The sequence below is a fragment of the Microbispora sp. NPDC004025 genome (genome assembly GCF_053604425.1).
Map to the genome: position 1 here is coordinate 1 of NZ_JBSGHN010000007.1, position 56,341 is coordinate 56,341.

54 protein-coding genes and 2 riboswitches (1 of these 56 cut by a window edge) are annotated in these 56,341 nt (G+C 71.6%); of the genes, 16 read left to right on the forward strand and 38 right to left on the reverse strand.

Going from position 1 to position 56,341, the window contains the following annotated elements:
* From ACWEQG_RS19165 to ACWEQG_RS19180, 4 genes are all read right to left on the reverse strand, one after another.
* The coding region (locus ACWEQG_RS19165) for a Clp protease N-terminal domain-containing protein (RefSeq protein ID WP_452286330.1) at positions 1–317 on the reverse strand (317 nt) is incomplete at its 3' end.
* 315 nt (positions 318–632) lie between these two features.
* Complete coding sequence (locus ACWEQG_RS19170) at positions 633–977, reverse strand: histone-like nucleoid-structuring protein Lsr2 (RefSeq protein WP_079319595.1); 345 nt, start codon at positions 975–977, stop codon at positions 633–635.
* A 1,296-nt stretch (positions 978–2,273) separates the two neighbouring features.
* On the reverse strand, positions 2,274–3,614 hold the full coding sequence (locus ACWEQG_RS19175) for an RDD family protein (protein WP_452286332.1): 1,341 nt from the start codon (positions 3,612–3,614) through the stop codon (positions 2,274–2,276).
* A gap of 148 nt (positions 3,615–3,762) precedes the next feature.
* Positions 3,763–4,314 carry an amino-acid N-acetyltransferase gene (locus tag ACWEQG_RS19180; protein WP_452286334.1) on the reverse strand — a complete coding sequence of 184 codons (552 nt, stop codon included), beginning with the start codon at positions 4,312–4,314 and terminating at the stop codon, positions 3,763–3,765.
* A 390-nt stretch (positions 4,315–4,704) separates the two neighbouring features.
* Positions 4,705–4,857: riboswitch (cyclic di-AMP (ydaO/yuaA leader) on the forward strand.
* Positions 4,858–5,009: 152 nt separating this feature from the next.
* On the opposite strand from ACWEQG_RS19180, the gene ACWEQG_RS19185 reads away from it, so the two are divergent.
* Entirely contained in the window at positions 5,010–5,969 is a 960-nt protein-coding gene (locus tag ACWEQG_RS19185; RefSeq protein ID WP_452286336.1) for an NlpC/P60 family protein, read from the forward strand.
* A 208-nt stretch (positions 5,970–6,177) separates the two neighbouring features.
* Here the strand turns inward: ACWEQG_RS19185 and ACWEQG_RS19190 are convergent, their stop codons facing one another.
* Positions 6,178–6,426, reverse strand: coding sequence for a LuxR family transcriptional regulator (locus tag ACWEQG_RS19190; RefSeq protein ID WP_452286338.1), 249 nt, complete (start codon positions 6,424–6,426; stop codon positions 6,178–6,180).
* Between the two features lie 311 nt (positions 6,427–6,737).
* Between ACWEQG_RS19190 and ACWEQG_RS19195 the strand changes: the two genes are divergently transcribed.
* The gene (locus ACWEQG_RS19195; protein ID WP_452286340.1) at positions 6,738–7,661 is read left to right on the forward strand and encodes a zinc-binding dehydrogenase; all 924 of its coding nucleotides are present in this window, start codon (positions 6,738–6,740) and stop codon (positions 7,659–7,661) included.
* Between the two features lie 161 nt (positions 7,662–7,822).
* Here the strand turns inward: ACWEQG_RS19195 and lysS are convergent, their stop codons facing one another.
* From lysS to ACWEQG_RS19215, 4 genes are all read right to left on the reverse strand, one after another.
* On the reverse strand, positions 7,823–9,508 hold the full coding sequence (gene lysS, locus ACWEQG_RS19200; protein ID WP_452286343.1) for a lysine--tRNA ligase: 1,686 nt from the start codon (positions 9,506–9,508) through the stop codon (positions 7,823–7,825).
* A gap of 59 nt (positions 9,509–9,567) precedes the next feature.
* Positions 9,568–10,350 carry a type III pantothenate kinase gene (locus ACWEQG_RS19205; RefSeq protein WP_169988986.1) on the reverse strand — a complete coding sequence of 261 codons (783 nt, stop codon included), beginning with the start codon at positions 10,348–10,350 and terminating at the stop codon, positions 9,568–9,570.
* Positions 10,351–10,357: 7 nt separating this feature from the next.
* Positions 10,358–12,859, reverse strand: coding sequence for an L-aspartate oxidase (locus ACWEQG_RS19210; protein ID WP_452286345.1), 2,502 nt, complete (start codon positions 12,857–12,859; stop codon positions 10,358–10,360).
* A gap of 66 nt (positions 12,860–12,925) precedes the next feature.
* Positions 12,926–13,609, reverse strand: coding sequence for a TetR/AcrR family transcriptional regulator (locus tag ACWEQG_RS19215; protein WP_452286347.1), 684 nt, complete (start codon positions 13,607–13,609; stop codon positions 12,926–12,928).
* Positions 13,610–13,671: 62 nt separating this feature from the next.
* On the opposite strand from ACWEQG_RS19215, the gene ACWEQG_RS19220 reads away from it, so the two are divergent.
* Positions 13,672–14,301: a class I SAM-dependent methyltransferase gene (locus ACWEQG_RS19220; RefSeq protein WP_452286349.1), complete on the forward strand. Its 630-nt coding sequence runs from the start codon at positions 13,672–13,674 to the stop codon at positions 14,299–14,301.
* Here ACWEQG_RS19220 and panC read toward each other — a convergent pair.
* Positions 14,298–15,152 (reverse strand): pantoate--beta-alanine ligase, encoded by an 855-nt coding sequence (gene panC, locus ACWEQG_RS19225; protein WP_452286351.1) that lies wholly within the window; start codon positions 15,150–15,152, stop codon positions 14,298–14,300. The genes ACWEQG_RS19220 and panC overlap by 4 nt on opposite strands.
* Complete coding sequence (locus ACWEQG_RS19230) at positions 15,143–16,033, reverse strand: Rossmann-like and DUF2520 domain-containing protein (protein WP_452286353.1); 891 nt, start codon at positions 16,031–16,033, stop codon at positions 15,143–15,145. The genes panC and ACWEQG_RS19230 overlap by 10 nt, the downstream gene beginning before the upstream one ends.
* Before the next feature lie 229 nt (positions 16,034–16,262).
* Here ACWEQG_RS19230 and ACWEQG_RS19235 point away from each other — a divergent pair, with 229 nt between their 5' ends.
* Both ACWEQG_RS19235 and ACWEQG_RS19240 read left to right on the forward strand, forming a co-directional pair.
* On the forward strand, positions 16,263–17,243 hold the full coding sequence (locus ACWEQG_RS19235; RefSeq protein ID WP_452286355.1) for an SAM-dependent methyltransferase: 981 nt from the start codon (positions 16,263–16,265) through the stop codon (positions 17,241–17,243).
* Positions 17,240–17,557: an antibiotic biosynthesis monooxygenase family protein gene (locus ACWEQG_RS19240; RefSeq protein WP_452286357.1), complete on the forward strand. Its 318-nt coding sequence runs from the start codon at positions 17,240–17,242 to the stop codon at positions 17,555–17,557. Before ACWEQG_RS19235 ends, ACWEQG_RS19240 begins: the two co-directional genes overlap by 4 nt.
* Here the strand turns inward: ACWEQG_RS19240 and ACWEQG_RS19245 are convergent.
* The gene (locus ACWEQG_RS19245; RefSeq protein ID WP_452286359.1) at positions 17,537–18,736 is read right to left on the reverse strand and encodes a cytochrome P450; all 1,200 of its coding nucleotides are present in this window, start codon (positions 18,734–18,736) and stop codon (positions 17,537–17,539) included. The two genes, ACWEQG_RS19240 and ACWEQG_RS19245, sit on opposite strands and share 21 nt — an antisense overlap.
* A 78-nt stretch (positions 18,737–18,814) precedes the next feature.
* A riboswitch (SAM riboswitch) is annotated at positions 18,815–18,930 on the forward strand.
* A gap of 49 nt (positions 18,931–18,979) precedes the next feature.
* Between ACWEQG_RS19245 and ACWEQG_RS19250 the strand changes: the two genes are divergently transcribed.
* Entirely contained in the window at positions 18,980–20,260 is a 1,281-nt protein-coding gene (locus ACWEQG_RS19250) for an aminotransferase class V-fold PLP-dependent enzyme (protein ID WP_452286361.1), read from the forward strand.
* Positions 20,261–20,304: 44 nt separating this feature from the next.
* Here ACWEQG_RS19250 and ACWEQG_RS19255 read toward each other — a convergent pair whose 3' ends face one another.
* On the reverse strand, positions 20,305–20,580 hold the full coding sequence (locus ACWEQG_RS19255) for a helix-turn-helix domain-containing protein (protein WP_452286363.1): 276 nt from the start codon (positions 20,578–20,580) through the stop codon (positions 20,305–20,307).
* 113 nt (positions 20,581–20,693) lie between these two features.
* On the opposite strand from ACWEQG_RS19255, the gene ACWEQG_RS19260 reads away from it, so the two are divergent.
* Positions 20,694–21,878: an NADH-quinone oxidoreductase subunit D gene (locus tag ACWEQG_RS19260; protein WP_452286365.1), complete on the forward strand. Its 1,185-nt coding sequence runs from the start codon at positions 20,694–20,696 to the stop codon at positions 21,876–21,878.
* Between the two features lie 4 nt (positions 21,879–21,882).
* Here ACWEQG_RS19260 and ACWEQG_RS19265 read toward each other — a convergent pair whose 3' ends face one another.
* The 11 genes from ACWEQG_RS19265 to dacB all read right to left on the reverse strand — a co-directional run bounded on the left by ACWEQG_RS19265 (position 21,883) and on the right by dacB (position 31,647).
* Positions 21,883–22,332 (reverse strand): DUF3180 domain-containing protein, encoded by a 450-nt coding sequence (locus tag ACWEQG_RS19265; protein WP_452286367.1) that lies wholly within the window; start codon positions 22,330–22,332, stop codon positions 21,883–21,885.
* An 18-nt stretch (positions 22,333–22,350) separates the two neighbouring features.
* A complete protein-coding gene (folK, locus tag ACWEQG_RS19270; protein ID WP_363468340.1) occupies positions 22,351–22,851 on the reverse strand; it encodes a 2-amino-4-hydroxy-6-hydroxymethyldihydropteridine diphosphokinase in 501 nt (166 codons plus the stop codon).
* Positions 22,848–23,231: a dihydroneopterin aldolase gene (gene folB, locus ACWEQG_RS19275; RefSeq protein WP_452286369.1), complete on the reverse strand. Its 384-nt coding sequence runs from the start codon at positions 23,229–23,231 to the stop codon at positions 22,848–22,850. The genes folK and folB overlap by 4 nt, the downstream gene beginning before the upstream one ends.
* Positions 23,228–23,656 carry a nuclear transport factor 2 family protein gene (locus tag ACWEQG_RS19280; RefSeq protein WP_363468344.1) on the reverse strand — a complete coding sequence of 143 codons (429 nt, stop codon included), beginning with the start codon at positions 23,654–23,656 and terminating at the stop codon, positions 23,228–23,230. The genes folB and ACWEQG_RS19280 overlap by 4 nt, the downstream gene beginning before the upstream one ends.
* A 22-nt stretch (positions 23,657–23,678) precedes the next feature.
* A complete protein-coding gene (gene folP, locus ACWEQG_RS19285; protein ID WP_452286371.1) occupies positions 23,679–24,551 on the reverse strand; it encodes a dihydropteroate synthase in 873 nt (290 codons plus the stop codon).
* Positions 24,552–24,625: 74 nt separating this feature from the next.
* Positions 24,626–25,222 carry a GTP cyclohydrolase I FolE gene (gene folE, locus ACWEQG_RS19290; RefSeq protein ID WP_259401572.1) on the reverse strand — a complete coding sequence of 199 codons (597 nt, stop codon included), beginning with the start codon at positions 25,220–25,222 and terminating at the stop codon, positions 24,626–24,628.
* Positions 25,223–25,224: 2 nt separating this feature from the next.
* The gene (ftsH, locus tag ACWEQG_RS19295) at positions 25,225–27,231 is read right to left on the reverse strand and encodes an ATP-dependent zinc metalloprotease FtsH (protein WP_452286373.1); all 2,007 of its coding nucleotides are present in this window, start codon (positions 27,229–27,231) and stop codon (positions 25,225–25,227) included.
* A 268-nt stretch (positions 27,232–27,499) separates the two neighbouring features.
* Positions 27,500–28,057, reverse strand: a complete 558-nt coding sequence (gene hpt / locus ACWEQG_RS19300) for a hypoxanthine phosphoribosyltransferase (RefSeq protein WP_363468350.1) — start codon at positions 28,055–28,057, stop codon at positions 27,500–27,502.
* A 12-nt stretch (positions 28,058–28,069) separates the two neighbouring features.
* Positions 28,070–29,074: a tRNA lysidine(34) synthetase TilS gene (gene tilS, locus ACWEQG_RS19305; protein ID WP_452286375.1), complete on the reverse strand. Its 1,005-nt coding sequence runs from the start codon at positions 29,072–29,074 to the stop codon at positions 28,070–28,072.
* An 80-nt stretch (positions 29,075–29,154) separates the two neighbouring features.
* Complete coding sequence (locus ACWEQG_RS19310) at positions 29,155–30,204, reverse strand: zinc-dependent metalloprotease (RefSeq protein WP_363468354.1); 1,050 nt, start codon at positions 30,202–30,204, stop codon at positions 29,155–29,157.
* A 57-nt stretch (positions 30,205–30,261) separates the two neighbouring features.
* Positions 30,262–31,647 (reverse strand): D-alanyl-D-alanine carboxypeptidase/D-alanyl-D-alanine endopeptidase, encoded by a 1,386-nt coding sequence (dacB, locus tag ACWEQG_RS19315; RefSeq protein ID WP_452286377.1) that lies wholly within the window; start codon positions 31,645–31,647, stop codon positions 30,262–30,264.
* 86 nt (positions 31,648–31,733) lie between these two features.
* On the opposite strand from dacB, the gene ACWEQG_RS19320 reads away from it, so the two are divergent.
* Positions 31,734–32,231: an inorganic diphosphatase gene (locus ACWEQG_RS19320; protein ID WP_363468358.1), complete on the forward strand. Its 498-nt coding sequence runs from the start codon at positions 31,734–31,736 to the stop codon at positions 32,229–32,231.
* On the opposite strand, the gene ACWEQG_RS19325 is transcribed toward ACWEQG_RS19320, so the two are convergent.
* The 5 genes from ACWEQG_RS19325 to ACWEQG_RS19345 form a co-directional block, all read right to left on the reverse strand.
* Positions 32,232–33,398 (reverse strand): NlpC/P60 family protein, encoded by a 1,167-nt coding sequence (locus tag ACWEQG_RS19325; RefSeq protein WP_452286379.1) that lies wholly within the window; start codon positions 33,396–33,398, stop codon positions 32,232–32,234. It lies immediately after the preceding gene.
* A gap of 143 nt (positions 33,399–33,541) precedes the next feature.
* A complete protein-coding gene (locus tag ACWEQG_RS19330) occupies positions 33,542–35,575 on the reverse strand; it encodes a hypothetical protein (RefSeq protein WP_452286381.1) in 2,034 nt (677 codons plus the stop codon).
* A gap of 164 nt (positions 35,576–35,739) precedes the next feature.
* On the reverse strand, positions 35,740–36,837 hold the full coding sequence (locus ACWEQG_RS19335) for a saccharopine dehydrogenase NADP-binding domain-containing protein (protein WP_452286383.1): 1,098 nt from the start codon (positions 36,835–36,837) through the stop codon (positions 35,740–35,742).
* 47 nt (positions 36,838–36,884) lie between these two features.
* A complete protein-coding gene (locus ACWEQG_RS19340) occupies positions 36,885–37,658 on the reverse strand; it encodes a hypothetical protein (protein WP_363468366.1) in 774 nt (257 codons plus the stop codon).
* Between the two features lie 92 nt (positions 37,659–37,750).
* The gene (locus ACWEQG_RS19345; RefSeq protein WP_452286385.1) at positions 37,751–39,361 is read right to left on the reverse strand and encodes an ABC-F family ATP-binding cassette domain-containing protein; all 1,611 of its coding nucleotides are present in this window, start codon (positions 39,359–39,361) and stop codon (positions 37,751–37,753) included.
* Positions 39,362–39,556: 195 nt separating this feature from the next.
* On the opposite strand from ACWEQG_RS19345, the gene ACWEQG_RS19350 reads away from it, so the two are divergent.
* From ACWEQG_RS19350 to ACWEQG_RS19370, 5 genes are all read left to right on the forward strand, one after another.
* Positions 39,557–40,882, forward strand: coding sequence for an FAD-dependent oxidoreductase (locus ACWEQG_RS19350; RefSeq protein ID WP_452286387.1), 1,326 nt, complete (start codon positions 39,557–39,559; stop codon positions 40,880–40,882).
* Positions 40,883–40,964: 82 nt separating this feature from the next.
* Complete coding sequence (locus tag ACWEQG_RS19355; RefSeq protein ID WP_363468372.1) at positions 40,965–41,255, forward strand: hypothetical protein; 291 nt, start codon at positions 40,965–40,967, stop codon at positions 41,253–41,255.
* A 127-nt stretch (positions 41,256–41,382) separates the two neighbouring features.
* Complete coding sequence (locus ACWEQG_RS19360) at positions 41,383–42,477, forward strand: phenazine antibiotic biosynthesis protein (protein ID WP_452286389.1); 1,095 nt, start codon at positions 41,383–41,385, stop codon at positions 42,475–42,477.
* Positions 42,478–43,848, forward strand: coding sequence for an aldehyde dehydrogenase family protein (locus tag ACWEQG_RS19365; RefSeq protein WP_452286391.1), 1,371 nt, complete (start codon positions 42,478–42,480; stop codon positions 43,846–43,848). It begins immediately after the preceding gene.
* 51 nt (positions 43,849–43,899) lie between these two features.
* Complete coding sequence (locus ACWEQG_RS19370; protein WP_452286392.1) at positions 43,900–45,021, forward strand: alpha/beta hydrolase family protein; 1,122 nt, start codon at positions 43,900–43,902, stop codon at positions 45,019–45,021.
* On the opposite strand, the gene ACWEQG_RS19375 is transcribed toward ACWEQG_RS19370, so the two are convergent.
* Complete coding sequence (locus ACWEQG_RS19375) at positions 45,008–45,721, reverse strand: GNAT family N-acetyltransferase (RefSeq protein ID WP_452286394.1); 714 nt, start codon at positions 45,719–45,721, stop codon at positions 45,008–45,010. The two genes, ACWEQG_RS19370 and ACWEQG_RS19375, sit on opposite strands and share 14 nt — an antisense overlap.
* Positions 45,722–45,910: 189 nt before the next feature.
* Here ACWEQG_RS19375 and ACWEQG_RS19380 point away from each other — a divergent pair, with 189 nt between their 5' ends.
* The 3 genes from ACWEQG_RS19380 to ACWEQG_RS19390 all read left to right on the forward strand — a co-directional run bounded on the left by ACWEQG_RS19380 (position 45,911) and on the right by ACWEQG_RS19390 (position 49,822).
* On the forward strand, positions 45,911–47,422 hold the full coding sequence (locus ACWEQG_RS19380; protein WP_452286396.1) for a hypothetical protein: 1,512 nt from the start codon (positions 45,911–45,913) through the stop codon (positions 47,420–47,422).
* A 370-nt stretch (positions 47,423–47,792) separates the two neighbouring features.
* Positions 47,793–48,449, forward strand: a complete 657-nt coding sequence (locus ACWEQG_RS19385; protein WP_452286398.1) for a class I SAM-dependent methyltransferase — start codon at positions 47,793–47,795, stop codon at positions 48,447–48,449.
* Positions 48,450–48,700: 251 nt separating this feature from the next.
* A complete protein-coding gene (locus ACWEQG_RS19390) occupies positions 48,701–49,822 on the forward strand; it encodes a hypothetical protein (RefSeq protein WP_452286400.1) in 1,122 nt (373 codons plus the stop codon).
* 87 nt (positions 49,823–49,909) lie between these two features.
* Here the strand turns inward: ACWEQG_RS19390 and ACWEQG_RS19395 are convergent, their stop codons facing one another.
* The 8 genes from ACWEQG_RS19395 to ACWEQG_RS19430 form a co-directional block, all read right to left on the reverse strand.
* Complete coding sequence (locus ACWEQG_RS19395) at positions 49,910–50,524, reverse strand: permease-like cell division protein FtsX (protein ID WP_452286402.1); 615 nt, start codon at positions 50,522–50,524, stop codon at positions 49,910–49,912.
* Entirely contained in the window at positions 50,521–51,045 is a 525-nt protein-coding gene (locus tag ACWEQG_RS19400) for a sigma-70 family RNA polymerase sigma factor (protein ID WP_452286404.1), read from the reverse strand. The genes ACWEQG_RS19395 and ACWEQG_RS19400 overlap by 4 nt, the downstream gene beginning before the upstream one ends.
* A gap of 112 nt (positions 51,046–51,157) precedes the next feature.
* A complete protein-coding gene (locus ACWEQG_RS19405; protein WP_452286406.1) occupies positions 51,158–51,544 on the reverse strand; it encodes a nuclear transport factor 2 family protein in 387 nt (128 codons plus the stop codon).
* A 108-nt stretch (positions 51,545–51,652) separates the two neighbouring features.
* Entirely contained in the window at positions 51,653–53,188 is a 1,536-nt protein-coding gene (locus ACWEQG_RS19410) for a DUF7507 domain-containing protein (RefSeq protein WP_452286408.1), read from the reverse strand.
* Positions 53,189–53,352: 164 nt separating this feature from the next.
* Entirely contained in the window at positions 53,353–53,751 is a 399-nt protein-coding gene (locus ACWEQG_RS19415) for a hypothetical protein (protein WP_452286410.1), read from the reverse strand.
* A 77-nt stretch (positions 53,752–53,828) separates the two neighbouring features.
* Positions 53,829–54,308 (reverse strand): hypothetical protein, encoded by a 480-nt coding sequence (locus ACWEQG_RS19420; protein WP_452286412.1) that lies wholly within the window; start codon positions 54,306–54,308, stop codon positions 53,829–53,831.
* Between the two features lie 5 nt (positions 54,309–54,313).
* A complete protein-coding gene (locus ACWEQG_RS19425; protein ID WP_452286414.1) occupies positions 54,314–55,039 on the reverse strand; it encodes a TOPRIM nucleotidyl transferase/hydrolase domain-containing protein in 726 nt (241 codons plus the stop codon).
* A gap of 101 nt (positions 55,040–55,140) precedes the next feature.
* Positions 55,141–56,341: the 3' portion of an ATP-binding protein gene (locus ACWEQG_RS19430; RefSeq protein ID WP_452286416.1), read on the reverse strand. The gene runs 1,049 nt beyond the window's last position; 1,201 of the gene's 2,250 nt are visible here — the last part of the coding sequence; the start codon falls outside the window, past its right edge — the gene reads right to left on this strand; the stop codon is at positions 55,141–55,143.

A 56,341-nucleotide genomic window follows, 5' to 3' on the forward strand; every position in this document is an offset into this window, starting at 1 on the left:
TCGGTGCCGATGTAGTTGTGCCCGAGCTGCAACGCCTCGCGCAGCGACAGCTCAAGAACCTTCTTGGCCCGCGGCGTGAAGGGGATGTGTCCCGATGGCGCCGACTGCCCCTGACCGATGATCTCCTCGACCTGCTGGCGCACCCCCTCGAGACTGATCCCAAGACTCTCCAGAGCCTTGGCCGCCACACCCTCACCCTCATGGATCAGACCAAGAAGAATGTGCTCAGTACCGATGTAGTTGTGGTTGAGCATCCTGGCCTCTTCCTGAGCCAGGACGACAACCCGCCGCGCACGGTCGGTGAACCTCTCGAACATCTCGTCGCTCCTCACGAAGCGGTCAGGCGAGCACGGGAGATCCGGCCCGTCGTTCCGCATGGTAGCCCCGACCCAGCGACCCGCTCCTTGGCAGAAGGGTTCCCCAAGCGAAGGGCGTTCATGCTCTATCCAACCCCCTGCTGGGGGTGACATGTTCCCGATACGCCGCAAGCGAACGAGGTTTTAAGGGAGCACAAACACAATCGCGCGGTTATGCGATCGTCAGGTCCTCCGACGACCGGCATAACCGCACGATCAAGGGTGAAGTTAGGGAGTGTCCCGCCGATCTCGCCGTGGCGATCTTAGGGACACGACCTAGTGCGCGTCCTCGTACGCCTGGACGATCGAGGCGGCAATACGGCCGCGCTCACTCACGGGGTGTCCGTGAGCCTTCGCCCAGGCGCGGATCTCCGCACTCTTCTCGCGGGTCATGGCTCGCTGGCCCCCGCCGCCCGCACCACGACGGCGCCCACGGGCCTGCCCGCTGTCCGCGCGCCGCGCGCTGCTGACGAAAGGCGACAGGGCCTCGCGAAGCCGCTTCGCGTTGCCGTCGCTCAGGTCAATCTCATATGACGTGCCGTCAATCGCGAAGGTGACCGTCTCATTGGCCTCGCCGCCATCGAGATCGTCGATGAGAATCACCTGCGTGTGCTTGGCCATCCGGCAATCCTTTCGCAGCCCATAGTTTGATTCGTCAGCCAAACATATACCCGGTTTCCCCTGGCTGACAATTCAAGATTGCGGATTCTCAGGAACCTCTGAGTCCGGTGACTTCTCGCGTGGCTCCCGTGCCGTGCGGAGACCCGCCGCGTCGGAACGTACCAACTTTACGATGCCGTAGACGACCGCGCCGGCGACGACCACGGAAGGTATCAAGGCGGACAATACCTCTGTCATTCTGCCTCGCTCGTGCCGGGGGTGTCATTAGGTGCACCCGAGGAAATTCCGAGGACGTGGCAAGGTCACCGGCCTCTTGCCGGGCCGGGCACCCTGATACGACCATAGCGCCGGGAGGGACCGGACGCGCCTTCCGGGGTGCCCCAGGAGGGCCCGGGTAATCCCCCGTCTCTCCAGCGGCCTTACCGGATGCACTCGAAATCGTACCCAGAATGCCGACCCGGGCGGTCACCGCTCCCCGGCGTCCCTCCGTTTCACCGCTTGCGCACTTCCCGTACGAGGACGGGCGGCGGTAGCGGCACTCCCCGGGGTTCGGTGAGGCCCGAGCCGTAAGGGCAGGTGAGGGGCCTTGTGGCCAGGCCGGGCAGTCGCGGCCCGACAAGCGCGAAGCCGCAAACACGCTCGTGAAAAAGGCCGGCCGGAGGACGTACGGCCGTTGAAGAGCTCGGGCGAAACGAGGAGCGACGTCTCGGCGCCGGATCTTCACAAGGAGCCCCCGCCCCCTTCTCGTACGGCGCGCACGCCTTGGCGAGATATACGCGCAAGCAGATCGTCACAGCCCGGAAGCCTCGTAAAAAGAGAGGACCGGCCGGTTCCACCAAGATCGACAAGCGGCGGCATGAAGATCGAATAAAGGAGCGGGGCACAATCACGTGGACGGTCCGGGCGGCCGGGCGGCCGACTTTCGCACGGCCAAACGGTCCCCGCATTCCGCGGGCGGCCTCCGCGACCGGGTAGAGCGGTGTGCATCCGGAGCGCCATAAGGGCCCCTGCGGCTCCATACTGCCCCATAAGCGCCCCTGACGGTTCCTTAAGCCGCCCGTGGACCGATATGGCCCGGACGGGGACGGCGAGGGCCGGGCTTAAGGATTGGCGCCGGGGGCGGTCTCGCGGTCATTGGGGGCACCTCTCGGGACGGTGAACCCAAGCATGGCATGCCCGGGCGGCCCCGTACGGTTTTTCCCGCACAGCCGGATGGGCGCCTGGTACCGGCGGCGCCAAAGCGGCCATAGAAAAAGGGGCCGATGGTCCGTTCCATCGGCCCCCCCCCAACGGTCGTTACCTGACCTTGACCACCACGGTCTTGGCGACCTTGTCATGCAACGCCTGCTGCAACGGCCTGTCCCAAAGCAGCCACAGGATATTCAGCAACGAGAAGATGCCCGCCAGGTACGTGACGAAGGGAATCCAGCGCACCAACTGCGGACCCCACATCACGATTGCGCGCTTACCGGCCGTGTCGACGGCGAGGCCGCCGTCGAGGGTTCCGCCGATCGATACGACCTTGATGCCCATCGCGATCTTTCCGAGCGTCTGCCCGCGCTGGCGCAGCATGACGAACTCGTAACCGACCATGACGATGCCGGCCAGGATCGCCGTGAGCAGTTCCGCCAGGAAGTAACCGCCTCCCGGGGTGATCGTCCCGTTCGCGATGTCAACGCTCGGGTTGGTGATGATGATCGCCGCGATCACGACCGAGATGATCCCGAAGGGGATGCCGACGACCACGCCGTCGATGATGCGGGCGACGAGGCGCTGCCACCACTCCGCGAGCGGCGCCGGGGCGCCGGGCGGGATCGGCCCCGCGGCCGCGTACGGCTGGCCGTAGGCGGGCTGGGCGTAGCCCTGCTGGCCGTACTGCTGGGCGCCGTAAGCCTGCTGCTGACCGTAGCCCTGCTGCTGGCCGTACCCCGGCTGGCCGTACTGCTGCTGACCGTAGTCCTGCGAGGCGGCCTGCTGGGCGCCGTAGCCCTGCTGACCGTACTGCTGCTGGCCGTAGCCGCCCTGCTGCTGACTCTGCTGGGCGCCGTAGCCCTGCTGGCCGTACTGCTGCTGGGCGCCGTACCCCTGCTGCTGACCGTGCTGCTGACCGTAGTCCTGCGAGGCGGCCTGCTGGCCGTACCCCTGCTGGGGTCCGGTCTGGCCGTAGCCCTGCTGCTGGCCCTGCTGGGCGCCGTAGCCCTGCTGGCCGTACTGCTGCTGGGCGCCGTACCCCTGCTGCTGACCGTAGCCCTGCTGCGGGGTCTGCTGGCCGTACCCCTGCTGGGGCCCGGTTTGACCGTAGCCCTGCTGCGGGCCCGTCTGGCCGTAGCCCTGCTGGCCGTACTGCTGCTGGGCGGCCTGCTGGCCGTACCCCTGCTGGGGTCCGGTCTGGCCGTAGCCCTGCTGCTGGCCCTGCTGGGCCCCGTAGCCCTGCTGCTGGCCGTAGCCGCCCTGGGCGGCGTCGTAGCCGGGCGGCTGCTGCGGGCCCGTGTTCTGCCCCGTGTGGCGGTAGTTGACGACCGTCACGTCAGGGTCGTAGTCCTGGGCCTGTCTGTCCGTGCCGTACCCGGGGTGCGATGACGGCGGTGGCGTTCCGTCCGACTCGTCCTGGGGGTACGGCGGCTGTCCGGTGCTCACCGTGTCACCTCGTTTCGAAGACGCATGCGCCGCACGTCCGTAGCACACGCTGATATTGCCAAAAGTAGCGACAGGCGTAACAACAGTCACCTTTGCGGACACTGACAATTCGCGTCAAGATCATTATCTGCCGGGACGTGAACGGCGGTCAATGGCGGTCGAGGTGCAGCAACATCCGGGTGTTCCCCAGAGTGTTCGGCTTGACGTGCTCCAGATCCAGGAACTCGGCGACACCCTCGTCGTACGACGCGAGCAGTTCCGCGTACACCTCGGGAGAGACCGGTGTGCCCTGAATGGGCCGGAAGCCGTGCCGGGCGAAGAACTCGACCGCGAACGTGAGGCAGAAGACCCTCCGCACGCCGAGGTCCCGGGCGGTCTCGATGAGCGCGGCGACGATCCGGTGACCGATGCCCCCACCACGCACCACGGGGTCCACGGCGACGGTCCTGATCTCGGCGAGGTCCTCCCACAGCACGTGCAACGCGCCGCAGCCGACGACCTGCCCGCCCACCTCCGCGACCCAGAACTCCTGCACGTCCTCGTACAGCGTCACCGTGCTCTTCTTGAGCAGACGGGGGCCGACGCCCGAGTACGCGTCGACGAGGCGCCGGATCGCCCGGACGTCCGGCGTCCTGGCCCGGCGCACCGTCACGGCCGTGGCACCCGAACCACTGGATGTCTGCGCGGCGACCTGCTCCATGAGCGGTCAGCCTAGCCGGACGGAATCCGATCCCTCATAGTCGGCGCGAAGGACCTCCACGGATAACGGTCATTCCCAAACACCACGCCCGACATGAGGCCTGACCCTGTGTAGCCGTCAGGATACGGATGGACGCCCAGCCGGCCCGCGAGACCGCGATCCGGTTCGTCCCACTTTTTCCGGCAGTCCGCACGGCACATCCACCACCTCGAATCGCTCCAAACACAGGTGAACGCGGATGTATCCCCATTGAGCCCGTGACCCAGCTGTGATCGTTTGGTTGTCAAACGTAGACGGGTTTCGGAGTTCTGGTTGAGCAAGAACTCGCCGTGCACTATCGTCCAGCGACGATGCCGGTCATCGTGAGCGCTCACGGCGGCCGGGCGCCGAATCTTCGAAGCACCGAGTGCGGAGGGGAGCCGGGGACCCAACTGCAGGATCAGGATCGGTTCGGTCTAGATCGTCAAGGGGTGAATCCACCAAGGTAGGGCTACTCCGGCCCGAACCCGTCAGCTAACCCGGTAGGCGCTCAGTAGTGCCCCGCCACATGGCCGTGCTCCACGACACACGGCCTGCCGCGGGGCACATGTGGGAGAGGAGCTCGGTTGCGCACGCGTGGAGGACGGCCGGCGGGCAGGCACGCCCGCCACCGACGGTCCGGATCCGGCACGGCCGGTCCGGGTGCCATCCGCCGATTGGCGTTCGTCGGCGTCGCGCTCACCGCGATCACGTTCGGCGCCCCGGTGGTCCGCGCCACCGCCGACCCCAAGCCGAGCCTCAAGGAGCTCACGGAGCAGGTCGAGAGCCTCTACACCGAGATCGAGAGCCTCACCGAGCAGTACAACGGCGAGCGCGTGCGGCTTAAGGCGGCCGAGCGGTCCGCCGAGCTCGCCAAGAAGAACCTCGCCAAGAGCGAGGCCGAGCTGGAGGTCCGCCGGCAGAAGGCCAACGCCCTCGCGCAGCACTCCTACATGACCAACGGGCTCGGCAACGCGCTCGTGCTCATCGACAGCGACGCCGACCCGCAGAAGTACCTGAGCCAGGCCTCCACGACGTACGCGCTGGAGCTGCAGGAGAGCCAGGAGGTCGCCGAGGTCACCAAGGCCATGGACGCCGCCTCGCGGGCCAGGGAAAGCGCGGCGGCCCGGCAGACCGAGGTCAAGAAGCTGCTCGCCGGCCTCGACTCGCGCCGCGACAAGATCAACGCGCTGATCAAGAAGACCGAGAGCAGCCTCTACCGGCAGGTCGCCCGCACGATCGGCAGCCAGACGCGCAGCCGGATGTCGTTCCCGATCGTGGGCGACGGCAAGGCCGCCCAGGCGGCCCGCTGGGCCCTCAGGCAGCAGCTCAAACCGTACGTGTGGGGCGCCGAGGGCCCGAACTCCTTCGACTGCTCGGGCCTGGTCATGGCGGCCTACCAGTCCGTCGGCATCAGCCTGCCCCACTACACGGGCAACCAGTGGACGGCCGGCACCCACATCTCCCGTGACCAGCTCCGCCCCGGCGACCTGGTGTTCTTCTACTCCGACCTGCACCACGTGGGCATCTACATCGGCGGCGGTTACATGATCCACGCGCCGCGCACGGGAGACGTCATCCACATCGCGAAGATCGCCGGACGGCCGTTCGCGGGAGCGGTGCGCGTCGCCGACTGAGCGGGGCCGCCGGGACAGCGCGCCGCGAGAGCGCGAGCCGGAGCGCACGCCGGCTGAACCGCGCCGCGAGACCGCGCGAGCCGGAGCGCACGCCGGCCGAGCCGCGCCGCGAAAGAGCGCACGCCGGTTGAGCCGCCGCTTGGACGGCTCCGCCGGCGTCGCCGCTTTCTCCGGCGCCCTTCCCGACCTCGTGCGCTCCGGAACGCGGTCAGATGAGGCGGCGTCGTGCCGCCCAGGCGACTGCCTCGATCGCCGTCGCGACGCCGATGCGGTCGCAGATGCCCCGCAGCCGCCGCCGCACGGTGCGTCCGCTGACGTCGAGACTGCGGCCCACGCGGTCTGCGGTCACGCCCTTGGCCAGCTCCGCGAGAAGAAGTAAGTCCTCATCGGTGAGACCGGCACGATCAAAGTCCGAGGCGAGACTGTCACCTCGGTAGACGACCTCGGGAACACCCATCGTCCGCCCTCCCCCACGACGATGATTCGTCGGCCCACCCTCCAGGGACGGTAAACGCCTGCCGCGAAGGTCGTCAAGGTCGAAAGCCGACCGGCCGGTCGTACGCCTTCCGGGGCGCCTCGGCAGCCTCCGCCCGATCGCTTCCGGCGGCACTCGGAGATTTCACCCAGGCACGTGAGCCGGCAGTCGGGTTCGGACCGGCACCGAGGGTGATTACACCTTTCCTCCGCCTTACTTACGCACTTACAGGTGCCTACTAACCGAAGGAGAGTAACTCCCCCTACGCTCGCTGCCAGGTGGAAGGAGGACACATGAGAACACTGGTGGCACAGGACGGTGCCGTACGGGTGGTCGAGACGCCCGATCCCGAGCCGGGGCCGGGCCAGGTGCGGATCAGGGTGGAGGCGGCCGCCGTCAACCCGATCGACCTCATCACCGCCTCGGGCGCCCTGCCCGATTACGGCCTCACGCCCCGTCTGGAGGCGTACGCGCTGGGCTGGGACGTGGCGGGCGTGGTCGACCGGGCCGGAGCGGGCGTGACGGCCCTACGCTCCGGTGAGCGCGTCATCGGGCTGTCGGACCGGCTGACCGACCGGCCCAAAGCCCAGTCGGACCTGGTGGTGCTGGACGAGACGGCCGTCGCGCCGGCGCCCGCCGGGGTGGCCGCGCCCGAGGCGTCGACACTGCCGCTGAACGCGCTCACCGCCGTCCAGGCGCTCGACCTCGCCGGGCTCGACAAGGGCGAGACCCTGCTCGTCACGGGCGCGGCCGGGGGCCTCGGCGGCTACCTCGTGGAGCTGGCCACGGCGCGGGGGATCAGGGTCGCCGCGGTCTCCGCGCCCGGCGACGAGCCGCTCGTGCGGGGCTTCGGCGCGGAGTGGTTCATACCGAGGGGCGCCGACCTGGCCGCGACCGTCAGGGCCGTCGTTCCCGGCGGCGTGGACAGCGTGGTGGACGCGGCGGTCGCCGGCCTGCCCGCGCTGGACGCCGTGCGCAACGGGGGCGCGTTCGTCGCCGTCGCCGCCGGGCAGGCCCCGCTCCCGTTGCGCGGCATCCGGGTCTCGACGGTGTTCGTCCGCGCCGACGCGGACCAGCTCTTCGACGTGACGAAGCTGGCCGAGGCCGGACTGCTGACCACGCGGGTCGCCGGCACCTATCCCCTGGAGCGGGCGGCCGAGGCGTACGAACGCCTGCGCGGGGGTGGCCTGCGCGGCCGGCTGGTCCTGCTGCCCTGAAATTCCGGTGCCCTGGCGTGCCGGTGCCCCGACGCCGCCGGACCGGCGCGCGGACGGGAACGGGTCCGGTACGACCGCGGGCCGGACGGCGATGCCGTCCGGCCCGCGGCGCCGGCTAATCGGCGGTGCGGCCCGCCCCCGGGACATGAGACACGGCGCGCTCAGGCACGACCGAGCAGCTCACGCACCCGGTCGCGGCCCACCGCCAGCAGCAGCGTGGGCAGGCGCGGGCCGGTGTCGCGGCCGACGAGCAGGCGGTAGAGCAGGGCGAAGAAGGCCCGCTGGGCCGCCTTCAGCTCGGGCGTTGCCGCCTTGGCGTCCATGTCGAGCCCGGCCTGCACCTTCGGCACGCCGTACACGAGGGTGGTCAGCCCGTCGAGCGACCAGTGCGCGTCGAGGCCCTCCGCCAGCAGGCGCAGCGACTCGCGGTCCTGCTCGCCGAGCGTGTCGAGCAGCTCCTTGTCGGGTGTCTCGCGCACCTGCGTGCGGTCCTCCGCGGGCACGTAGGTGTTCACCCAGTGCTGGGCGCGGTCGAGCCGGGGCCGCAGCTCGTCCAGCCCGGTGATCTCCGGGTCGAACGCGCGCAGGATGCGCAGCGTCTGCTCCTCGTGCCCGGTGGCGATGTCCACGACCGAGGCGAGGGTGCGGTAGGGCAGCCGCCTCGGCGTCTCCGGCAGCGTCCTGGACGCGGTGCTCGACGCGCGGCGGTAGGCCGCCTGGTCGGCCGGCAGCGCCGTGCCGTCCTGCACCTTCCTGGTCAGCGTGTCCCACTCGTCGTACATCCGCTGAATCTCCTGGTCGAAGGAGACCTTGAACGACTGGTTGGGACGGCGGCGGGCGTAGAGCCAGCGCAGCAGCGCGGGCTCCATGATCGACAGAGCGTCGGCCGGAGTCGGCACGCCGCCCTTGGAGCTGCTCATCTTGGCCATGCCGCTGATGCCGACGAAGGCGTACATCGGCCCGATCGGCTGCGGCGCGTCGAACACCTCGCGGACGATCTGACCGCCGACGACGAACGACGAGCCCGGCGAGCTGTGGTCCACGCCCGACGGCTCGAAGACCACGCCCTCGTACGCCCAGCGCATCGGCCAGTCGACCTTCCACACCAGCTTGCCGCGGGTGTGCTCGGACAGCAGGACGGTCTCACTGTGGCCGCACACGCAGGTGTACGACATCGCGGTGGTCTCGTCGTCGTAGGAGGTGACCGTGGTCAGGTCGCGGTCGCAGGCCGAGCAGTAGGGCTTGTAGGGGTAGTAGCCCCCGGCGCCGGAACCGTCGTCCTCGCTCGCGGCCCCCGAGCCCTCCAGCGCGGCGGCCTCGTCGGCGTCCACGACGTCCTTGGCCTTCGCCTTCTTGGTGCGGTACTGGTCGAGGATCGCGTCGATCCGCCGCCGCTCGCGCATGGCGAGCAGCACCTGCTCCCGGTACGCCCCGGAGGTGTACATCTGCGTCTGGCTGATGCCCTGGAACTCCACCCCGAGCTCGTTGAGCGCGGCGATCATCGGCGCCTTGAAGTGCTCGGCCCAGTTCGGGTACTCGCTGCCGGGCGGGGCCGGGACGGTGGTCAGCGGCTTGCCGATGTGCTCGTTCCACGAGGGGTCGATGCCCACCGGCACCTTGCGGAAGCGGTCGAAGTCGTCCCACGAGATGATGTGCACGCACTCGTGACCCCGCCGCCTGATCTCGTCGGCCACCAGATGCGGGGTCATGACCTCGCGCAGGTTGCCCAGGTGGATCGGGCCCGACGGGCTGAGGCCGGACGCGCAGACGATGGGTTTGCCCGGTGCGCGCCGTTCAGCCTCGGCGATGACCTCATCGGCGAAACGCGCCACCCAGTCGGCGTCCATCACGTCAGTCCTCTCTGAACGGGATCCTGCCCTCTATGGTCCCGTACGCGAGGGAGTCGTCAGGACGCGTTACGGGCGTAGACCAGCCGCAGGCCGATCAGCGTGAGCCAGGGCTCGTGCACGTCGATGGTACGGGCCTCGCCGATGATCAGCGGCGCACCGGTGCCCGTGGCGACCACGGTGACGTCGTCGGGGTCGGAGGCCAGCTCGGCCGTCATGCGGTCCACGATCCCGTCCACCAGGCCGGCGAAGCCGTAGATGATGCCCGACTGGAGCGCCTCCACCGTGTTCTTGGCGATCACCGACCGCGGCCGGACCAGCTCGACCTTGTGCAGCTGGGCCCCGGCCGTGGCGAGCGCGTCCACCGAGATCTCCAGGCCGGGGGCGGTCACCGCGCCGACGTACTCGCCCCGGGCCGAGACCGCGTCGAACGACGTGGCCGTGCCGAAGTCCACGATCACGCACGGCCCGCCGTACAGGGCGGTGGCGGCGAGCGCGTTCACGATGCGGTCGCTGCCGACCTCCTTGGGGTTGTCCATCCGCACCGGGACGCCGGTGCGGACGCCGGGCTCGACGACCACGGCCGTGACGTCGCCGTAGTAGCGCCGGGACATCTCCCGCATCTCGTTGAGCACCGACGGGACCGTGGAACAGATCGCGATGCCGCTGATGTCGGCGTCCTTGAGCAGCGGCGACTGCCCGAGGAGACCCTGGAGCACCACCGCGATCTCGTCCGCGGTGCGGCGCGGATCGGTGGCGATCCGCCAGTGCTCGATCACCTCTTCACCCTCGAACAGGCCCAGCACAGTGTGGGTGTTGCTGACGTCGATGGTGAGCAGCATTCCCTGATTATGCCTCACGAAGATCCAGGCCCAGGTCGAGTGCCGGGGCCGAGTGGGTGAGCGCGCCGACGGCCAGGTAGTCGACCCCCGTCTCGCCGACGGCGCGGGCCATGTCCAGGGTCAGCCCGCCGCTCGACTCCAGCCGCGCCCGCCCGGCCACCAGCCGTACGGCCTCGGCGAGCTGGTCCACGGTGAAGTTGTCGAGCAGGATCTCGTCGGCGCCCTCGGCCAGGACCGGCTCGATCTGGTCGATCCGGTCCACCTCGACCTCGATCGGCAGGCCGGGGAAGGCCTGCCGTACGGCGCGGAACGCCTCGGCGACGCCTCCGGCGGCGACGACGTGGTTGTCCTTGATCAGCGCGGCGTCGTGCAGGCCCATCCGGTGGTTGACCCCGCCACCGGCCCGGACGGCGTACTTCTCCAGCGCGCGCAGCCCGGGCAGGGTCTTGCGGCTGTCGCGGATCCGGGCGCCGGTGCCCTCCACGGCGTCCACCCAGCGGCGGGTCTGGGTGGCGATGCCGGACAGGTGGGTGAGGAAGTTGAGCGCGGTGCGCTCCAGCGTGAGCAGGTCCCTGGTGGCGCCCCGCACGGTCAGCACCACGTCGCCGGGGCGCACCCGGTCGCCGTCGGCGGCGTGCCGCTCGACCTCGACCTGCCCGCCGGCCTGGCGGAAGACGGTCTCGGCCACGGCGAGGCCGGCGACGACGCCCTCCTTGCGCGCCACCACGTCGGCGACGGCTCGCTGGCCGGCGGGGATGGTGGCGACCGAGGTCACGTCCTGTCCCCCGGCCAGGTCCTCCTCCAGCGCGGCCCGGACGAGACCGAGCACGATGTCCGGGTCGAGGCCGGCCTTGTCCAGCTCGGTCCGCAGTTCCTCGTGAGGCGTGTGCGTCAAGGTCAGTCCCTCCGCAGTCAGCGCGATGTCGATGTGCGCCCGCCAGCGGGCGTCGTCGCGGTCGGGGTGGTCCTCCCGCCAGTGGGAGCCGCGGGTCTCCTCGCGCACGGCCGCCGCGGCGACCAGTGCGGAGGCCACCGTGAGGAGGTTGGTGGCCTCCCACGACTCGGTGCAGGGCTCGACCGCGACCGGCGTCCAGCGGGCGTCGGAGAGCGCGCGGGCGACCTGCGCGAGGCTGCGGTCGCTGCGCAGCACCCCGGCGCCCCGGCTCATGTGGCCCTGGACCCTCGGGCGCGTACGCGGGTCGGCCAGGCCCTCGGGCCGGTCGTCCCGCGCGGGCTCGCGCGGGGTGGGCTTCTTCGCGGCCAGATCGGCGGCGATGCGCTCGCCGTAGACGAGCCCTTCCAGGAGGGAGTTGGAGGCCAGCCGGTTGGCGCCGTGCACGCCAGTGCAGGCCACCTCTCCGCAGGCGTACAGGCCGGGCACGCTGGTCCTGCCGTACAGGTCGGTGCGCACGCCGCCGCTCGCGTAATGGGCGGCGGGGGCGACGGGGATGGGCTCGGTGACGGGGTCGATGCCGTGCTCGCGGCAGACGGCGAGGATCGTGGGGAACCTGGAGCGCCACTTCTCCTCGCCGAAGTGGGTGGCGTCGAGGTAGACGTGGTCGGCGCCGGTCCGCGCCATCCGGCGCATGATCGCCTTGGCGACCACGTCGCGGGGCGCGAGGTCGGCCAGCTCGTGCACGCCCCGCATGAAACGCTCGCCGTCCGAGTCGATCAGCACGGCGCCCTCGCCGCGTACGGCCTCGGAGACGAGGGGCTGCTGGCCGGTCGAGCCCTCCCCCAGCCACAGGACCGTGGGGTGGAACTGCACGAACTCGATGTCCCTGACGACCGCGCCGACCCGCAGGGCCAGCGCCACGCCGTCCCCGGTGGACACGACGGGGTTGGTGGTGGCCGCGTAGACCTGGCCCATGCCGCCGCTGGCCAGCACCACGGCCCCGGCCCGTACGGCGCCGACGCCGTCGCGGGCGCCCTCCCCCATGACGTGGAGCGTGACCCCGCAGGCGTGGCCCTCGGCGTCGAGCAGGAGGTCGAGGGCGAGGGCGTGCTCGATGACCTCGATGCGGGGCTCGGCCAGCACGGCCTCGACCAGAGCCCGCTGCACCTCGGCGCCGGTCGCGTCGCCGCCCGCGTGCACGATCCGGTTGCGGCGGTGGCCGCCCTCGCGGGTGAGCTGGAGCTCGCCGTCGGTGCCCCGGTCGAACTCGGCGCCGTGGCTCATCAGCCGCTTCAGCGCGTCGGGGCCCTCGGTGACCAGGACGCGTACGGCCTCCTCGTCGCACAGGCCGACCCCGGCGACGAGGGTGTCCCTCAGGTGCTCGTCGGGGGTGTCCTCGGGGTCGAGGACGGCGGCGATGCCGCCCTGGGCCCAGCGGGTGGACCCGGCCGACAGCACGTCCTTGGTGACCACGAGCACCCGCGCCCGGGGGTCGAGCTCGACGTGGCGCAGCGCCACGGTGAGGCCGGCGATGCCGGACCCGATCACGACGGCGTCGGCCTCGACGGTCCAGCCGGGTGCGGGGGCGGTGAGTCTGCGTGCGAGCGCCACCATGAGGGGATCCCCTTTCGTCATAATGACGATAACGCCCCCCGTGCGATGGTGCCGCCCCGGCCCCTCCTATCCGGCGTCCCCCCGGCCACGGCCCTCGGCGCCACCCGTGCCCGCCGCGGGGTCCGCGCAGAGCTGGGCGGCCAGAGTGCCGTAGGCCCATTCCTCCCACCTGTCCGGCGACCAGCCGCGGTCCCGTACGAACAGCAGGTAGAGCTGCGGGCTGAGCAGGCAGAACAGCAGGTCCGCGGCCAGCTCGGCGGTGACGTCGGGGCGGACGCCGGGCTTGCCGGCCAGCGCCTGGGCCGCGGCGTGCTGCACGACGTAGCGCGGATCGGGGCCGTCGGGCCACTGCGCGGCGATCTGCGGGTCGGCGGCCCCGGCGGACTCGATCATCGGTATGAGCGGGGCGACCCGGCCGAGGATCTCGCCCGTGCCGCGGACATGCGCGCGCAGCTGACCGGCCGCGGTGGGCGCGGCGCACGCGGCGCGGAACCATTCACGGTCCATGGTCGCCACCGGCTCGGTGTCGCCGGCGATGGACGTGTCGACGACGTGCTTGAACAGCGTGCGCTTGTTGCCGAAGACGAAGTAGACCGTCTGGACGGCCACGCCCGCCCGGTCGGCGACCTCCTGCAGGCTCGTGGCCCCATAGCCCTGCGCGACGAACAGCTCCCGCGCCGCCTCGATGACCTTCTCCCGTGTGCGGCGCGAGCGCTCGGCCCGTTTGTCCGGCCTCTTGACGGTGTCCACGGCGTGAGTCTATCTCTAGAGTTGAACACTAGAGTTGACCTCTAACAAGCGGGAGCGCGATCATGGACGGGCCGGACACGACTCAGGACGCGGACCACGAGGAGGCGGTGCGCCGGGCGCTGGAGGAGTACTACCGGGCCGGCAAGCCGCCGTGGGACACCGGCGTGACGCCGCCCGAACTGGTGGCCCTGATCGAGGGGCGCGACGCCCTGCCGCCCGGCCGCGCTCTGGAGCTCGGCTGCGGCACCGGAACAAACGCCATATATCTGGCCCGGCACGGCTGGGAGGTCGTGGCCGTCGACCTGGTCGAGCGCGCGGTCGAGCAGGCCCGGGAGAAGGCCGAGGCGGCGGGAGTGGCCGTACGGCTGCTGCACGCGGACGCCACGAGGCTCGACGAGGCGGACGTGCCCGGCCCCTACGACCTGTTCTTCGACCTGAGCTGCTACTGCGGCATCCCGCCGCACCGCCGCGACGCCTACGCCGAAGGGCTCACCAGGCGCGCCGCCCCCGGCGCACGGCTGCTGATGTTCGGCTACGGCCCCGGAACGCTCGACGACACGTTCTCCGGGGTCACCGCCGACGAGCTGCGGGCCAGGTTCGCCGGCTGGGAGCTGGCCGACGTCACACCCGGCACGAACCCGTTCCCCACCTTCTGGTTCACCCTGCGGGCCGGGGGAGCCCGAGTTCCCTAAAGGGTCACGACCACGTTGTCGATGAGACGGGTGGTGCCGACCTTGGCGGCGACGGCGAGGACGGCCTCGCCCCGGTGGTCGTCGCCGACCGGCCCGAACGTCGCGGGATCGGCCAGGATCAGATAGTCGAGCAGCAGCGGCGGGTCGAAGCGGGCGGCCTCCTCCAGCACGGCCCGCGCGGCGTCGAGGATTCCGGCCGGCCCCGCCGTCCCGGCCCGTGCCGCGCCGGCCCGCAGCGCCCGCGACAGCGCGAGCGCGGTACGGCGGTCGGCCTCGGACAGATACCTGTTGCGGCTCGACAGCGCGAGGCCGTCGGGCTCCCGCACGGTCGGCGCGCCGACGATCGACACGGGGACGTCGAGGTCGGCCACCATCCGCCGGATCAGCGCGAGTTGCTGGGCGTCCTTCTGCCCGAAGACCGCGACGTCCGGCCGCACCAGGTTGAACAGCTTGAGCACCACGGTCAGCACGCCGTCGAAGTGGCCGGGCCGGAAGGCGCCCTCGACCACCCCGCCCATGCCGCCCGCCGAGACCTCCACCTGGCGGTCCGGCAGGTACATGTCGTCGGCCGAGGGCGCGAAGACCACGCCCACGCCCTCCTCCTCGCACGCCCGGAGGTCGGCGTCGAACGTACGGGGGTAACGGGAGAAGTCCTCGCCGGGGCCGAACTGCAGGGGGTTGACGAACACGCTGACCACCACGTGGTCGGCGTGCTCGCGCGCCAGCCGGATGAGCGACCTGTGGCCCTCGTGGAGCGCCCCCATCGTGGGGACCAGGGCGATCCTCCCGGGGCCGAGCGCGTCCCTCGCCTTGACGAGGCCGGCCCGGTCGGCGGCGACGGTCAGGTCCATATGTTCCCTCCCAGGGCGTCCAGCAGGCGTTCGGCCGCCTCCGGCTTGAGCAGCCCCGCCGCGAGTGCCCGGTCGGCGGTGAGTCTAGCGAGGGCGACGTACGCGTCCGCGGCCTCGGGGGCGGCCAGGATGAGCGCGTCGACGTGCTTGCGCACCGTGCCCGCGTCGCCGCGCACCACGGGCCCGGTGAGCCCGGTGATGCCCAGGCGCAGCACGTTGTCGAGGGCGGCGCTCAGCAGCGGGGCGAGCATCCGGCCCGGGTGCTCCACGCCGATCTTCGCGAGCAGTTCCTGCGACTCGGCCACGAGCGTCACCATGTGGTTCGCGGCGCCGGCCAGGGCGGCGTGGTAGAGCGGCCGGTCCCGGTCGGCGATCCAGACCGGCTCGCCGCCCATCTCGATCACCAGGGCCTCGGCCACCGGCCGCAGCAGGTCGGGCGCGGTGACGCCGAACGAGCAGCCGTTGAGCCGGGTCAGGTCGTCGCTCCTGCCGGTGAACGTCATCACGGGATGCAGCGCGAGCGGCAGCGCGCCCGCCTCGGCCGCGGGATCCAGCACGCCCAGGCCGTACGCGCCGCTCGCGTGCGCGAGGAGCTTGCCGCGCAGGTCGGCGCCGGTGGCGGCGAGGCCGGACACGAGGCCGGGCAGCACGTCGTCCGGCACGGTGAGCAGCACGAGCTCGGATTTGGCGATCACCTCGTCCGGCCTGCTGAGCTGCAGGCCGAGGCGGTCGGCGGCCCGTCGCGCCGACGCGTCGGACACCCCGCTGGCCGCCACCACCCGATGACCCGCGAGCATGAGCGCGGCTCCGAGCACGGAGCCGACCCGTCCCGCGCCGAGCACTCCCACGGCGAGCCGCGCCGGGCGGTCACTTGTGTCCATGACGCCTCCCCTCGGTTCAGCGTAGCGGCGGCGCTCCCGCCGACCCGGCTCCAGGTCATGTCTGCCAGATCAAGCCCTGCCGGGCGTGGCTCAGCCGGGCAGGCACGCCTCGGTCGTCCTAACCCAACGGTCCGATTTTGTCCCGTTTCTCACAGGCCTATGTTGAGCCATAAGTACGAAAGTGACTACTTTTCGTCACGGCCCCGGCGTGTCGGTACCGTGAAGCCCTGTGGAAGTCACCTGGCGGGAGGCCATGCGGCGGGCGCTCTACGGTGAGCGGGGCTTCTACCTGCGGGAGCGCCCCGACCGGCATTTCCGGACATCGGTGCACGCCTCGCCGGTCTTCGCCGAGGCGGTGCTGCGCCTGCTCCGGCGGGTCGACGCCGCCCTCGGCCGGCCCCACCCGGTCGATCTCGTGGACATGGGCAGCGGCGACGGTCTCCTGGCCGCCCGGGTGCTCGCCGCCGCGCCGCCGGACCTCGCGGAGCGGCTGCGGGTCACCGCCGTCGACCTGTCCCCCCGGCCCGGCGACCTCGATCCCCGCGTCGCCTGGGAGCCGCGGGTCCCGTACGGCGTCGGCGGCCTGGTGGTCGCCAACGAGTGGCTCGACAACGTGCCGCTCGACGTCGCCGAGATGACGCCGGACGGCCCACGTCTGGTGCTCGTCGATCCGGCGACCGGCGAGGAGCGGCCCGGGCCGGCTCCCGCCCCCGAGGACATGGCCTGGCTGGAGCGCTGGTGGCCGCTGCGGTTCGCCGGGGAGCGCGCCGAGATTGGCCGTCCCCGGGACGAGGCGTGGGCCTCGGTGATCGCGCGGCTGGCGCACGGCACCGCGGTCGCCGTGGACTACGCCCACCTGGCCGGACGGCGGCCCCCGCTCGGCACGCTCACCGGATATCGCGACGGCGCGCCGGTGCCCGCCGTGCCGGACGGGTCGTGCGACATCACCGCCCACGTCGCGCTGGACGCCTGCGCGGCGGCGGGCGAGCGCGCGGGGGCGGAGGCGACCACGCTCACCACGCAGCGGGAGGCGCTGCGCGAGCTGGGGGTCACCGGCGCCCGCCCGCCGCTGGCGCTCGCGTCCGCCGATCCGGCAAGGTACGTACGGACGCTCGGCCGGGCCTCCCAGGAGGCCGAGCTGATCGACCCGGCCGGCCTCGGCGGCTTCGGCTGGCTCAGCCAGTCACGACATCGAGAGGAGCGACCGTGATCGCGAGAATCTGGCGCGCGAGCGCCACCCGGGAGGGCGCGGACCGCTACGAGCGGCATTTCACCGCGTCGGTCCTGCCCTCCCTGCGCGGCGTGGACGGGCACCGTGGCGCGTACCTGCTGCGGCGGGACGCCGACGGCCGGGTGGACATCCAGGTCATGACGCTGTGGGAGTCGATGGACGCGATCCGCCGCTTCGCCGGCGACGATCCCGCCACCGCCGTCGTCGAGCCCGCCGCCCAGGCCGCCCTGCTCGGCTACGACACGACGGTCACGCACCACACGGTCAGCGTGTCAGACGGTGACCTTCAGTGATTCCAGGCCGCGCATGATGTAGCTGGGCTTCCAGCTCGGCTCCTCGGCGAGCTCCAGGCCGGGGGCGAGGCGCAGCAGCGCGCCGAAGGACTCCGCCATCTCGACCCGCGCGAGTGGCGCGCCGAGGCAGAAGTGGATGCCGGCGCCGAACGAGATGTGCGGGTTGTCCGCCCGGCCGATGTCCAGGCGGTCCGGGTCGGCGAAGACCTCGGGGTCCCGGTTCGCCGAGCCGAACAGCAGCGCGATCTCCACGCCTCGGGGGATCGTCACACCGCCGACCTCGACGTCCTCGAGCACCCACCGCTCGAACATCTGCGCCGGGGTGTCGTAGCGCAGCAGCTCCTCCACCGCCGCCGGCATCAGGCCGGGGTCGGCGCGCAGCCGCTCCAGCTCACCCGGGTTGCGGAACAGCGCCCACCACCCGCTGCCGGTGGCGTTGACCGTGGCCTCGTGCCCGGCGTTGAGCAGCAGCACGCAGGTGCCGATCAGCTCGTCCTCGGTCAGCCGGTCGCCGTCGTCCACCACCTGCGCGAGCGCGGAGATCATGTCGTCGCCCGGCCGCTCCCTGCGAGCCCTCGCCAGCCCGCGCAGGTACTCGGCGAACTCCGTCGCGGCGCGTACGGCCGTGTGCTGGACCTCCGGGGACGGGTTCAGCTCGTACATCCCGCAGATGTCGGCCGACCAGGGGCGCAGGAGGTGACGGTCGGCCTCGGGCACGCCCAGCATCTCGGCGATCACGGTGACCGGCAGCGGCTCGGCGACCTCGGCCAGCAGGTCGCCGCCGCCGCGCTCGACCAGTCCCTCGGTCAGCTCGGTCGCGATCCTGCGCACGCGCGGGCGCAGCGACTCGACCATCCGGGGCGTGAAGGCCTTGGACACCAGGCGGCGCAGCCGGGTGTGCACCGGTGGCTCCACGTCGAGCATGCCGGCCCGGACCACCCGCCAGAACGGCTCCTGGAAGTCCGGCTCGGGCTCCCTGCCGAACTCCTCGTGGGCGGCCACGTGCAGGTAGGACCGGCCCAGCCGGCGGTCGCGCAGCAGCGCGTTCACGTCGGCGTGCCGGGCGATCAGCCACTGCCCGGTCGGCTCGAAGAAGCTGACCGGCTCGTTGTCCCGCAGGTCGCGGTAGACGTCGTACGGATGAGCCACGAACTCGGGATTCCAAGGATCAAACTTCACAATGCACACCATAACGCCAAAGCGGCTCTCACCAGCGGGCTTGCCTTCGGGCCCGGATGCCGGGTTATAGTGCGCTCAGGTCATGAGTGCCAGCGTCAAGCCCCGGCTTGCTGGCCGGCAACCCTCGCGCTCGCGGCGGGGTGCCCCGGGTGAGGACCGGGTCCGGCACGAGGTGTGCCGGGCAAGCGCGGGCTCCGCCGTACGACGCCATGGCCGGGGTCCCAGACCCCGAGGAGCTTGGCGTTGTCCGCACTCACCTTCGTCCAGCAGGCCGTCACCCGTGTCACCGAGCCCGACGCCGCCCCCGTACGCCTACCGGCTGTGGTGGGCGCCGGCCTGGAGGTGCCCGTCAGGGGCGGCAGGCTCGTGCCGTACGCGAACCTCGACTACGCGGCGAGCGCGCCCTGTCTCGAGCCGGTGAGCGCCACCGTCGCGGCGGCGCTACCGGCCTACTCCAGCGTCCACCGGGGCGCGGGCTACGCCTCACAGCTCACCACCGCGCGGTACGAGCAGGCCAGGCACACCGTGCGGGCCTTCGTCGGCGCCCGTCCCGGCGACGCCCTGATCTTCGTGCGCAACACGACCGACGCGATGAACCTGCTGGCCCGCAGCCTGCCCGAGGGCACCACCGTCGTCGTGTTCGACACCGAGCACCACGCCTCGCTGCTGCCCTGGCCCGACGCCGTACGGCTCGCGCCGCCCGCCTTCCCCGGCGAGGCGATCCGGGCGGCCGACGAGGCGCTGGCCGCGATCGAGGGCCCGGCCCTGCTCGTCGTGACCGCCGCCTCCAACGTCACGGGCGAGCTGTGGCCGATCGCCGGGCTGGCCCACGTCGCCCACCGGCACGGCGCGCGCATCGCCGTGGACGCGGCCCAGCTCGTCCCCCATCGCGGGCTCAACCTCGCCGCGCTCGACCTCGACTACGTGGCGTTCTCCGGGCACAAGCTCTACGCCCCCTTCGGCGCCGGGGTGCTCGTGGGACGCCCCGACTGGCTCGCCGACGCCGATCCGTACCTGCGCGGCGGCGGAGCCGTACGGTCGGTGGGCGAGACGGTGGACTGGAGCGACGACCCCGAGACGCGGCACGAGGCCGGCACCCCCAACGTGCTCGGCGCGATCGCGCTCGCCGCCGCCTGCGACGCGCTGGCCACGACCGGCTGGATCGCGCTGGTCCAGGAGGAGGAGCGGCTGCTCGCCCGCCTGCGCGCCGGGCTCGCCACGATCCCCGGCGTACGCGAGCTGTCCCTGTGGGGCCCCGACCACCCGCGCGTCGGCATCGTGTCGTTCGCCGTGGAGGGCCGCACGGCGCGAGAGGTCGCCGAGACGCTCTCGGCCGAGCACGGCATCGGCGTCAGGGACGGCAAGTTCTGCGCCCACCCCTTCGTCCGCCACCTCCTCGGCGGGGACGACGCCGGCTGCGCCGACGGCACGGTGAGCGCCGTACGCGCCTCGATCGGCATCGGCACCACCGAGGAGCACGTCGACCGCCTCATCGAGGCCCTTCGCGAGATCGCCGCCGCCTGAAGACGGCAGGTCGGTTCTGGGAGCCTCGCCCAAGGACTCCCCGATCAAGCGGCATCCGTCGGCTTCTCGCTGACAGGCAGACGCAGGGTCCGATCACCGAAGTCGACGACCAGGTCCAAGCGGGCCCCGAGCGCCTCCACATAGCGAGCGATGACATCGAGGGATGTGACCTCTCCGTGCTCGATCTGCGAAACCCGGGCCACGCTCAGCCCCATGGCGACCGCGACGTCCTTCTGGCCAAGCCCGAGTCGCTTGCGCGCCTCGGCGAGTTGTTGACCGCGTGCCTCCGCGAGGAGCTTCCTGGCACCCTGCTCGATCACGGAAGGGGAGACGCCGGCGCAGGCTACTGCCGTCGGCGTGAGGCGGTGGTCGAGTTCGTCTGATGCCTTCGCCGTCTTCGCGGGCGCGTGATGAGCGTGAAAGCATGGAGGGCATGACGACCGAGCAGGAGGGCGGGCGCACCGAACGCATCGTGGGGCTGGGCGCGGGAGCCGACGCCGTGCAGGCGAGGGAGCTGGCCACCGAGGACATGATCCTCAACATCGGCCCGCAGCACCCGTCCACCCACGGCGTGCTGCGGCTGCGGCTCGTCCTCGACGGCGAGCGCATCACGGCCGCCGAGCCGATCGTCGGCTACATGCACCGCGGCGCGGAGAAGCTGTTCGAGGTGCGCGACTACCGGCAGATCATCGTGCTGGCCAACCGGCACGACTGGCTGTCGGCGTTCGCCAACGAACTGGGCGTGGTGCTCGCGGTCGAGCGCATGCTCGGCATGCAGCCGCCGCCCAGGGCGGTGTGGGCCAGGACGCTGCTGGCCGAGCTCAACCGCGTGCTCAGCCACCTGATGTTCCTCGGCAGCTATCCCCTGGAGCTCGGCGCCATCACCCCGGTCTTCTACGCCTTCCGCGAGCGGGAGACCCTGCAGCACGTCATGGAGGAGATCTCCGGCGGACGCATGCACTACATGTTCAACCGGGTGGGCGGGCTGAAGGAGGAGCTGCCGCTGGGCTGGCTCGACCGCGTCACCGCCGCCGTCGCGGCCGTGCGCCGGCGGCTGCCCGACATCGAGGAATTGATCGCCGGCAACGAGATCTTCCTGGCCCGCACCCGCGGCGTCGGCGTGCTCGACCGCGAGACGATCATGCAGTACGGCGTGAGCGGCCCGATCGCGCGGGCCTCCGGCGTGGACTTCGACCTGCGGCGCGACGAGCCCTACCTCGCGTACGGCGAGCTGCCGGTGAAGGTCGTGACCCGGTCCGCCGGGGACTGCCAGGCTCGGTTCCAGGTGCTGCTCGAACAGGTCAAGGTCTCCCTCGACCTCGCCGACGCCTGCGTCGAGCGCCTGCGGCACCTGCCGCCCGGGCCGATCAACCAGCGGCTGCCGAAGGTGCTGAAGGCGCCCGAAGGTCACACGTACGCCTGGACGGAGAACCCGCTCGGCCTGAACGGCTACTACCTCGTGTCACGCGGAGAGAAGACGCCGTGGCGACTCAAGCTGCGCAGCGCCTCCTACAACAACATCCAGGTGCTGCGGGAGATGCTGCCGGGCAACCTGGTCGCCGACATGATCGCGATTCTCGGCTCGATGTTCTTCGTCGTCGGCGACATCGACAAGTAAGGGATCAGGTCTCCCCCGACGGCTTGCCGGGCACCCGGCAGCAGTGTTCGAGGAACAGCGCCGCGCAGACCAGGATCACGCAGGCCAGGAACGACCCGCCGCCGACGAACGCGTCCTGCCGGGGCTTGTCCAGGTCGAGCAGGTCCAGCACGCGCAGCACGAACCCGGCGAAGACGCCGCCGAACGCCGCCCCCGCGTACGCCGTGGCCTTGGCCAGCGCCGTCAGACGGGCGACGGCGAGCGGCTCGACGGGCTTGGTGCCGGGGCGGCGCAGGATCCTCGCCCGGGTCAGCCAGCCCGTGTACGCCTCGCCGACGGCCAGCAGCAGCGTGGTGGGGATCGCGGTCCACGGCAGGGTCGGCAACATGGAGTAGAACTGCCGCAGCAGCCCCCAGGTGAGCAGGGCGAACACGACCACCAGACCGACGAGCACGCCGGGATTGCTGGGCTTCACGCGGGGACTCCTCGTCGATCAGACCGGGGGTTCGAGCACGAGGTCGGTGCGCAGCCGCACTCCGCTCTGGTCCGTGTCGGCCAGCAGGGCCGCGACCGAGCCGCGACCGGGCAGCACCGCCGCCGGATCGGCCTGCGCCCACGGGACCAGGACGAACGCCCGCTCGTGCGCCCGGGGGTGCGGGAGCGTGAGCTCGGGGTCGTCGGACATCAGGTTGCCGACCGCGATGAGGTCCACGTCGAGCGTCCTCGGACCCCACCGCTCCTTGCGCTCGCGGCCGAAGGCGGTCTCGACGCTCTGCGCGCGGTCGAGCAGCGTGCGGGGGTCGAGCATGCTCTCGGCGACCACCACCGCGTTCAGGTACGGGCCCTGCTCGGGCCCGCCGACCGGATCGGTCTCGTAGACCGGCGACACCGCCACGAACGTGAGGCCGGGGGCGTCGAACAGCGAGTCGAGGGCCCCCTGGAGGTTGTCGATACGGCGGCCGAGGTTGCTGCCGAGCGCGATCACGACCCTCATGCGCGCCCCCTTCTGATCGTCACCACCACGTCGTCGAACGGCAGCGGGATCGGCGCTGCCGGTTTGTGCACGCTGACCTCCGCCTCCTCGACCAGCTCGTGGGCCAGGCAGGCCGCCGCCAGCCGCTCGGCGAGGGTCTCGATGAGGTTGACCGGCTCGCCCTCCACGATGCGGACGAGCTCTCCCGCCAGTGCCCCGTAGTCGACCGTGAGGGTCAGGTCGTCGGCCGCGGCCGCCGGGGCGGTGTCGAAGCGCAGGGCCACGTCGACCACGAACTCCTGGCCCAGCTCGCGCTCGGCGGGCAGGCAGCCGTGCCTGCCACGGGCCCGCAGGCCCGTCAACCGCACCGTGTCACGACTGGTCGTCGGCCGCACCGTCAATGCTCCTGCTCCTCCTCGTCGTCGTCGTCGCTCTGGAGGACCGGTGAGCCGTGGTAGAGCCACAGCCGCCACCCGGTTCCCGTGCGCACGTAGGTGCTGGACGCGACGACCCGGCCGGCCGCGAAGCCCGGCTCGTCGGTGTCGGCGGCCGTCAGGATGTTCTCCGCGCAGGTGACCACGGCGACGTCTCCGAGCACGGTCGTCTGCACGTCGGTCAGCACGAACTGGATGTACGGCGTGTTGGCCATGATGAGCGCCCACGAGCGGAGCACCTCCGACCGTCCGGTCAGCATGGGCCAGCCGGGATGGACGCACATGGCCGGACGTCCCGGGACGTCCTCGATCCAGATCTCCGACATCGCGTCGAGGTCGCCGCTCTCGATGGCGTTGTAGAACGCCTGGTTGAGCTCCTCGATGTCCTTCATCGGCGTCCCTGTCGGCATCTCGTCACCGGCCCTCGTCAGCGTGTCGTACGCCTGCTGCCCGCCAGGCTGCGGCCACACGCACCGCATCGGCGTTCGGCCGCACCCGATGCACCCGCACGCACCAGGCGCCGGCCCGCGCCGCGAGCGCGGTGACGGCGAGCGTGGCGTCGTCGCTCCCGTCGAACGGCCTGGGTTCGCCGTCCGGCCCCGCGAGCAGGCGGCCGAGAAAGCGTTTGCGCGACGCTCCGATCAGCAACGGACGGCCGAGGCGGTTCAGCTCGTCGATGCCGGCCAGCAGGGCCCAATTGTGCTCGGCGTTCTTGGAGAACCCGAGACCGGGATCGAGCACGATCTGCTCCTCCCGCACTCCCTCGGCCAGCACCGAGTCCACCCGCTTGCGCAGCTCCTCCGACACCTCGGTCACGACGTCGTCGTAGACGGCGCGGCTGTCCATGTCACTGCTGTGCCCGCGCCAGTGCATCACGACGTACGGCACGCCGGTCGCGGCCACCACCCGCGGCATGGCGGGGTCGGCCAGGCCGCCGCTCACGTCGTTGACGAGCTTCGCCCCGGCCTCGACGGCCGCCTCGGCCACCTCCGCGCGCATGGTGTCGACGCTGACGGTCACGCCTTCCCGGCTGAGCGCGCGGATCACCGGCTCGACGCGGCGGAGCTCCTCCTCCAGGGAGACGCGGGCCGCACCCGGACGGGTGGACTCGCCGCCCACGTCCACGATGTCGGCGCCCTCGGCCACCAGGTCGAGGCCGTGCCTGATCGCGATGTCGGCGTCGAACCACTCCCCGCCGTCGGAGAAGGAGTCGGGGGTCACGTTGACCACGCCCATGACCAGACAGCGCCCAGACTCGGGCATACCGGGCACACTTGCTGCGGTCATGGGGTCAAGACTAGTGCCATGAGGCATGGTGCCCGTCGGGCAGGAGTGCCGTCCCAACCGGCCCTCGCCCGCGCTCAGCCGCGCAGGATCAGCGACATGGCCTCGGCCCGGGTCGCCTCACAGGTGCGGAAATCGCCGCGAACGGCCGAGGTGAGCGTCTTGGCGCCGGGTTTGCGCACACCGCGCATGGTCATGCACATGTGCTCGGCCTCGATCACCACGATCACTCCCCGGGGTTCGAGGACCTTCATCAGGCCGTCGGCGATCTGGGAGGTCATCCGCTCCTGGACCTGCGGCCGGCGGGCGTAGACGTCCACCAGCCTGGCCAGTTTGGACAGGCCGGTGATGCGGCCCTTCTCGTTCGGGGTGTAGCCGATGTGGGCCACGCCGTGGAACGGGAGCAGATGGTGCTCGCAGGTGGACATCACCTCGATGTCCTTGACGAGCACCATCTCGTCGTGGTCCGCGTCGAACATCGTGGTCAGCGCGTCCTCGGGGCGCTGGCCGAGCCCGGCGAACTGCTCGGCGAACGCCCTCGCCACCCGGGCGGGGGTGTCCCGGAGCCCGTCGCGATCGGGGTCCTCCCCGATCGCGAACAGGATCTCCCGGACCGCCTTCTCGATCCGATCGTGGTCGAAGCCGGGGGGCGGCCCCACCATGGGTTCGGCCATGGTCAGGCCTCGTCCCGCTGCGCCGACTGGTCGTTGGCCCACGGCGTCGAGCCGGCCCCGCCGGCGGGCAGCGCCTGGCCGTTGCCGTTGGCGCGCTCCTTCGGGGTGATGACCGGAGGACGGTCGGACGGCAGGCGCTTGCCGTATCCGGCGTACGAGGGGCGCTTCTCCTTGGGCACGACGGGCGAGAAGATCTCGAGGACCTGCTCCCGGGAGAGCGTCTCCTTCTCCATCAGTTCGAGCACGAGGTTGTCGAGCACGTCGCGGTACTGGACGAGGATCTCCCACGCCTGGTCGTGCGCGCTCTCGATGAGGCGGCGGACCTCCTCGTCGATCGCCGAGGCGATCTGCTCGGAGTAGTCGCGCTCGTGGCCCATCTCACGGCCGAGGAAGACCTCTCCGTTGCCGCTGCCGAACTTGCGGGCGCCGAGCCGCTCGCTCATGCCGTACTCGGTGACCATGCGGCGGGCGATCGAGGTCGCCTTCTCGATGTCGTTGGACGCGCCGGTGGTGGGCTCGTGGAAGACGAGCTCCTCCGCCGTACGGCCGCCGAGCAGCATGGCGAGCTGGTCCATCATCTCGGACCGGGTCGCCAGGAACTTGTCCTCCATCGGCAGCGTCATCGTGTAACCGAGCGCGCGGCCGCGGGACAGGATCGTGATCTTGTGGACCGGGTCGGAGTTGGGCAGCGCGTGGGCCACCAGGGCGTGGCCGCCCTCGTGGTACGCGATGATCTTCTTCTCCTGGTCCGACATGACCCGGGACTTGCGCTCGGGACCGGCCATCACGCGGTCGATCGACTCCTCCAGGAGCGACATCGTGATGAGCTTCTGGTCCTGGCGGGCGGTCAGCAGGGCCGCCTCGTTGATCACGTTGGCGAGGTCGGCGCCGGTGAAGCCGGGGGTCCTGCGGGCGATCACGTCGAGGTCGACGTCCGAGGCGAACGGCTTGCCGCGGCCGTGGACGCGCAGGATGCCCTTGCGGCCCTCCAGGTCGGGCCGGTCGATGACGACCTGCCGGTCGAAGCGGCCGGGACGCAGCAGGGCGGGGTCGAGGATGTCGGGGCGGTTGGTGGCGGCGATGAGGATCACGCCGCCCTTGACGTCGAAGCCGTCCATCTCGACGAGGAGCTGGTTCAGCGTCTGCTCACGCTCGTCGTGGCCGCCGCCGAGGCCCGCGCCGCGGTGCCGGCCGACGGCGTCGATCTCGTCGATGAAGATGATCGCCGGGGCGTTCGCCTTGGCCTGCTCGAACAGGTCGCGGACGCGGGAGGCGCCGACGCCGACGAACATCTCGACGAAGTCGGAACCGGAGATCGAGTAGAACGGCACGCCCGCCTCACCCGCGACGGCGCGCGCGAGCAGCGTCTTGCCGGTGCCGGGCGGGCCGTACAGCAGCACGCCCTTGGGGATCTTCGCTCCGATGGCCTGGAACTTGGCCGGCGCCTGGAGGAACTCCTTGATCTCCTGGAGCTCCTCGATGGCCTCGTCGGCCCCCGCCACGTCGGCGAAGGTGGTCTTCGGGGTGTCCTTGGTGATCAGCTTGGCCCGCGACTTGCCGAAGTTCATGACCCGGGAGCCGCCGCCCTGCATCTGGTTCATGATGAACAGGAAGAGCAGGACGACGATGATGATCGGCAGGAAGCTGACCAGCAGGCTCACGAGGAAGTTCTGCTTCGGCACCTCGACCGTCCAGCCCTGACTGGGCTTGGCCTGGTCGAGCGCCTGCGCGAGCTGGACGCCCTGACCCTCGACCCAGGGGGCCTGGATGCGGTCGGTCGTCTTGCCCGCGACCTCGATGGGTTTGTTCAGCGTCAGCTCGACTCGCTGGTCCTTGTCGACCACGGTCGCGCTCTTGACATTGCCCTGCTGGATCTGCTGGACGACCGTCGAGGTGTCAGCGGTGGCGTAGTTGCCGTCTCCGCCGAACATCGTGGTGACGAGCAGGAGAAGCAATACGATGCCCAGGATCCACAGCAGTGGGCCACGTGTAAATCGCTTGAGATCCATCCGTTGCGGAACCCCGGCGGGCCCGTCCCTTCCTGACCAAGGCCTGCCCCGGGAGAACCCGGGGTCGCGGCATCCCTTACCGCTCCTTCTGGCTACCGCGGGCCGGCCTCAGCGGCCTCCCACGGATATCCGAAGGTACACCCGGCAGCCGCCTCGGGTAACTGCCCGAGCGGCTCCGGCTTTGCCTTTCCAACGTACGTCAGCCAGCCCCGTGTTCCCCGACCTGGCGCCCAATAACGCCCGATTGGAGGGTCACTTCGCTAAGGGCTTACTCCCCTCCGTACACATGAGGCGCAAGAGTCCCGATGAACGGCAGGTTGCGATACTGCTCCGCGTAATCGAGACCGAACCCGATGACGAACTCGTTGGGGATGTCAAAACCTACGTAACGGACGTCCAACTCCACCTTCACCGCGTCCGGCTTGCGCAGAAGAGTGCAGATCTCCACGGACGCCGGGTTGCGCGACTTCAGGTTGTTCATCAGCCACGAAAGCGTCAGCCCGGAGTCGATGATGTCCTCGACCACGAGCACGTGCCGGCCGGCGATGTCGGTGTCGAGGTCCTTCAGCACCCGCACGACACCGGACGACTTGGTCCCGGCGCCGTACGAGGAGACGGCCATCCAGTCCATCTGCACGGGCACGTGCAGCGCGCGGGCGAGGTCGGCCATGACCATGACCGCCCCCTTGAGCACGCCGACGATCAACAGTTCCCTGCCGGCGTAGTCGGCGTCGATCTGGCCCGCCAGTTCCTTGATCTTCTCCTGCAGCTCCTGCTCGGAGATGAGGACTCTGGAGAGGTCCTTGCCCATGTCGGCTGCGTCCACCTGGGGTTTTCCTTACGCGAGCGAGAGGTTGTCCACGGCGAACACAAGGGTGCCACAGCGCCTCACCACCCCTACCCCCCCGGGTAGGTCCACCCTCTTCTGCCCGTGCCAGCCGGTCACCAGCCGCTCGACCGCCTCGATGTGCACGGCCGCGAGCGCGGCGGCGTTCGCCCCGGCCTCGACGGCCGCCCGCTGGATGACCCGCCGCCGCACCGCCCCCGGCACGCCGGCCAGCACGGTCACGTCCAGTTCCCCGCCGGGGCCCCGCGACTTGGCGTGGACGCTGTCCGCCCACTCGTCCAGGGCGTCGGCGTCGTCGCGGCACAACCGCGCCGTACGGGCCAGCGCCTCGGCGATCCCCGGCCCCAGCGCGGCCTCCAGCGCCGGTAGGGCGTCGCGCCGCACCCGCACCCTGGTGTACGCGGGATCGTCGTTGTGCGGATCGTCCCAGGGCCGCAGGCCGAGGGCGTCGCACGCCTGCCTGGTCCGCTCGCGGCCGAGCCCCAGCAGGGGGCGCCGGTAGATCCCGGTGACCTCCGCCATGCCGGACAGCGACCGCGTGCCGCTGCCCCGGGCCAGGCGCAGCAGCACGGTCTCCGCCTGGTCGTCGCGGGTGTGACCGAGCAGGACCGCGGTGGCGCCCAGCCGGCCGGCGGCGGCGGACAGCGCGGCGTAGCGGGCTTCCCGCGCCGCGGCCTCGGGGCCCCCGGCCGTGCCGACCGTGACGGTCAGCGCCTCGGCCGGGTCGAGACCGAGCGAGTGCGCGAGCCGTACGACGTCGCGGGCGCGCGCGGCCGAGCCCTCCTGCAGGCCGTGGTCGACGGTGACCAGCCCGGCGCGCAGACCGAGGCGCGGGGCCGCGAAACCGGTGGCCGCCGCCAGCGCCAGCGAGTCGGCGCCGCCGCTGCAGGCCACGAGGACGAGCGGCGGCTCCACCACGTCTCGCGGGACGGTGAGGTCCGCGAGCGAGAGCCGTACGGCACGGCGGACGTCGGCGACGGCGGGATGCGGGCCCATGCCGCCATTCTGGCGGCGCCGCTCGCGGGCCGGGTAACACCCCGGCCCGGCCGCCGCACGATCAGGGCGGTGGAGTGGGGTCAGGCGGAGGTGAGGACGCGGGACATCCAGGCGTGCGGGTCGGCGATCTCCTGGCGGTCGGGCAGGGTCTCCGGCGAGGTCCACACCTTGTTGAACGACTCCATGCCGGCCTCGTCCACGACGGTGCGCACGAAATGGGAGCCCTCGGCGTACTGCTTCATCTTGAGCTCGATGCCGAGCAGCCGGCGGACGAGCTGGTCGAAGCGCGAGCCGCCCTCGCGGCGGCGCTGGAACTTGGCGCGGATCTCGGCGACCGACGGCACGACGGACGGGCCCACCGCGTCCATGACGTAGTCGCCGTGCCCCTCCACCAGCGTCATCACGGCCGTCACCCGGTCGAGCACGGCCTTCTGCTCGGGCGTCTGGATGGCCTCGATGAGGTTGCCCTCGCCGCCCCTGAAGGCGTCGGCCACCGCGTCGGAGGCCGCGCGCAGGCGTTCCAGCAGGGTCGTCAGGTCCATCTCTGACGCGAGGAGGAACTCGGTCATCTGGCCGCGGACGTACTCCCGCAGCCAGGGGACGCCGGTGAACTGCACCCGATGGGTCTCCTCGTGCAGGCACACCCACAGGCGGAAGTCGCGGGGATCGACGCCCAGCTCGCGCTCGGCGTGCACGATGTTGGGCGCCACCAGCGTCAGCCGCCCGGTCGGGGCGTTGCCCGAGGGGTCGGGCGGGAGGAACAGTTCGTACTGCCCGAGCACCCGCGAGGCGAGGAAGGCGAGCACCGCGCCGACCTCGAGCCCGGTGATGCGCGAGCCGACCGCGCCGACGACCGCCGGCATGTTCGACATCTTCTGCGTCAGCGGCTCCAGGACAACCCGGAAGCCGTCCACGTTCGCGCGGATCCACCCGGGGCGGTCGACCACGGTCGCCGCCTCCGGCGGCGCGGAGTCGATGCGGGTGAACTCCCGCACGTGCCCCTCGGCGTCCCGCGACAGTCGCCGCAGTTCGAGGACCGCCTGCCTGGCCTCCTCGCGGCTCACCTGAGGGCCGGGGCGCACGAGGCGCACCCCGGTCGAGACGGCCAGATCCCAGTCGATCACCTGCATACCCACCACCGTACGTTCTTCGCCTTCTCGCCGCGCATGCAGCGGCGAGAGGGACGGTCAGCTCTGGGAGACGATCGTGGCCATCTTGTCGAGCGCGGCGATCGCCTCCGGCGGGTTGGCCACCTGGTCGGCCATGAACGCGAAGGTCAGCAACCGGCCGTCGGAGGTGTACGCGATGCCTGCCAGGGTGTTCACCCCGTTCAAAGTGCCCGTCTTCGCGCGTACCAATCCGGCCCCTGCCTTCGAATCGGACTTCTCATAGCGGTTGTGCAGAGTCCCGGTGAATCCCGCGACCGGCAGGCCGCTGATCAGCGAGTGCAGCTCCGGATGGGCGGAGGACGCCGCCACGGCCAGGATGCGGGCGAGGGCGGTCGGCGTGATCCGGTTCTTCGTGGAGAGCCCGCTGCCGTCGTGGACCTCCACGCCGCCGGTCACGCCGAGGCGGGAGAGCACACGCCGGACCGCCGCGGGCACGCCCTCGAAGGTGTGCGGGAGACCTTCCTTGACGGCCGCCTGACGGGCGAGCGCCTCGGCCAGGTCGTTGTCACTGTGCGTGAGCATCCGCTCGACGAGCGCGTAGACCGGCCCGGACTCGACCCGGGCCAGTTCCTGCGCGGTGGGCGCCGCCTTGGCCGAGTCGACCTTCTTGCCCACCTTGATGCCGTTCTTCCTGAGCAGCGACGCGAACGCGTCGGCGGTCGCCCGCGCCGGGTCCGGATAGCGCGCGCCGTTGCGTGCCCGGCCCTCGTCCATCATGAGGGCGGCCACGGGGGCGACACTGCCCTCCGGGATGTACGTCGGCTTCCAGCCCGGCGCCGTCCGCGGCCCGGTGAACAGCGAGGTGTCGTACGACAGGTCCACCGAGGCGAGGTTCGCCGCCTTGAGCGCCTTGGCCGTGCTCGAGGCGAGCCGGGCGAGCGACGCCGGCCGCGGATAGATCCGCTTCTGCTCCGCGGCGCCGGTGGCCGGGCCGGCCAGGGTGGGGTCGCCGCCGCCGACCAGGACGATCGACGTGGCGGAGGTCCCCCGCACGACCCGGGTGGCCAGGCGGGCGTCCGGCCCCACCGTGGCCAGCACCGTCAGCGCGGTGACCACCTTGGTGGTCGAGGCCGGGGTGATGGCGGTGCCCGAGCGGCCGTCGTATATCGGTTCTCCCGTGACGGCGTCGAGCACGATCCCGGCCACGCTGCCGCCCAGCGCGGGGTCACCCATCGCAGCGGCGAGGCGGGTGGTCAAAGTACCCTTGGCGGGAAGAGCCCCGTCCCCCGCCGCGGCCAGAACCGGACCCGCGGTCACCAGGGGGATCGGGGTCGGCTTCGGAGACGCGACCGGAGCCGGGGTCCTGTCGGCGTCATGGGTGACCAAATAAGTGCCCGCGAGGACGACGAAGATCTGCAGCAGGGCGAGGGTGGCCACCACCATCCACCGCTCACGTCGCACCACTACGCCCTCATTTCGCGCCGACCCTGACCACGCCTACGAGACATTAACGCCCACCCGGGAGACCGGGGACTCATGCGGAGGAACGAGTGGAGTTCGACGTTGTCGTTGAGATTCCCAAGGGACAACGGAACAAGTACGAGGTTGACCACAAGACCGGCCGCATACGTCTGGATCGCCTGCTTTTCACCTCGACCCAGTACCCCGCCGACTACGGGTTCATCGAGAACACCCTCGGCGAGGACGGCGACCCGCTCGACGCGCTCGTACTGCTCCAGGAGCCGACCTTTCCCGGCTGTCTGATCAGCTGCCGTGCGGTCGGGATGTTCCGGATGACCGACGAGAAGGGCGGCGACGACAAGGTCCTGTGCGTCCCGGCGACCGATCCGCGGATGGAGCACATCCGCGACATCCACCACGTCGCCGAGTTCGACCGGCTGGAGATCCAGCACTTCTTCGAGGTCTACAAGGACCTGGAGCCCGGCAAGTCCGTCGAGGGCGCCAACTGGGTCGGGCGCGTCGAGGCCGAGGCCGAGATCCTCGCGAGCATCAAGCGGTTCCAGGAGACCGGGCACCAGGAGCACTGATCAGCCGGGCCGGGTGGCGCCGACGAGATCATGGCGCCAGATGGGCGAGATGCGCACCACGTCCCCCGTCTGGGGGGCGTGGACCATCATGCCGCGCCCGATGTAGATGCCCACGTGATGGATGGTGCCGGGATTGCGGCTCAATTGGCCGTAGAAGATGAGGTCGCCGGTGCGCAGTTCCTTGAGGGGGACGTGCCGTCCCGAGGTCCACTGCGTGCCGGTCCAGTGATCGAGTGACACTCCGGCCCGCTGCCAGGCCCGCATCGTCAGCCCCGAGCAGTCGAACCCCGACGGGCCCGCGGCGGCCCACACGTACGGCTTGCCGATCTGTTTGAGCGCCCACTGGGCGGCCTGCTGGCCGGGCCCCGACCCGAGCCGCCCCGTCCACGCCGGCACCGCCAGGCTTCTGCGGACGGGGAGGGAGACCCTCCTGGCGGACTGCCGGGCTTTGGTCCTGGCCTGTTTCAGCTCGTCCACACGGTCACGGGCGACCTCCAGCCGTTTGGAGATCTCCGCTTTCTCCTGCTCGAAGCGCTGGGTCTGTTCGAGCTGTTCCTCGACGGCCCGCTGTGCCGCGTCCTTCGCCTGCCGCACCTCGTCGGTGCTGCGCGACTGCTCGGAGTAGGCGCGGGCCGCCTGTTCTCGGAGGATCTCGAAGACCTGCTGCGCGTCTTCCAGGCGTTGCAGCGTGGCGACCTGTTCGTCGCCCAGCTGCGTCAGCACGCTCGCTCTTCGCAGGAAGCCGCGCATGTCGCTCAGGCCGCCGAGCATCGCCGCGGTGGACGGCGACAGCCGCAGCCCGCCGTACGCTTCGGCCACCCTCGCGGCCACCTCGCCGCGCAGCCGCTCGACCTGGCCGGCCGCCTGGCGAGCCCGCCGCGCCGACTGCTCGTACGCGGTACGCGCCTGCTCGAGCTGGACGAGCTCCCCGTTGTAGGCCTCCACGAGCCGCTCGGCCTCGGCGTTCAGCGTCTCCTTGCCGGCCTGCGCGGCCGCGAGATCGGCCTCGGCCCTGCCCAGTTCCCGTACGCGCTCCTGCACCTGCTGCCGCGCCTTGGCGACGTCCTTGGCCGACGGCTTCGGATCGGCTCCGGCCGGCGCCCCCAAGGTCAGGACGAGGCTTGACCCGAGCCCGGCGACCAGCCCCGACGCTCTGAGGAGTGGCATTACTTCCCCTTCCTTGCTCCACTCCCCTCACTTCCCGGCGACTACTCTCCGTACACATCTAAGCCACGCCTAGTAATCGACCTATGTGGTGGGTCGTCCCGATAAGGCAGGGAAAGAGGTGGGCCGGTGTCCGAAAAGACCCTCTATGTGGCCTTCGGGCCGGCCGCAGACGAGCCGCCGGCGGGACCGTGCCCGCCTCCGGATCCTCCGGGACGTCCGGCTCCTCCGGGCCCGCCGGAACTTCCGGCCGCGGGGCCGCCGGTCGCGCCACGATGCCCGGCGCCTTCCGGGGCGTCTTCCCGGGCGCGTACGTCCGGCGGATAGCCGTCCCTGCCGCGGCCCGGGCCGTCACGGCGCGAGCCGTCCCCGCCGGACTCACCGCGGGCGGTCTCTCCGCGGCCCGGGCGCTCGTGGGCGGCGCCGCCGTACCGGGCGGGCCGCGGCCCGGGGAGGGAACGGCCGCCGTCTCCGGCGCCCCGGGCCTCGCGCCCGCCGCCGTGCCCACCGCCGTGTCCTCCGCCGTGTCCTCCGCCGTGCCCACCGCCGTGCCCACCGCCGTGTCCTCCGCGTACGGGCGGAACGGCCGGGGGCCAGGCATGGTCACCGGAGGGCCCGTGGGACGGCGCGGGAGTCGGCGGGCACTCCCGGTGGGGACGGGGGTGGTGCTGGTGGTCGCGCCAGGGCGGGCGGTGTCCCGGCCAGTGCGCCGGCGGTGGCCCGCCCCTCGGCGGCCGGCCGGAGCCGGGACCGCCGGAGCCCTGCCCATCGGAGCCGGAGCCGCCGGGGCTGGGCTCAGTGCCGGGGGTGACGGGAGTGATGGTGGGCACGGGTGTCGGGCCGGACGGCGAGGCCCCCGGATTCGGCACGGTGGCGGACGGCCCGCCGGAGGGGCGCACCGGTGATCCCACTGGCGGTCGCACCGGCGATCCCACCGGCGGTCTCACTGGCGGTCTCACCGGCGGCGCGGGACGGTGCGGCCGTCCGGCGGAGGGTGGCGCGGGTGGGGGCAGGGGCGCCGGGCGCGGCAGGGCGACCGGCCTCACGGGCGCGACAGGCGCGACGGGCTCGGCCAGATCCCGGGAGGCCGGGGGCGCGGGCGAGCGCCCTGCCACCTTCTCGGCCGCGTCCTCGGATCCCTCCCCTGACGCGGTGTCGGCGGACGGGCTGACCGGGGCCTCGGCCGTGGGGAGCCGATGCGGGGCGATCGTGTCGGCGGCCTGCTCGCGCAGGTCTCCGGCGAACTGGGCGAACACGAGCGCGATCGTCGCCACCGCCGCCAGCGCGGCCACGGCGCCGGCCACGGCCTGCGCCAGCCGGCCCTCGCGGCGGCCGGCCCTCGGGAAGCCCGCGGCGTTCAGCCTGCCCACGCGCTTGGCGACGTAGCGCCGGTAGGGCACGAGCTCGGGGTCGATGAAGCTGCTGAGCACCCGCACCCGCAGCGTCTCCGGCAGGGCGACCTGGGGGAGCAGCCCGAACACCTTGGCCGCGGAGACCTGCCGGACACGCTGACGCCCGCAGGTCTCGCACCGCGCGAGGTGCCGGATCAGCTGGGCCCGTGCCTGCGGGGTGAGCTCTCCCGTGAACCCCGCGAGGATGGCGGACGCCCGCTCGCAGTCGTGGGCGGCGCGCCTGGCCAGGATCTCGGCGGTCAGCGTCTCACGCAGGCGTTCGGTGGCCGCGTCGAGGAGCCCTTCGGCGTACCGCTCCCCCGTGCCGAGCACGGCGGCCAGGTCCTGACCGGTCATCCCGTGCCTGGCGGTGAGTTCGAGCACCTCCCGGTCCTCGGGGGACAGCGCCCCCACGGCGCTGCCGGCGACGATGCGCAGGTCGGCCCCTTCGGCCGTCGCGCCGTCGGCCGCGATGCCGGGAAAGGGCACGGTGGCGACGGGAATCGGCCCGGTGCCGGGATCGTCCTCCGGTCCGGGCGTGCGGCGGCGCATGCACTCGCCCCGGGCCAGGGCGTACAGCCAGGGACGGAACCCGTGCGGATCGGCCAGCGAGCCGACGAGGGCCTCCGCGGCGATCAGCGTGTCACGCAGCGCGACCTGGGCGGCGTCGGGCCCGGCCAGCAACGTGCGGCAGTACCGGTAAAGGTTCTCCGCGTATGTGTCGTAAAGGGCGGCCAGCGCTCCCGGATCCCGGGCTCGCAATGCCTCGACCAGGACGCCATCATTCATATAACGGAGCGTAAATGCTCGGTAACTCCCCGCTCCACCCATTCAGGCGAAGTCGCGTAACTACCCCGCGGACTTTTACGCTCCGCCATCCAAACGAACTGCCGCGATTCACCGTCTTATTAGGCAATCAATCACGATAAATCCGGTCAGTCGTACGGACGCCGTCACTCTCGTACGGTCATTCCCGCCTCGGCGCACCCCCGGGCGAGATTCTCCAGCCCGAAGGCGTCCACGGGCCCCAGGGCGCCGGTGCCGTGCACGCCCTTCGCGAGCGCCGTCGCCGCCCCCCAGGCCAGCACGCCGGCCGTGAATTCGTACGGGTCGCCGCCGGCGACGTGGACGGCGGCCAGGCGGCGGCCTTCCGCGTCGTAGGCCTCGGCCACGATGCGCGACGACACGCCCGTCCCCGCCGGCGCGCCGCCCCCGCCCGTACGCAGCACCCGGTCGGCGAGCGCCTCGGTCGCCCGCCGGACCCCGGGCACCGCGCCGATGACGGGCGTCGCCTTGACCAGCACGCCCGCGACCCTGGTGAGGCCGCCCAGCCAGCCGAGATAGACGTTCACCTCACGCAGACCGGCGTGCGCGGGCGGCAGCGTGAAGTGCTCGGAGGCGCCGATGGACAGGCCGTGCCGGACCCGGCCGTCCACGACGAACCTGCGGGTGCGGCCGTGCTCGGGGACGATGCGGCCCTCGCGGAAGCCGTACATCGGTTCGAGGATCATTCCCAGGGCCGAGGCGCGGGTCCCCGCGCTCGCGCGGCGCGCCATGCCTCCCTCCACGAAGTAGCCGACGTCCACGCGAACGGCCCCCGGCCCGGCCTTGCCCAGCGCCAGGGCCGCGGCGAGGTTGCCGGGCACGTAGTCGTACCCGAAGGCGGTGATCAGGGCGGCGCCCCTGGCCGCCGCGGCGGGGCCGTACCGCTGGAAGATCCGCTTGATGAACGTGGGCTCTCCGGTGGTGTCCAGGTAGACCGCGCCCGCCTCCGTCGCGGCGGCGACCGCGGCCTCCCCCCACCGGACGAACGGGCCGACCGTCGAGATCAGCACGTCGCCGCGCGCGACGATCCGGCGTACGGACTCGGGGCGGCCGACGTCGGCGACCGCGACCGACACGTCGCCGCCCAGCGAGTCGGCGAGGGCGGTCAGCCGCGTCTGGTCCCGGCCCGCCAGCAGCGGCCGGACCCCGCGCGCGACGAGCGCCTCGGCGGTGAGCCTGCCGGTGAAACCGGTGGCTCCGAACAGCACGATCCTGGGGTTGGCCATCCCGCTACGGTAACCCGCCCGCCCCGTCAAGATCGGCAGTGGGCCGTTCACTGGCGCCGGTCGCCCGGCGCCGGATACCCGCGGTCCTTGGCGAACGGCTCCGTCGTCGGCGCGACCGTGTGCAGCGGGACGGCCCCGGCCCCGGCCAGCTCCTCGTACGTCTTGGCGGTCGAGCCCCAGGTCGTGGCCTGCACGTCGGTCGCTTCGACGGAGCCGCGCACACCCTCGACGGTGATGACGAACCGGCTCCTGGCGCCCGGCCGCGCGTCGTCCACGTACGACGTGGCCCCGCCGACGAGCGTGCCCGCGGCGTCGCGCAGCAGGGCCGTGACGGCGAGGCCGGCGACGGGCTTGCGGAACGGGTCCAGCACGTAGCCGGTGACGAGGTAGGACCCGTTCTTCAGCTTGTCCGTACGGACGTCCGAGATCGGGAACTTGAGGAACGCAGACGGGGTGCGCGGGATCGGCCGCCACGAGGCGGGACGGTAGTCGATCTTCACACGGACCGGCTGGGCGGTGGCCGTGACCTGGCCGCTGAAGGCCAGCGGGCGGCCGGGCGGCACCGCGTCCAGCGGCTGTTCCAGGTGCACGACCTCCTTGCCGCCGGCGTCGACCGCCGTGACCACGGCGACGGCGTTCTCCCCGAAATGCCAGCGGTTGGGGTTGCTCAGCACCCCCGCCCAGCTCACCGCGTATCCGGCCCCCGAGCGCACGATCGAGGACACCTGTTCCTTCAGGGCCAGCGGTCGCGGGCCCTCCTGATTGTCATTCCTCGCGCACGACGCCATCGCCAGCGCGGCGATGGCGAGTGCGGCGGTCATGTGGCAACGTCGCGTCACTTAGCCGTCATAACCCCTGAATGGGACGCCGCCTCCGGGACACGCGCGATCCCGCCGGTATCTTTACCGCCCGTCTATCGGGGCCGGACCACCCGGGTCTCGTCCCAGACGGGCTCGGGCGACTCGTAGACCCTGCCGTCCGACCCGAAGACGAGGTAGCGGTCGAAGTCGGAGGCGAACCAGCGGTCGTGGGTCACCGCCAGCACGGTGCCCGCGAAGGCGTCCAGGCCCTGCTGCAGGGCCTCGGCGCTGGCCAGGTCGAGGTTGTCGGTCGGCTCGTCGAGCAGCAGCAGCGTGGCGCCGGACAGTTCGAGCAGCAGGATCTGCAGCCGGGCCTGCTGGCCGCCCGACAAAGTGTCGAACCGCTGCTCGGCGACCCGGCCGGCGAGCTCGTAGCGGGCCAGCGCCTTCATCGCCTCGTTCTTCAGCCGGGCGTGCTCGGTCATGACGATCTCGCAGGGCGTACGGCCGATGAGTTCCGGCCGGGCGTGGGTCTGGGCGAAGTGCCCGGGGACCACCCGCGCGCCGAGCCTGACGGTCCCGGTGTGCCGCACGCCCTCCCCCGCGAGCAGCCGCAGGAAGTGCGACTTGCCGGAGCCGTTGGAGCCGAGGACGGCCACCCGCTCGCCGTACCAGACCTCGAGGTCGAAGGGCTTCATGAGGCCCGTCAGCTCCAGGGCCTCGCACATCACCGCCCGCTTGCCCGTACGGCCGCCGCGCAGCCGCATGCTGATGACCTGGTCCTTCGGCGCGACCTCCGGCGGCCCGGCCTCCTCGAACCGGCGCAGCCGGGTCTGGGCGGCGTGGTAGGCGGGGGCCATGCCGTCGTTGTAGGTGGCCTTCTGCTTGAGCATGACCACCAGGCGCCTGAGCTTGGCGTGCTCCTCGTCCCAGCGCCTGCGCAGCTCGTCGAGCCGCTCGTTGCGCTCCCGCCGCGCCTCCGCGTACGTCGTGAAGCCGCCGCCGTGGATCCAGACGTTGCCGGACTCGACCGTGACGATCCGGTCGGCGGCGTTGGCGAGCAGCTGGCGGTCGTGGGAGACCAGCAGCACGGTCTTGGGCGTCTCGCGCAGCGCCGTCTCCAGCCACACCTTGCCCGGCACGTCGAGGTAGTTGTCGGGCTCGTCGAGCAGCAGCACCTGGTCGGGGCCGCGCAGCAGCGCCTCCAGCACCAGCCTCTTCTGCTCGCCGCCGGACAGCGTGGCGACCTCGCGATATTTCACCCGGTCGTACGGCGCGCCGAGGGCGGCCATCGCGCAGGCGTCCCAGAGCACCTCGATGTCGTAGCCTCCGGCGTCGCCGTAGTCGGTGATCGCCTGGGCGTACCGCATCTGGGTCTTCTCGTCGTCGCGCTCCATCATCACGAGCTCGGCGGCGTGGAGCCGTTCCGCCGCCGTCCTGACGCGCTCGGGCGCGACGCTGAGCAGCAGGTCCTGGACCGTACGGCCGTCCCGGATGTTGCCGACGAACTGCCGCATCACCCCGAGACCGCCCGAATGGGCCACGGTGCCCTCGACCGGCTGGAGATCGCCCGCGATCATCCGCAGCAGCGTCGTCTTGCCCGCGCCGTTCGGACCGACCAGGGCCGCCTTGACGCCCTCCCCCACGCGGAACGACACGTCGTTCAGCAGCATCCTGCCGTCCGGCAGCACATGCGTCAGATGCCCGACCTCGACGTGCCCCACCAGCTGTCCCCTTCCCGACTTCGCGCGCGGAGAGGCTACATGCCGCCTTCCGGGCCCGGCACTCCATTTTCGCGGCGCGCCGTCACCGGTTCGCCGTACGCGGAGGACGGACAAGACCGCACTTTCGCGGATTCACGCCTCGGGTGGCCGCCCGGACAATGACGCTGGCATGTTCTCCGGCGGCAGGGGTGCGCGATGGAACGTAGGGCCGGTCACGCCGTGGTGCTCGGGGCGAGCATGGGCGGCCTGCTCGCCGCACGGGCGCTCACCGAGACGTACGCCCGGGTGACGCTGCTGGAACGGGACGAGCTCCCCGCCGAGCCGCTGAACCGGCGCGGCGTGCCGCAGGGGCGGCACGTCCACGTCCTGCTCCCGCGCGGTTCCCAGGTCCTCGGCTCGTTCTTCCCGGGTCTCGCCGGCGAGCTCGGCCTGGCCGGGGTGCCGCACACCCAGCTGGCCCGGCAGATCAGGTTCGTCGTCTCCGGCCACCGGCTGACCCGCGGCCGTCCCGGGCCGACCATGCTCCAGCCCACCCGCGCCACCCTGGAACACGCCGTACGCCGCCGGGTCGCCGCCCTGCCCGGTGTGGAGTTCGTCCAGGGCTGCGACGTCTCCGGCCTGGTCGCCTCGGCGGGCCGGGTCACCGGCGCCCGCTTCGTCCGCCGCTCCGGCGCCGGCGGCCGGGAGGAGACCGTCGAGGCCGACCTGGTGGTCGACGCCCTCGGCCGGTCGGGCCGGTCCGTCGAGTGGGTCGCCCGGCTGGGCTATCCCGCCCCGGCGGAGGAACGCATCAAGGTGGGCATCAAGTACGTGAGCTGTTTCTTCCGTACGCCCCCCGGCGCCCTCGCGCCCGAGCAGGGCATCCTCGTGGGCCCGGTCCCCGGCCGTACGCGCGGGATGGCCTTCATGGCGTGCGAGGGAGACCGATGGCTGCTCACCGTCGCCGGCATGGCGGGCGACCATCCGCCCACCGACCCCGGCGCGCTGGTCGACTTCGCCGGGACCATCGCCCCACGCGACGTCCACGACGTCATCGTGAGGTCGGAGCGCCTCTCCGATCCGGTCACCCACGCCTTCCCCTCCAGCGTCCGCCGGCGGTACGAGAAGCTGTCCGCGTACCCGGAGGGTCTGCTCGTCTTCGGAGACGGCCTGTGCAGCTTCAACCCCATCTACGGTCAGGGCATGACCGTGGCGTCTCTCCAGGCCGAAGCCCTGCGGGCCTGTCTCGCCACCGGGCGCGGCGACCTGGCCCACCGCTTCTACCGCGCGGCCGCGAAGGTCATCGATCCGGCCTGGCAGCTGTCCGCCGCGGGCGACCTCGCCCTGCCCGAGATCACCGGACCCCGCCCGCTCCTCACCCGTCTGATCAACCGCTACGTGTCGCGGCTGCACCGCGTGGGCGCGACCGACGTGGCCGTGGCCGACGCCTTCTGGCGCGTGGCGGGCTACCTCGACCCGACCCCGGCCCTGCTGCGTCCCCGCGTCGCCCTGCGTGTCCTCACCGGGGGTGGCGGAGGGTAGCCGGGGGCGGAACGTGACGCCGTGATTGGCCGCTCCGGGCGTGGGCACGTTGGGGCGGAGGCGAGGCGGAAGGAGGCGCGCGATGCCGCGTGGGGAGCCTTCCGTGGCGGCCTCCGGCGAGTGGCGGGACGAGGACGGCGTACGCAAACCGGCCGGTGAGGCGCACGCGTGGTGGCCCGGGACCAACCAGACCGTGTGCGGGCTCGCGCTCAGCCGGTCGCGGCTGTACCGGTTCCACCACATCCCCTGGCCGGACTCCTTCCCCGAGTCGGGCGGGGCGGCCGACGAGGTGCGACGGGTGTGCCCGAAGTGCCGGGCGGGGACCGGCAGAGGCCAGGGCAGGCCCTGGCAGCGGACCTCCCCGCGGCCCTGACACCCCGCGGCGGCGGAGGCCCGTCTCGCGCAGTCTTTTGCCCAGTCCCGGATTCTCTTGACCCGGTGGCGAATCACACGGAAATAGCCTGGCTTTTCAGGGCATTTCCAAGCCAAAGGGGCGGGATATGGCACCGGAACAGATTCTCGATTGCCCGCTCGACCAGGTCCCGGAGGGCCCGGAGTTCATCGAGGCCGCCATGCGGTGGCATTTCAGCCCCGAGACCGGCTCGCCGTACTGGCTGGAGCGGGCGAAGACCCTCGGCTTCGACCCGCGCGAGGACGTGCGCACCTTCGACGACCTGCGCCGCTTTCCCAACGTGGCCAACGAGCTGCGCGATGTCCGGGTGGAGGACCTCATTCCCCGGGGCTACGGCCCGGACGCCGACGTCGTCGGCGTGTTCGAGAGCGGCGGGACGACCGGACCGCCCAAACGCGTCGTGGTGCTGCGGGACTGGCTGGAACGGCTGATGCACCGGACCGAGCAGGACCTGCAGGCCAGGGGCTACCCCGAGAGCGGCCACTGGCTGGCGCTCGGACCGACCGGGCCGCACGTCTTCGGCGAACTGGTCCGCTGGCAGGCCGCGCGACGGGGCGGCATCCGGTTCACCGTCGACATGGACCCCCGGTGGGTCAAGAGATGCATCGCCGAGGGCCGCGCCGACGAGGCCGAGCGCTACGCCGAGCACCTGATCGACCAGAGCGCCTACATCCTGGAGACGCAGGACGTGCGGGTGCTGGTGACCACGCCGCCGCTGCTGATCCGGCTGGCCCGCAGGAACGCGCTCGTCGACCTGATCAACGCGAAGATCGCCGCGATCAGCTGGGGCGGGGCCCACATGGACCCCGACACGCGCTATCTGCTCCGCACCGAGGTGTTCCCCGGCGTCAAGCTGTACGGCACGTACGGCAGCACGATGATCCTCGGCGGCCTGGCCGAGCGCGTCACTTCGCCGGAGGAGGACATCGTCGTCTTCGACACGTTCTCGCCCTACATCACGTTCTCCGTGGTGGACCAGGAGACCGGCGAGGTCGCCCGGTACGGCGACCGCGGTCAGGTGGTGATGCACCACGTCAGCAAGAGCTTCCTGCTGCCCAACAACCTCGAACGCGACCTGGCCACCCGCGTGGCGCCGCCGCCGGGACAGATGGGCGACTCCGTCGCCGACGTCGGCCCGCTCCCCACCTTCGACAACGAACCGGTCATCGAGGGGGTGTACTAGATGGAGGAGCTGATCCTGCTCGACGCCCTGGGCGCGGGCGGGCCGTACCACAGCCGCAGCCGGCAGACGATCACGGAGCTGACCGGGGCGCCGGTCGCCGAGCTGAGCCTGGTGCCGCGCCTGTTCGTCCAGCGGACGATGGCGGCCCTGCGCGAGGCGCGGACCGCGCCGCCCCACGATCGCGCGGCGGCCCTCGCCCGCGCGGGACGGCTGTTCGCGACCGGCACGGTGAGCGGCATTCCGGCGGAGGAGTACCAGCACATCGTCAGCCGCGTCTCGGGCATGCCGATCGCCGTGGTCCGTTCGGCGACCGCGGGCATCGGGCGGCGCGCCGGCGAGGCGTACCGCACCACCCGGCACGCCCGGCCGCAGGGCGCGGTGGACGACTGGCGTGACCCGCTCACCTGCGACGGCCACGCGGTCTGGACCCGGCGCGGCGACGTCTTCGCCGTGCACGCCGCAGGCAACCACCCGGGGGTGCACACGTTGTGGCTGGAGGCCCTGGCGCTCGGCTACCGGGTCGCGGTGCGGCCCTCGCGGCGCGAGCCGTTCACCCCGCACCGCCTGATCACGGCGCTGCGGGAGTCGGGGTTCGGCGAGGACCAGGTGGTGCTCCTGCCGACCGACTACGCGGTGGCCGACGACATCATCCGCGACGCGGACCTCGCCATGGTGTACGGCGGCGAGGAGGTCGTGAACAAGTACGGCAACGACGTCAGGGTGCTGCCGCAGGGCCCGGGACGATCCAAGATCCTGCTCACCGAGGGCGACTGGGAGTCCCACCTCGGCACGATCGTGGACTCGGTCAGCGCATTCGGGGGGACGGCCTGCGTGAACACGACCGCCGTCTTCGTGGAGGGCGATCCCGCGCCGGTGGCCGAGGCCGTCGCGGAACGACTCGCCGCGATCCCGAGCCTGCCGCCGGAGGACGAGGGCGCGGTGCTGCCCGTCCAGCCGGTCGCGGACGCGCGCGCGATCGAGAAGTACCTGCTCGACCACGTGGACGGCGCGACGCCGGTGCTCGGCGGCGACGGCGTGGTGGACGAGCTCGGCGACGGCAGCGGGGTGCTGCGCCCGGCCGTCTTCCGGGTGGACCGGCCGGACGCGCCGCAGACGGGCATCGAGTTGTCCTTCCCCTGTGTGTGGTTCGCGCCCTGGAGCCGGGCGGACGGCATCGAGCCGCTGCGGAACACGCTCGTGCTGACCGCGATCACGGAGGACGACGAACTGATCGACCGCCTCGTGGAGGACCCGTCGATCAGGAACGTCTACCTGGGCGACACCCCCACTTACCGGATGCCGCCGTGGGTCCCGCACGACGCCTACCTAGGCGAGTTCCTCATGCGCACGAAAGGCGTCATCCGCACGTGAACCACCGCCCGCGCACTTAAAGAAGAGCAAAACGCCCAGTAGATTCTGGGCATGCGCAGGACGACACGATGGCGGCGCCGCCTGCTGTGGACGCTCGCCGTCGTCGTGGTGCTCGCGGTGACCGCCGTCGGCGGCGCGGGGTGGTACTACTCCGGGCTCGTGATCGACCCCGACCACACCTCCGGCTATCCCCTGGAGGTGACGGCCGTCAGCGGCGACCAGGTCACGATCAAGGGCGGCACCGACACGGACGCCCCCGGCACGTACGGCCTGACCTGGGCCGACGGCAACGCCGTGCTGGGACCGGCGATCGTGGCCGGGCCGGGCACGGTGACCAGGAAGGTCACCGAGGTCGTCCGCGGTGAGCTGCGTCCCGGGGTGCGCGCCTACTTCGACCGCTGGATGTGGGGTCACGCGACCCCGGCCGCCGCCGGCGTGCCGTACCGGGACGTGAAGATCCCCTCGCCGCTCGGCGACTTCCCCGGCTGGCGGACCGAGGGCACCTCGGCGACCTGGGTGATCGCCGTGCACGGCCGCAACGGCGGCCCGGCCGAGGCGCTGCGCGTGCTGCCGGTCTTCCACAGCCTGGGGATGCCGGTGCTGGGCATCACCTACCGCAACGACGAGGACGCCCCGGCGAGCCCCGACGGCAAGTTCCACCTCGGTGCCACCGAGTGGCAGGACGTGGCCGCGGCCATCACGTACGCCAGGAAGCAGGGCGCGACCGGCATCGTCCTGTACGGCTGGTCGATGGGCGGGGGCATCGTGCCGATGGCCGTACGCAACCTGCCCGGCGAGCCGATCAAGGCCATGATCCTCGACAGCCCGGTCATCGACTGGCGGGCGCCGATCGCCCTCGGGGCCGAGCAGATGGGCGTGCCCGGCTTCCTCGTGACGGTGGGCGAATGGGTCGTCGAGCGGCGTACCGGCATGTCGTTCGACGACGTCGACCACCTGCGGCACGCGCGGGAGTTCAGGATTCCCACGCTGGTCTTCGTGGACGACGGCGACGCGACCGTGCCGGTCGCCCCGGCGCTCCGGTTCGCCGAGGCCCGTCCCGACATCGTCAGGCTCGTACGGACGAGCGGCGGCGGGCACACCGGCTCCTGGAACGCCGACCCCGCGCGCTACGAGCGGGAGCTGAAGGAGTTCGTGACGGTCAACTCGGGATGACCACGGTCATCGAGCTCGCGACCAGAGTGAAGCCGAGCCGTTCGTACACACGTCTGGCCGGGTTGCCCTCGGTCACGACAAGGCCCAGCCGCTCGCATCCGCCGGCCGCCGCCCTCATCCGTACGGCGGCGAGCATGCGGGCGCCGAGGCCCGGGGGCGTGCGCGCGGGGTGGCGGAAGACCTCGACCACCCAGGGCCGGCCGTGGAAGAGACTGACCACTACGCCGCCAGCCACCACGTCGTCCCCGTCGACTGCGAGCAGGCTCCAGGGCAGGATCTCGCCGGTGATCTTCCCGCCCAGCAGCGGGGTGAGGATGTCGCGCAGCGCGGCGGTGTCGTCCGCGCCGCGATGGTCGGGGTGGCCCGGCGGATAGGCCGCCCGCCACGCCGCGAACACCTTCTCGGGCGACCGGTCGCAGGGCACGAACCGGAAACCGTCGGGCGCCCCGGCCTCGGCGGGCGGCGCCGTGTCCAGTTCACAGGTCATCTCGTGCGCGTGCCGCATGACGCGGGCGCCGCGCGCGACGAGCGCCTCGCCCAGGTCGACCGGCCCCGCCACCGCCCAGCCCGGCAGCTTCGTCATCACGGCGTCGGCCGCGCCCGGGCCCACGACCTCGATCAGGTCGGCGCACGGCAGCCCGTTCCGTCTGTCCTCGACATAACTGATGGCCGGGACGCCGTCCGCCCCGGTCAGAATCACTCGTTCCACAAGAGGGGAGGCTTTCGCAGCACCGGGGATGTGGCAAGGGCTTTTCCCCGACTCGAACCGCACTGAATATCCACAATTTCGATCTTCATGGGGATAAGGTGCCTCTGGTTTGTCGGACGGACGGGGAGCGGCGTCATGTGGCGGACACGGGGTTTCCGGCTCTGGATACTCGCGGTCCTCATGACACTCCTGCCCCTGGCCTTGTCAGCGTTCTCCGGAGGCTGGGTGTCCTTCGGATTCACGTCGTACGGCCTTCCGTCCTGTCCCGCCTTCGATTTCCTGACGATGGGATTTCCCGGCCCGCTCCTGGCGTCCCTGCTCTGGGCGCGTCTTCTCGCCGTCCCTGTCGCCTTCGCGCTCTGGCTGGTGACGCGCGGCGGGCCCGCGAGCCGGGTGACGGGCCAGGTCGTCGCCTGCTACGTGCTGCTCCTGGCGCTCGTGAGCCCGGCCTCCGTCGCGTACGACGTGGTCACGGCCGGCTCCGTCTGCTGGGAGCTGTGGGAGCCGGTAGCCGGGTGGAACCTGGGGGTGAGCGCCTGCGACGTGGTCGCCGCCGCCCTGATCCTGTCGGCCGTCCGGCCCGCCGGGTCCCGTCCGCACGCCCGGCTGCGCCGTACGGCCGGGGTCTTCGGGGTGTGCTGCCTCCTGCTGGCGGTGCCCGCGGCCGACCGGGGCGCCGACGACCGCTACACCGGCCTCGACGTGGCCCTGCGCCTGCACGCCGCCACCCCCGGCACGGGCGAGACCACCGAGACCGAGCGGTTGCTCGCCACCATCGCCGCCGCTCAGCCCGCCCATGACGAGGACGAGCTCTCGGAGGACGACTGCGACCCGTGGACCGTGGTCCAACGCTCCTACGGCGACACCGAACCCCACGACCGCGAGCACGCCTTCCTCTGCACGGCGCGGGGCGTCGTCCCAGTTGCGCAGGCGGGGCACGCCCCGCGGTTCGTGACGCTGCCCGACCGGGAACTGCTCGCCTTCGGCCGGGCACTGTGCGGGGTCGCCGGACGGCCCTCCACCGAGCCACGCGTCCACACCCTGTTCGACCAGGCCGGGCTGTCCGACTGGAGCTACTCGCTCATGAACGCGCTGGTGTTCCTGTGCCCGGACGCGGTCGCCCGGGAAGCGCCCGATCTGGTGCTGACGGAGGCCGAGGCGCGCAAGAAGGACGACGACTATCGGGCGAAGCTGACCGCCCACTGCTCGGACCCCGCGCGTCGCCTGCGGGCGGTGCGGCAGGCGACCACCGCCCTCATCGTGGGCGAGGGCGGCGGCTACCTCGTCGACGGCGGAAACAGCGCGGGCGTGCCGCGCAGGCTGGACCGCGCGTTCGACGAGGTCATCGACTGGCTGACCACGACCGCCGTCTCGGTCGGCACCGCCATGGACAACACCCCGATCTGCCTGACGGTCAAGGCGCTGCCCCACACCCCCCGCGTACGGCTCAGGGGCTGGGACACCGTCGTCGAGACCGGCCTCGCCAGCCCGGACGGCGTGCTCGGACTCGCCGGGGAGGCGGACGGCTCCCTGCCGAACCTCGCCGTGGCGGGGCCCGGCTACTACCGCGTCCGGGTCTACGTGCGCGGACGGGCGGAGGCCCTTAAGTACGCGTCGGAGTGGCCGGTCGAGGAGCACCTGCTCCTCGTCTTCCCCGGCTCGTCCGGAAAGACCCTCTTCCTCCGTGGTTGAGCACCGGCTCCGAAGATCGGCGCCGAAAAAGATGGCGTGGCCCGGGAACAACGGGGGCGGACACGTGGTTGGATGAAGCGTGGCCGGTGTGCAGGTGTCCCCGGGCCTCACCTAATTTGCCTTCGCGGACTACCGTTCGGCTGGAGCCGCGTTGTGCCTTTCGCCGAGAGGCGACCCGGCACCGGCACCACACGTGCGGGACCCCGGCAGGAGATCCTCCTGCCGGGGTCCTGGCGTCTGCGGGGCCGTTCGACCGGGTGAACTCCACCGGGTGAACGGTTCACCTCCGCAGGCCCTCTGAACTCCGTGGATGCCGCCCGTCTTACTCTTTGCATCCGCTTTTGTCGGACTCCGGTGCAAAGATGCGTCCGTGCCCGATCTGGATCCCCAGTCGATCGCCTCCTACTGGGACGCGGAGGCCGACACCTTCGACCACGAGGCCGACCACGGACTGCACGACCTTCGGGTCCGTGCGGCGTGGGCGGGACGGCTGCGGTCCTGGATGCCGCGCCCTCCGGCCGACGTCCTCGACCTGGGCTGCGGCACCGGTTCCCTCACGCTGCTGCTGGCCGAGCAGGGACACCGTCCCGTGGGCGTGGACCTGTCCCCCAGGATGGCCGAGGCGGCCCGGCGCAAGCTCGCCGCCGCGGGCTTCACGACCCCCGTCCTCACCGGTGACGCGAGCGACCCGCCGGAGAACGCCGGATCCTCCTTCGACGTCGTGCTGGCCCGGCACCTGCTGTGGACCCTGCCCGCGCCGGAACGCGCCCTGCGCACCTGGATGGGCCTGCTGCGCCCGCACGGCCGGCTGGTCCTCATCGAGGGCAACTGGCGGGCCTCCGGGGACGGCCCGCCGTACGTGCCGGGCGCCGGGTCCCTGCCCTGGCTCGGGGGGGTGAGCGCCGAGCCCCTCGTGGAGGTGCTGCGGCCGTACGCCGCGAGCGTGCGGGCGGAGCCGCTGACCGATCCCGTGCTGTGGGGCAGACCCGTACACGACGAGCGCTACGCCGTCATCGCCCACCGCTGAGCGGTTCTTTCCGGAAAAACGCGCAATACCTAATGCGTAAACGTGTCGGCAACATTGAAAGCGCATCGTCCCCGGAACAGGGCGGCAAAAGGGAGCACGGTCATCGGCCGCGCCGCCGATAGCCACCCCCATTGGCGCATACGGAATGCGACAGCGAACGTCCCGGGACGGGTCAACTCGCCTGGACGGGCTCCGGCCGCGGTGCCAACGATTGAGATACACCCGATCGCTGATCGGAGAGGAGTATCTCTATGCACGGCACTCGATTCTCATTACTGCTGGGTCCGGCAGTCCTGTCCGCAGTCACGCTCTGGCCGGCCATCGCATCGGCCTCCACCACCGCCGCCCACCCCTCCGGCCTCGCCGCCGCGCTCAGCGCGCCGCGGGCCGAGGAGCCGGGCACCAGCCTCGGCGAACAGTCGGAGGAGGCGGCCGAGCAGAGCAGGCGCGCGTACGAGGAGGAGAGCGGGTACGGGCGGGAGAACGCCCAGGAGGGTTCATCGAGCGAAGAGTCGAGCGAGGAGTCGAGCGGCCAGTCCGGAAGCAACCTCGCCTACCGCTCACAGGCCGCGCTGGGCGAGTCGTCCCTGCGCAGCCGCAGCAGCAGTCTCGCGCTCGGCGAGCAGTCCTCGTCGCTGGGCCAGTCGTCCCTGCGCAGCCGCAGCCTGGCGCTCGGCGAGCAGTCCTCGTACAGCCGTCCGATCAGCTACACGCGGACGATCACCTACCAGCGGCCGGTCACGCAGACGCGCATGGTGACCGAGAGCCGCCCGGTCACGTTCACCCGGCAGGTCACCTTCCAGCGCCCGATCACCGAAACGCGGATGGTCACCCGGATGCGTCCGGTCACCGAAACGCGTCAGGTGTCCTACCAGCGCCCGGTGACCCACACGCGCATGGTCACGGAAAGCCGGCCGGTCACCCACCAGGTGACCTACCAGCGCCCGATCACCCAGACGCGGTACGTCACCGAGTCGCGGCCGGTCACGCGGTACGTGACCTATCAGCGCCCGGTGGTGCGCTACGTCACCGAGAGCCGTCCGGTGACCCGTCAGGTCACCTACCAGCGGCCCGTCACCGAGACCCGGTACGTCACGGAAAGCCGCCCCGTGACCCGTCAGGTCACCTACAAGCGGCCCGTCACCGAGACGAGCTTCGTCACCGAAAGCCGTCCGGTCAGCTACACCCGGATGGTGCCGGAGACCCACGCGGTGAAGTCCACCCGGTTCGTCACCGAGAGCCGTCCGGTCAGCTACACGCGCATGATGACCTACCAGCGTCCGATAACCGAGACGCGGTACGTCACCGAGTCACAGGAGGTCAGCAGCTACAGCCGGCCCATGATGCGCCACTCGAGCGAGGCCTGCGAGTGAGCCGGCAGGCGAGGTCCTGACAGCCGGTGAGGGCCACGAGGGGCACGGGCGTTCCCGCCCGTGCCCCTTCCGCGCGCCCGTACGCGCTCAGCGTCCCCTCCCCCGGTGTACGCACTGTGCGGAGGCCCGCTCGGGGTCGTCCCTCCCGCACCTCTCGTCGATGACGGTGGACACTCCGGGCAGGTCCTCGGCCGCCCTGACCACCGCCAGGGGGTCGGCGCCGGGGGCGACCTTGATCCGGAAGGACTCCGGCATGTCCTCGACTCCGACCGCCTTCAGCAGCTCGGCATTCCGCTCCTGCCTGCGAAAGTTCTCGAACGCCGCTCGCCGGTCCTCGAACACGATGGTCCGCACATCGGGGCGGGCCTCGAGAGCTCGCCTGATGTTCCCCTTCTCCCTGGCGGTGGCCGCACCGCCCGTGCAGCTCTCGAAAGGCGAATGGTTCGTACAGAGGAAGACCGAGACGTCGACCCGGTCGGACGAGGCCGCCGCGACGCCGGCCTCCCCGGGGCCCGCGGACGGCTCCGCGAGGCGTGTCACGCCGACGATCGTGCCGGCCACCGCGAGCGCCGCCGCGGCGATCGCGAGGCCACGCGGCCGGGTGCGGCGTGGCGGGGGCAGCGCGTGGTCGAGGCCGTCGTCCGGCACCGTACGCGCGCGGGCCGCCATGGCGTCACGGAGCCGGTCCTCGATGGTGCTCATTCGTCCTCTCCCAGTTCGCGAAGGAGTCTGGCCAGGGCCCGTGCGGTCGTGGATCTGACGGTGCTCTGTCCCACGCCCATGAGCAGAGCGATCTCGGAGTCCGCCAGGTCGAGGTAGTAACGCAGCACCAGCGCCTCCCGCTGCCGCCGGGGCAGCCGGGCCAGCGCCAGCAGCACCTGCTTGCGGGACTCGCCGATGAGAACGGCCGTCTCCGCCGAGTCGGCTAGATCGGTGACCCGTTGCGTCCGGCGCAGCATGACCGCACGACGGCGCAGCACCGACCGCGACCCGTTGAGCACACAGGTCCGCAGATAGGCGAGAGTCAGGTCCGGGGGCCGCCGGTTCTGCAGCCGGGCGAAGACGTCCTGCACCACGTCCTCCGCCGTCTCCAGGTCGCCGACGAGCAGCACCGCGAGCCGCACCAGGCTGGCCCGGTGCTCGCGGTACAGGCCCGCCAGATCGGCCTCGGGAGGCGGCGAGGGCGGCGCGAGCGCCGTCAGCCGTAGGGATTCGGAATCCATGCACAGTGAACGCGCACCCACGCCGATCCGCTGCTCGCGTGTCCTCCGGTCCTTGGCACGCGAAAGCCCCTCCGGGTGGTCCCGGAGGGGCTTCTCGCTTCCGGCCCTCGGCTCAGGCCTCACTCGCGTGCGCCGCCAGCACGCGCCAGCCGTACTCGTCGGTGTGCACCCATGTGCGGGTGTAGCGCAGCCGGCCGGCGAACGGCTCCCCCGCGAAGGCGCCTTCGAGGGTGCCGAGGAAACACGTGACCCCGGTCGTCCCCGAGACGACGACGGTGAGGTCCTCCTCGGCCACCTTCGTCATCACCTGCGTACGCGAGCGGTGGTTGTGGAGATCCAGCTGCTTCGCCTCCGTGTGCAGCCGGCCGTCCGGCGGTCCCGTGAAGACGAGCCGCTCGTCGAGCAGCCGGTCGAGCTCCTCCACGTCACCGGTGAGCTGCGCTTTCTGCAGTCGCCGTTCGGCCTCGTACAGCTCGTCCAGGAGGGTGCGGCCTGCCATGTGGGTCCTCTCCGTCGTGGCGCGTCCTGGGCACGACGATAGCCCCCGGCGGTCGCCGTCCTGCCGTGGGACGCGGGCCACGGCAGGACGGCTCCCGGTCTCAGCGGGTCACTTGCCGGTGCCCTGCCTGCTCCCCGGCGTGCAGTACGGGCAGAACGGCTCGCGCTGGACGCAGACCTTGACCGCGTCGCTGTCGTTGCCCGGATCGAGGTCGAGCTCCTTGCCGCCCACGGTGGCGGTGTTGACCGTCTCCCCGATCGCGGTGGCCTTCGCGTGGACGACCAGCGTGGCCGTCGCGCCACTGGCCAGCGTGCCCACGGTCCACGTTCCCCCGGCGTACGTGCCGGTCGAGGGCGTGGCCGACAGGAGAGCGAGGGTGGCCGGCAGCGCGTCCTTGACGGCGACACCGGTGGCGTCGTTGGGACCCGCGTTGGCCACCGTGACGCGGTAGGTGACGGTCTCGCCCACGGTGACCTCGGTCTTGTCCGCGGACTTGACCACGCTGAGGTCGACCGCCGGATTGACCTCGGTGACGCTCTCACCGCTGGTGGAGGCCAGCGGCTCGGGGTCCGGGCCGAGCCGGTTCTCGTAGTCGACCGCGCCCCGGTTGACGAGCTGCTTCCCGGCGGCCGGCCTGCCGACCTTGACCCGGAACTCGACGGTGGTGCCGTCCGCCAGCACGGTGTCGTTGGCCAGCCGGCCCGCCGCCGCGCCGGTCGCGCCGTCACCCAGCCTGAAGGCGACGACACCGGTGGCGGCGTCGAACTCGGCCTGGTCGTCGCCCGCCTTGTCGGTCATGGCGCCGCTGTTCGGGCCGCTCACGACGCGGAGCGAGCCGGGCACGAAGGTCGTCCCGGCCGGGACCTTGTCGGTGAGCCGGACGTTCTGCGCGATGTCGCCGCCCCTGTTGACGGCGGTCAGCCGGTAGGTGATCTCGGCGCCGACGTTCACCGGACCCTGCGGGCTCGCGGACTTGGTGACGACGACGCACGGCGGGGTGCCGAAGAAGACGTCGTCGAGGAAGTTGCCGACCGACGGGTTGCCTCCGGCGGCGGAAATCGAGCGGAAGGCGAACCGGGTGGTCGTCTGCCCGGCGGGCACGGTGTAGGTGCCGTGGTAGTCGCCCCACTTCCCGTTGCCGTCGGACATCGTCCCCTGCTGGACGGGGCCCGAGGGGGCGCCGATGTCCAGTGCCATCTGGTCGGTGCCGAGACGCCCCCGATGGGACAGCCGCCAGTACAGCTTCTGGCCCGGAGTGGTCGGACGGTCCTGGTAGAGGGTCGAGACCTGGTTGGCGTTCAGCTCCGCGAACTGCGCGCCCTCGACCGCCGGGACGTTCATCCGGGGGCTCCAGACCTCGATCCTGTGGTCGGTGGCGGTCGTCCGCCAGCCCGGCACCGCGTTCGGGTCGTTCTGCGAGGCATCGGGGAGCGGAGCCCACGTCCCGGCGACGACGGGGTTCTCGAAACCGCCGTTGACCAAGGCCACCTGCTCGGGGCACGACGCGGGGTTCGGCGCCGCGGCCACCGTCCGCGCACGGAGGGGCGCGGCTCCGGCCGGGACCGGGCCGGACAGCGTCAACGGGACAGCCGCCGCCACCAGGGCGGCGACGGGGTAACACATCCTGGGGATGTGCCTCATCATGAAGGTCCTCTCGTCGTGGCGATCGACCAGGCCGTACGACCGGCGCTGGCACCGCAGGGAAGATTCGTCCGACGGAGAGGCGTGGTGCGGCCCGACACGTGCGGCCGTGCCGACAGTTGGCCGGATCTTGTTATCTCCCGACCCCGCACAGGGAAGATCTAGATCTAGGTCGAGGCCCCTCGCGGCCAGAACTGGACCAGGAACCGCTCCCGCGGATGCGCTTCGTCGTCCGCCCGCGTGTACACGCGTACGTTCCAGGACCGCTCCGGCTCACCCAGGAGCAGAAACCCGTCCTGGACATTCGTGTACTGCTCGGTAACGCAGATCTCGCCGGTCTCGGACCAGAGGACGCCGGAGGTGGCCTCCGCCCAGTCCTCGCGCTGATCCCCCGGTTCCTCGTCCCACGATTCGAGCGAGACGCTCACGAGATCGTCCTCCGCCGAGAGGCTGAGCAGGCCCCGGTCGGGCACCTCGTACGGGACAGCGGAGAACGACACATCGACGATGAAGAACGCCCCGTCGTGGACGCTCACCTCGCAGTGGTCATGCGAGATCAGGGACATGCCTGTCGCCTTCCGTCTCGAATCCACGTAGCCGGTGGCGTACGACCGCCGCGCCCAGCAGCCGGTCGACGGCCGCGCTACGGAAGATCGGAGATACGGTGATCACCGTAGGGGCCGGTGCGGACGTCGCGCCACCAGATCGGCCGGGCGTCCACGAGGTAGACGACGAAGGGGATCCACCAGATCAGGTCGTTGGTGACGACGAGGATTCCGGAGGAGATCGGCCACTGGCCGGTGGAGACGAGCCACAGCCAGCCGAGAGGACCGAAGACCTTGCCCGCGAGCCCCACGGCCGCGATCAGGAAGCCCCGCTCGGGCCGCAGCGCCACGTCCAGGTACAGCACGCCGTACAGTGCCAGGACCATGCCCAGGGTCGTGAAGATCTGCGGATGGTTCTGGAGCGGCATGCCGGCGAACCGGAAAAGCCACTGTGCGTCCAGGGCCGCGTACGCGCCCCAGGCGATGTTGTAGATTCCGGCGGCGACGAAGACGGCCCGATGCAGACGCCGGCGCCGCATCACGGTCCCGCCCTGTGCCGCCTCGTCATCGTCCGGCACACCAATCACCTGTCATCCCGCTTCCCGATGTCTCGAACGGCCGCGAGCAGCGCGTCGAGCGGCCGAGGCAGGCGGTCCCGGTCGAGTGCCGCCTCGACGAGCAGCCGTGCGTACCGGAGCTTGCGGCGCGAGCCGCTGCCCAGGAACCGCCGGATCTGCGCTTCGGGCTCCCGGCCGCGCCATTCGGGCTGGCTCTGCAATGAGCGGAACGCCCTGAGGTCGCCGTGGGAGCCGAAGAGCGCCTCGATCCCCGCGCTGCCCACGGCGCGGATCAGCTCGTCCTCCAGGTCGTTCACGCAGACGTAGAACCCGAGGTCCTCCATGTCGGCGCGCGTGCGAGGTGAGCCGACCCGGTTCGCCACCATCGCGCGCCGGAATATCTCCTCTTCGTGCAGGTCGCACAGACCCGCGAGACGCACCCGGGTGTCCGGCGGGCCCAGCTCCGTCAGGAAGCGGCCGATCGCGTGCGCCCCGCCGATCGGCACGATCACGACCCGCTCCGCCTCGAAATCGCGGCCGCGGCCGACCGCGGCCGTCTCCAGGGCGATCTGGTCGCTGGGGCCCTCGACGAGCACCATGGTCACGGCGTCGCCGGCCTTCGCCAGGGCCCGCTCCATCGCCCGCAGCGGTGCGTCGGGGCCGCTCTCATAACCGTCGAGCGCCCGGCCACGGAGGGCTTCGACCGGCGTGCCGCGCTCGTGACCCGTGCCGGTCCGCCGTGTCGTAGCCATGGCCGCATCATCGACGACACACAAGGCGGCCGACAAACGATTAACGACGGTATGGCCAGACGAATAGGAGCGCGCCGGCCCAGCGCCGGCCCAGCGCCGGCTCAGCGGTCGGCGCGCACGACCTCCCGCGCCGCACGGGCCAGCTCCTCGTCGTACGGCCGGCCCAGCTCGCGCGCGAGCCCGATGGCCCGGTCGAGCAGCGCCAGCGCCTCGTCACGGCGGCCCGCCACGCGGCACGTCTCGGCATAGGTGTGCAGGACGTCCATCTCCAGCTGCACCTCGGCCAGCGGTTCCAGCAGCTCGAAGGCCCGGCGATGGTGTTCGAGCGCTTCGGCGGGTGAGCCCGTGATCCGCAAGGCGACCCCGAGATAGTTGTGGCACCACGCCTGGTTGTGCTGGAGATTGTGCTGCTCGGACAGCCGCAACGCGTCGTGCAGCATCCGCAGCGACTCCGCCGGGTCGTCCGGTGCCAGGGCGAGACCGAGGGTGACGAGCCCGGTGACCTGTGCGGGCCCGTCCGCCAGGGCGACGGACGCCCGGGCGAGTTCGACGGCTTCCGCGCGCCGCCCGAGGTGAAGGGTCACCCATCCGTCGAAGGCCAGCGCCTGGGACTGGCCCGTACGGCGCCCGATCTTCTCGAACAGCTCGCGTGCCCGCCGGAAGTGCGCCTGCGCCGCTTCGAGGTCGCCCAGATCCCGGCGTACCAGGCCGATGCGCAGCGCCAGGGCGGCCGCGATGTCGTCATCCGGCACCCCCGACCGCTCGGCCAGTTCGTACGCGGAGAGCGCCTCGGTGAGGCGTCCGGCGGCGGCACGGGCGTAGCCGAGATCGGCGAGCAGCGAAGCCCGCTCCTGGTCGCGGCCGAGACGTGCCGCTGCGGCCGCGGCGGCCTCGAGCAGGCGCGCCTGGTCGTCGGTCCCGCGATGCCGGAAGAACCAGACCCGCATGGTCTGCGGCAGCTCGGCCACCACCTCGTCCTCGCCGAGCCGTACGGCGGCGTCGAAGCAGGCCACCAGGTTGACGTACTCGAGGTCGAACCAGGCCATGGCCTTCGCCGGATCCCCCGGGGCGGGCTCCGTGCGCTGCGGCGAGGGCAGCGTCCGCTCGTGGGCGACGGCCTGGGCCAGATAGTGCCGCAGGACCCGGCGCAGGGCGTCCTCGGCCCGGGGCTCCTCGTCCGCGGCGAGGTCCGCCGCGTACTGCCGGATCAGATCGTGCATCCGGTAGCGCCCGGGCGAGGGCTCCTGGACCAGGTGGGCGTCGACCAGTTCCTCCAGCGCGGCGCCGGCCCGGTCGGGCGGC

Coding starts and splice junctions, on each gene's coding strand:
- ACWEQG_RS19395 (WP_452286402.1), bottom strand. CDS start 50,524: ATGAGCACCATCGAGGACCGGCTCCGTGACGCCATGGCGGCCCGCGCG.
- ACWEQG_RS19260 (WP_452286365.1), top strand. CDS start 20,694: ATGACGACCGAGCAGGAGGGCGGGCGCACCGAACGCATCGTGGGGCTG.
- ACWEQG_RS19180 (WP_452286334.1), bottom strand. CDS start 4,314: ATGGAGCAGGTCGCCGCGCAGACATCCAGTGGTTCGGGTGCCACGGCC.
- ACWEQG_RS19335 (WP_452286383.1), bottom strand. CDS start 36,837: ATGGCCAACCCCAGGATCGTGCTGTTCGGAGCCACCGGTTTCACCGGC.
- ACWEQG_RS19220 (WP_452286349.1), top strand. CDS start 13,672: ATGGACGGGCCGGACACGACTCAGGACGCGGACCACGAGGAGGCGGTG.
- ACWEQG_RS19415 (WP_452286410.1), bottom strand. CDS start 53,751: ATGTCCCTGATCTCGCATGACCACTGCGAGGTGAGCGTCCACGACGGG.
- ACWEQG_RS19370 (WP_452286392.1), top strand. CDS start 43,900: ATGCGCAGGACGACACGATGGCGGCGCCGCCTGCTGTGGACGCTCGCC.
- ftsH (WP_452286373.1), bottom strand. CDS start 27,231: ATGGATCTCAAGCGATTTACACGTGGCCCACTGCTGTGGATCCTGGGC.
- ACWEQG_RS19330 (WP_452286381.1), bottom strand. CDS start 35,575: ATGAATGATGGCGTCCTGGTCGAGGCATTGCGAGCCCGGGATCCGGGA.
- ACWEQG_RS19205 (WP_169988986.1), bottom strand. CDS start 10,350: ATGCTGCTCACCATCGACGTCAGCAACACCCACACTGTGCTGGGCCTG.
- ACWEQG_RS19210 (WP_452286345.1), bottom strand. CDS start 12,859: ATGGTGGCGCTCGCACGCAGACTCACCGCCCCCGCACCCGGCTGGACC.
- ACWEQG_RS19355 (WP_363468372.1), top strand. CDS start 40,965: ATGCCGCGTGGGGAGCCTTCCGTGGCGGCCTCCGGCGAGTGGCGGGAC.
- tilS (WP_452286375.1), bottom strand. CDS start 29,074: ATGGGCCCGCATCCCGCCGTCGCCGACGTCCGCCGTGCCGTACGGCTC.
- ACWEQG_RS19230 (WP_452286353.1), bottom strand. CDS start 16,033: ATGGACACAAGTGACCGCCCGGCGCGGCTCGCCGTGGGAGTGCTCGGC.
- ACWEQG_RS19310 (WP_363468354.1), bottom strand. CDS start 30,204: ATGCAGGTGATCGACTGGGATCTGGCCGTCTCGACCGGGGTGCGCCTC.
- ACWEQG_RS19350 (WP_452286387.1), top strand. CDS start 39,557: ATGGAACGTAGGGCCGGTCACGCCGTGGTGCTCGGGGCGAGCATGGGC.
- folK (WP_363468340.1), bottom strand. CDS start 22,851: ATGAGGGTCGTGATCGCGCTCGGCAGCAACCTCGGCCGCCGTATCGAC.
- ACWEQG_RS19400 (WP_452286404.1), bottom strand. CDS start 51,045: ATGGATTCCGAATCCCTACGGCTGACGGCGCTCGCGCCGCCCTCGCCG.
- ACWEQG_RS19380 (WP_452286396.1), top strand. CDS start 45,911: ATGACACTCCTGCCCCTGGCCTTGTCAGCGTTCTCCGGAGGCTGGGTG.
- ACWEQG_RS19170 (WP_079319595.1), bottom strand. CDS start 977: ATGGCCAAGCACACGCAGGTGATTCTCATCGACGATCTCGATGGCGGC.
- ACWEQG_RS19280 (WP_363468344.1), bottom strand. CDS start 23,656: ATGAAGGACATCGAGGAGCTCAACCAGGCGTTCTACAACGCCATCGAG.
- ACWEQG_RS19365 (WP_452286391.1), top strand. CDS start 42,478: ATGGAGGAGCTGATCCTGCTCGACGCCCTGGGCGCGGGCGGGCCGTAC.
- ACWEQG_RS19410 (WP_452286408.1), bottom strand. CDS start 53,188: ATGATGAGGCACATCCCCAGGATGTGTTACCCCGTCGCCGCCCTGGTG.
- folE (WP_259401572.1), bottom strand. CDS start 25,222: ATGGCCGAACCCATGGTGGGGCCGCCCCCCGGCTTCGACCACGATCGG.
- ACWEQG_RS19390 (WP_452286400.1), top strand. CDS start 48,701: ATGCACGGCACTCGATTCTCATTACTGCTGGGTCCGGCAGTCCTGTCC.
- lysS (WP_452286343.1), bottom strand. CDS start 9,508: ATGGACGCCGACTGGGTGGCGCGTTTCGCCGATGAGGTCATCGCCGAG.
- ACWEQG_RS19425 (WP_452286414.1), bottom strand. CDS start 55,039: ATGGCTACGACACGGCGGACCGGCACGGGTCACGAGCGCGGCACGCCG.
- panC (WP_452286351.1), bottom strand. CDS start 15,152: ATGGACCTGACCGTCGCCGCCGACCGGGCCGGCCTCGTCAAGGCGAGG.
- ACWEQG_RS19405 (WP_452286406.1), bottom strand. CDS start 51,544: ATGGCAGGCCGCACCCTCCTGGACGAGCTGTACGAGGCCGAACGGCGA.
- folP (WP_452286371.1), bottom strand. CDS start 24,551: ATGACCGCAGCAAGTGTGCCCGGTATGCCCGAGTCTGGGCGCTGTCTG.
- ACWEQG_RS19340 (WP_363468366.1), bottom strand. CDS start 37,658: ATGACCGCCGCACTCGCCATCGCCGCGCTGGCGATGGCGTCGTGCGCG.
- ACWEQG_RS19190 (WP_452286338.1), bottom strand. CDS start 6,426: ATGGGTGTTCCCGAGGTCGTCTACCGAGGTGACAGTCTCGCCTCGGAC.
- ACWEQG_RS19195 (WP_452286340.1), top strand. CDS start 6,738: ATGAGAACACTGGTGGCACAGGACGGTGCCGTACGGGTGGTCGAGACG.
- ACWEQG_RS19325 (WP_452286379.1), bottom strand. CDS start 33,398: ATGCCACTCCTCAGAGCGTCGGGGCTGGTCGCCGGGCTCGGGTCAAGC.
- ACWEQG_RS19360 (WP_452286389.1), top strand. CDS start 41,383: ATGGCACCGGAACAGATTCTCGATTGCCCGCTCGACCAGGTCCCGGAG.